At 65.5% G+C, this 55,729-nt stretch carries 52 protein-coding genes, 1 tRNA gene, 1 pseudogene and 2 riboswitches (2 of these 56 cut by a window edge); of the genes and pseudogenes, 29 read left to right on the top strand and 25 right to left on the bottom strand.

Annotated elements, in window-relative coordinates; genetic code table 11:
- From R2676_RS15755 to R2676_RS15715, 9 genes are all read left to right on the top strand, one after another.
- Positions 1-378, top strand: the end of a protein-coding gene (locus R2676_RS15755; RefSeq protein ID WP_027678695.1) for a DUF4390 domain-containing protein. Its footprint begins 393 nt before the window's first position; only the last 378 of its 771 coding nucleotides appear in the window; the start codon falls outside the window, past its left edge; it ends in the stop codon at positions 376-378.
- Positions 375-2,849 carry an ATP-binding protein gene (locus R2676_RS15750; RefSeq protein WP_206273475.1) on the top strand — a complete coding sequence of 825 codons (2,475 nt, stop codon included), beginning with the start codon at positions 375-377 and terminating at the stop codon, positions 2,847-2,849. Before R2676_RS15755 ends, R2676_RS15750 begins: the two co-directional genes overlap by 4 nt.
- A gap of 36 nt (positions 2,850-2,885) precedes the next feature.
- Positions 2,886-3,599, top strand: coding sequence for a response regulator (locus R2676_RS15745; protein WP_206273474.1), 714 nt, complete (start codon positions 2,886-2,888; stop codon positions 3,597-3,599).
- Positions 3,600-3,666: 67 nt separating this feature from the next.
- A tRNA-Phe gene (locus tag R2676_RS15740) sits at positions 3,667-3,742 on the top strand.
- A gap of 287 nt (positions 3,743-4,029) precedes the next feature.
- Positions 4,030-4,335 carry a hypothetical protein gene (locus tag R2676_RS15735; protein ID WP_027678698.1) on the top strand — a complete coding sequence of 102 codons (306 nt, stop codon included), beginning with the start codon at positions 4,030-4,032 and terminating at the stop codon, positions 4,333-4,335.
- A 178-nt stretch (positions 4,336-4,513) separates the two neighbouring features.
- Positions 4,514-5,422 carry a MurR/RpiR family transcriptional regulator gene (locus tag R2676_RS15730; RefSeq protein WP_206273473.1) on the top strand — a complete coding sequence of 303 codons (909 nt, stop codon included), beginning with the start codon at positions 4,514-4,516 and terminating at the stop codon, positions 5,420-5,422.
- Positions 5,423-5,439: 17 nt separating this feature from the next.
- Positions 5,440-6,795, top strand: coding sequence for an aspartate aminotransferase family protein (locus tag R2676_RS15725; protein ID WP_206273472.1), 1,356 nt, complete (start codon positions 5,440-5,442; stop codon positions 6,793-6,795).
- Positions 6,789-7,625 carry a beta-keto acid cleavage family enzyme gene (locus tag R2676_RS15720; protein ID WP_206273471.1) on the top strand — a complete coding sequence of 279 codons (837 nt, stop codon included), beginning with the start codon at positions 6,789-6,791 and terminating at the stop codon, positions 7,623-7,625. The genes R2676_RS15725 and R2676_RS15720 overlap by 7 nt, the downstream gene beginning before the upstream one ends.
- 83 nt (positions 7,626-7,708) lie before the next feature.
- A complete protein-coding gene (locus R2676_RS15715) occupies positions 7,709-8,614 on the top strand; it encodes a glutamate/aspartate ABC transporter substrate-binding protein (RefSeq protein ID WP_206273470.1) in 906 nt (301 codons plus the stop codon).
- Between the two features lie 15 nt (positions 8,615-8,629).
- Here the strand turns inward: R2676_RS15715 and R2676_RS15710 are convergent, their stop codons facing one another.
- On the bottom strand, positions 8,630-9,967 hold the full coding sequence (locus R2676_RS15710; RefSeq protein WP_206273469.1) for a protoporphyrinogen/coproporphyrinogen oxidase: 1,338 nt from the start codon (positions 9,965-9,967) through the stop codon (positions 8,630-8,632).
- A gap of 88 nt (positions 9,968-10,055) precedes the next feature.
- Between R2676_RS15710 and R2676_RS15705 the strand changes: the two genes are divergently transcribed.
- Positions 10,056-10,604 carry a TetR/AcrR family transcriptional regulator gene (locus R2676_RS15705; protein WP_206273468.1) on the top strand — a complete coding sequence of 183 codons (549 nt, stop codon included), beginning with the start codon at positions 10,056-10,058 and terminating at the stop codon, positions 10,602-10,604.
- Positions 10,605-10,626: 22 nt separating this feature from the next.
- Here R2676_RS15705 and R2676_RS15700 read toward each other — a convergent pair whose 3' ends face one another.
- The 4 genes from R2676_RS15700 to R2676_RS15685 form a co-directional block, all read right to left on the bottom strand.
- Positions 10,627-11,859 (bottom strand): multifunctional CCA addition/repair protein, encoded by a 1,233-nt coding sequence (locus R2676_RS15700; protein WP_410482498.1) that lies wholly within the window; start codon positions 11,857-11,859, stop codon positions 10,627-10,629.
- A 50-nt stretch (positions 11,860-11,909) separates the two neighbouring features.
- A complete protein-coding gene (locus R2676_RS15695; RefSeq protein WP_206273466.1) occupies positions 11,910-12,611 on the bottom strand; it encodes a glutathione S-transferase family protein in 702 nt (233 codons plus the stop codon).
- A gap of 224 nt (positions 12,612-12,835) precedes the next feature.
- Positions 12,836-13,840 (bottom strand): complex I NDUFA9 subunit family protein, encoded by a 1,005-nt coding sequence (locus tag R2676_RS15690; protein WP_206273465.1) that lies wholly within the window; start codon positions 13,838-13,840, stop codon positions 12,836-12,838.
- Positions 13,841-14,022: 182 nt separating this feature from the next.
- Positions 14,023-15,975 (bottom strand): lytic transglycosylase domain-containing protein, encoded by a 1,953-nt coding sequence (locus tag R2676_RS15685; RefSeq protein WP_206273464.1) that lies wholly within the window; start codon positions 15,973-15,975, stop codon positions 14,023-14,025.
- 43 nt (positions 15,976-16,018) lie between these two features.
- Here R2676_RS15685 and R2676_RS15680 point away from each other — a divergent pair, with 43 nt between their 5' ends.
- On the top strand, positions 16,019-16,624 hold the full coding sequence (locus R2676_RS15680; protein WP_206273463.1) for a 5-formyltetrahydrofolate cyclo-ligase: 606 nt from the start codon (positions 16,019-16,021) through the stop codon (positions 16,622-16,624).
- 17 nt (positions 16,625-16,641) lie between these two features.
- Positions 16,642-17,256, top strand: a complete 615-nt coding sequence (locus R2676_RS15675) for a pyridoxamine 5'-phosphate oxidase family protein (RefSeq protein ID WP_206273462.1) — start codon at positions 16,642-16,644, stop codon at positions 17,254-17,256.
- Positions 17,257-17,260: 4 nt separating this feature from the next.
- On the opposite strand, the gene R2676_RS15670 is transcribed toward R2676_RS15675, so the two are convergent.
- The 5 genes from R2676_RS15670 to R2676_RS15650 all read right to left on the bottom strand — a co-directional run bounded on the left by R2676_RS15670 (position 17,261) and on the right by R2676_RS15650 (position 21,432).
- The gene (locus R2676_RS15670) at positions 17,261-17,761 is read right to left on the bottom strand and encodes a TfoX/Sxy family protein (protein WP_206273461.1); all 501 of its coding nucleotides are present in this window, start codon (positions 17,759-17,761) and stop codon (positions 17,261-17,263) included.
- Between the two features lie 29 nt (positions 17,762-17,790).
- Complete coding sequence (metF, locus tag R2676_RS15665; RefSeq protein ID WP_206273460.1) at positions 17,791-18,621, bottom strand: methylenetetrahydrofolate reductase [NAD(P)H]; 831 nt, start codon at positions 18,619-18,621, stop codon at positions 17,791-17,793.
- Between the two features lie 10 nt (positions 18,622-18,631).
- A complete protein-coding gene (locus R2676_RS15660) occupies positions 18,632-18,976 on the bottom strand; it encodes a phage holin family protein (RefSeq protein ID WP_004628357.1) in 345 nt (114 codons plus the stop codon).
- A gap of 55 nt (positions 18,977-19,031) precedes the next feature.
- Positions 19,032-20,456: an adenosylhomocysteinase gene (gene ahcY / locus R2676_RS15655; RefSeq protein WP_206273459.1), complete on the bottom strand. Its 1,425-nt coding sequence runs from the start codon at positions 20,454-20,456 to the stop codon at positions 19,032-19,034.
- Between the two features lie 108 nt (positions 20,457-20,564).
- A riboswitch (S-adenosyl-L-homocysteine riboswitch) is annotated at positions 20,565-20,640 on the bottom strand.
- Positions 20,641-20,682: 42 nt separating this feature from the next.
- Positions 20,683-21,432 carry an AAA family ATPase gene (locus R2676_RS15650; RefSeq protein WP_045205174.1) on the bottom strand — a complete coding sequence of 250 codons (750 nt, stop codon included), beginning with the start codon at positions 21,430-21,432 and terminating at the stop codon, positions 20,683-20,685.
- Between the two features lie 234 nt (positions 21,433-21,666).
- On the opposite strand from R2676_RS15650, the gene R2676_RS15645 reads away from it, so the two are divergent.
- From R2676_RS15645 to R2676_RS15625, 5 genes are all read left to right on the top strand, one after another.
- Positions 21,667-23,124 carry an alkaline phosphatase gene (locus tag R2676_RS15645; RefSeq protein ID WP_206273458.1) on the top strand — a complete coding sequence of 486 codons (1,458 nt, stop codon included), beginning with the start codon at positions 21,667-21,669 and terminating at the stop codon, positions 23,122-23,124.
- A 17-nt stretch (positions 23,125-23,141) separates the two neighbouring features.
- The gene (locus R2676_RS15640) at positions 23,142-24,536 is read left to right on the top strand and encodes an alkaline phosphatase (protein WP_206273457.1); all 1,395 of its coding nucleotides are present in this window, start codon (positions 23,142-23,144) and stop codon (positions 24,534-24,536) included.
- Between the two features lie 80 nt (positions 24,537-24,616).
- The gene (locus tag R2676_RS15635) at positions 24,617-25,303 is read left to right on the top strand and encodes a hypothetical protein (protein WP_206273456.1); all 687 of its coding nucleotides are present in this window, start codon (positions 24,617-24,619) and stop codon (positions 25,301-25,303) included.
- Positions 25,304-25,830: 527 nt separating this feature from the next.
- Entirely contained in the window at positions 25,831-26,742 is a 912-nt protein-coding gene (gene thiD, locus R2676_RS15630) for a bifunctional hydroxymethylpyrimidine kinase/phosphomethylpyrimidine kinase (RefSeq protein WP_206273455.1), read from the top strand.
- A 12-nt stretch (positions 26,743-26,754) separates the two neighbouring features.
- A complete protein-coding gene (locus R2676_RS15625; RefSeq protein ID WP_206273454.1) occupies positions 26,755-27,114 on the top strand; it encodes a DUF4369 domain-containing protein in 360 nt (119 codons plus the stop codon).
- A gap of 18 nt (positions 27,115-27,132) precedes the next feature.
- On the opposite strand, the gene R2676_RS15620 is transcribed toward R2676_RS15625, so the two are convergent.
- From R2676_RS15620 to thiC, 9 genes are all read right to left on the bottom strand, one after another.
- A complete protein-coding gene (locus R2676_RS15620; RefSeq protein WP_206273453.1) occupies positions 27,133-28,731 on the bottom strand; it encodes a hypothetical protein in 1,599 nt (532 codons plus the stop codon).
- A 182-nt stretch (positions 28,732-28,913) separates the two neighbouring features.
- The gene (locus R2676_RS15615) at positions 28,914-30,494 is read right to left on the bottom strand and encodes a hypothetical protein (protein WP_206273452.1); all 1,581 of its coding nucleotides are present in this window, start codon (positions 30,492-30,494) and stop codon (positions 28,914-28,916) included.
- 9 nt (positions 30,495-30,503) lie between these two features.
- Positions 30,504-32,897, bottom strand: coding sequence for a T6SS effector phospholipase Tle3 domain-containing protein (locus R2676_RS15610; protein WP_206273451.1), 2,394 nt, complete (start codon positions 32,895-32,897; stop codon positions 30,504-30,506).
- A 224-nt stretch (positions 32,898-33,121) separates the two neighbouring features.
- On the bottom strand, positions 33,122-33,601 hold the full coding sequence (locus tag R2676_RS15605; protein ID WP_206273450.1) for a VOC family protein: 480 nt from the start codon (positions 33,599-33,601) through the stop codon (positions 33,122-33,124).
- A 125-nt stretch (positions 33,602-33,726) separates the two neighbouring features.
- Positions 33,727-34,881: a thiamine phosphate synthase gene (locus R2676_RS15600; RefSeq protein WP_206273449.1), complete on the bottom strand. Its 1,155-nt coding sequence runs from the start codon at positions 34,879-34,881 to the stop codon at positions 33,727-33,729.
- Positions 34,878-35,705: a thiazole synthase gene (locus R2676_RS15595; protein ID WP_024973893.1), complete on the bottom strand. Its 828-nt coding sequence runs from the start codon at positions 35,703-35,705 to the stop codon at positions 34,878-34,880. The genes R2676_RS15600 and R2676_RS15595 overlap by 4 nt, the downstream gene beginning before the upstream one ends.
- Before the next feature lie 9 nt (positions 35,706-35,714).
- A complete protein-coding gene (gene thiS, locus R2676_RS15590; RefSeq protein WP_027678722.1) occupies positions 35,715-35,930 on the bottom strand; it encodes a sulfur carrier protein ThiS in 216 nt (71 codons plus the stop codon).
- Entirely contained in the window at positions 35,927-37,072 is a 1,146-nt protein-coding gene (locus tag R2676_RS15585) for an FAD-dependent oxidoreductase (RefSeq protein ID WP_206273448.1), read from the bottom strand. Before R2676_RS15585 ends, thiS begins: the two co-directional genes overlap by 4 nt.
- A 13-nt stretch (positions 37,073-37,085) precedes the next feature.
- Positions 37,086-38,981 (bottom strand): phosphomethylpyrimidine synthase ThiC, encoded by a 1,896-nt coding sequence (gene thiC / locus R2676_RS15580; RefSeq protein ID WP_316857331.1) that lies wholly within the window; start codon positions 38,979-38,981, stop codon positions 37,086-37,088.
- 99 nt (positions 38,982-39,080) lie between these two features.
- Positions 39,081-39,182, bottom strand: a riboswitch (TPP riboswitch).
- 215 nt (positions 39,183-39,397) lie between these two features.
- On the opposite strand from thiC, the gene R2676_RS15575 reads away from it, so the two are divergent.
- The 3 genes from R2676_RS15575 to R2676_RS15565 all read left to right on the top strand — a co-directional run bounded on the left by R2676_RS15575 (position 39,398) and on the right by R2676_RS15565 (position 43,583).
- Entirely contained in the window at positions 39,398-40,546 is a 1,149-nt protein-coding gene (locus R2676_RS15575) for an NAD(P)H-dependent flavin oxidoreductase (RefSeq protein ID WP_206273447.1), read from the top strand.
- A gap of 189 nt (positions 40,547-40,735) precedes the next feature.
- Complete coding sequence (locus R2676_RS15570) at positions 40,736-42,397, top strand: acyl-CoA dehydrogenase family protein (RefSeq protein WP_206273446.1); 1,662 nt, start codon at positions 40,736-40,738, stop codon at positions 42,395-42,397.
- 277 nt (positions 42,398-42,674) lie between these two features.
- Positions 42,675-43,583: an amino acid ABC transporter substrate-binding protein gene (locus R2676_RS15565; protein ID WP_206273445.1), complete on the top strand. Its 909-nt coding sequence runs from the start codon at positions 42,675-42,677 to the stop codon at positions 43,581-43,583.
- 300 nt (positions 43,584-43,883) lie between these two features.
- On the opposite strand, the gene R2676_RS15560 is transcribed toward R2676_RS15565, so the two are convergent.
- Positions 43,884-45,614 (bottom strand): GMC family oxidoreductase, encoded by a 1,731-nt coding sequence (locus R2676_RS15560; RefSeq protein ID WP_206273444.1) that lies wholly within the window; start codon positions 45,612-45,614, stop codon positions 43,884-43,886.
- A 352-nt stretch (positions 45,615-45,966) separates the two neighbouring features.
- On the opposite strand from R2676_RS15560, the gene R2676_RS15555 reads away from it, so the two are divergent.
- Positions 45,967-47,391 (top strand): coniferyl aldehyde dehydrogenase, encoded by a 1,425-nt coding sequence (locus R2676_RS15555; protein ID WP_316857327.1) that lies wholly within the window; start codon positions 45,967-45,969, stop codon positions 47,389-47,391.
- Positions 47,392-47,449: 58 nt separating this feature from the next.
- Complete coding sequence (locus tag R2676_RS15550) at positions 47,450-48,337, top strand: LysR family transcriptional regulator (RefSeq protein ID WP_062737636.1); 888 nt, start codon at positions 47,450-47,452, stop codon at positions 48,335-48,337.
- A gap of 60 nt (positions 48,338-48,397) precedes the next feature.
- On the opposite strand, the gene R2676_RS15545 is transcribed toward R2676_RS15550, so the two are convergent.
- The gene (locus R2676_RS15545; protein WP_206273443.1) at positions 48,398-48,682 is read right to left on the bottom strand and encodes a hypothetical protein; all 285 of its coding nucleotides are present in this window, start codon (positions 48,680-48,682) and stop codon (positions 48,398-48,400) included.
- Between the two features lie 510 nt (positions 48,683-49,192).
- On the opposite strand from R2676_RS15545, the gene R2676_RS15540 reads away from it, so the two are divergent.
- On the top strand, positions 49,193-49,558 hold the full coding sequence (locus R2676_RS15540; protein WP_102080462.1) for a type II toxin-antitoxin system RelE/ParE family toxin: 366 nt from the start codon (positions 49,193-49,195) through the stop codon (positions 49,556-49,558).
- Positions 49,551-49,871, top strand: a complete 321-nt coding sequence (locus R2676_RS15535; RefSeq protein ID WP_102080461.1) for a helix-turn-helix domain-containing protein — start codon at positions 49,551-49,553, stop codon at positions 49,869-49,871. Before R2676_RS15540 ends, R2676_RS15535 begins: the two co-directional genes overlap by 8 nt.
- Positions 49,872-49,947: 76 nt before the next feature.
- Here the strand turns inward: R2676_RS15535 and R2676_RS15530 are convergent, their stop codons facing one another.
- The 3 genes and pseudogenes from R2676_RS15530 to R2676_RS15520 all read right to left on the bottom strand — a co-directional run.
- Entirely contained in the window at positions 49,948-50,169 is a 222-nt protein-coding gene (locus R2676_RS15530) for a hypothetical protein (RefSeq protein ID WP_009239453.1), read from the bottom strand.
- A gap of 109 nt (positions 50,170-50,278) precedes the next feature.
- Positions 50,279-50,719 (bottom strand): acyl-CoA thioesterase, encoded by a 441-nt coding sequence (locus tag R2676_RS15525; protein WP_206273442.1) that lies wholly within the window; start codon positions 50,717-50,719, stop codon positions 50,279-50,281.
- A 67-nt stretch (positions 50,720-50,786) separates the two neighbouring features.
- Positions 50,787-50,912, bottom strand: a pseudogene (locus R2676_RS15520) (IclR family transcriptional regulator); the annotation flags it as partial.
- A gap of 77 nt (positions 50,913-50,989) precedes the next feature.
- Here R2676_RS15520 and R2676_RS15515 point away from each other — a divergent pair.
- The 5 genes from R2676_RS15515 to R2676_RS15495 all read left to right on the top strand — a co-directional run bounded on the left by R2676_RS15515 (position 50,990) and on the right by R2676_RS15495 (position 55,164).
- On the top strand, positions 50,990-51,379 hold the full coding sequence (locus R2676_RS15515) for a hypothetical protein (RefSeq protein WP_206273441.1): 390 nt from the start codon (positions 50,990-50,992) through the stop codon (positions 51,377-51,379).
- 87 nt (positions 51,380-51,466) lie between these two features.
- Positions 51,467-52,249, top strand: coding sequence for a COG4705 family protein (locus R2676_RS15510; protein WP_206273440.1), 783 nt, complete (start codon positions 51,467-51,469; stop codon positions 52,247-52,249).
- Between the two features lie 18 nt (positions 52,250-52,267).
- Complete coding sequence (locus tag R2676_RS15505) at positions 52,268-52,933, top strand: response regulator (protein WP_206273439.1); 666 nt, start codon at positions 52,268-52,270, stop codon at positions 52,931-52,933.
- A complete protein-coding gene (locus R2676_RS15500) occupies positions 52,909-54,252 on the top strand; it encodes an ATP-binding protein (protein WP_206273438.1) in 1,344 nt (447 codons plus the stop codon). The genes R2676_RS15505 and R2676_RS15500 overlap by 25 nt, the downstream gene beginning before the upstream one ends.
- 87 nt (positions 54,253-54,339) lie before the next feature.
- A complete protein-coding gene (locus tag R2676_RS15495) occupies positions 54,340-55,164 on the top strand; it encodes a CPBP family intramembrane glutamic endopeptidase (protein WP_206273437.1) in 825 nt (274 codons plus the stop codon).
- A gap of 40 nt (positions 55,165-55,204) precedes the next feature.
- On the opposite strand, the gene R2676_RS15490 is transcribed toward R2676_RS15495, so the two are convergent.
- Positions 55,205-55,729: the 3' portion of a DMT family transporter gene (locus tag R2676_RS15490; protein ID WP_206273436.1), read on the bottom strand. It continues 339 nt past the right edge of the window; only the last 525 of its 864 coding nucleotides appear in the window; its start codon lies beyond the right edge, outside the window; the stop codon is at positions 55,205-55,207.

Below are 55,729 nucleotides of genomic sequence, written 5' to 3'. Positions count from 1 at the left end.
TCGCGCCTGAAAGACGCCGTCGATTTCATGCAGCACGTGCGCGGCTGGCGCGTGTTCGAGCAGCGCGCCGTCAAGGCCGGCGAAACCGTGCAGGCCGAAGTGCGCATGCGCCTGGACGTGACGCAACTGCCCAAGCCGTTCCAGATCAACGCCGTCAACACGCGCGACTGGAATCTCAGCTCGGAGTGGAAGCGCTTCAGCGTGCTGGTGCCGAATGAGCCGCCGCCCGCCCCGGCGCCCGCGCCTGTTGCGCCACCGGCGAGCCCACCGGCATCCTCGCCGCCTGCTTCCGGGTCGTCGGGGCTGTCGCCCAATCCGGGCTGGGGGATGAGCGCCGGCCCGTCCAGCGCAGGCACGTTGCTGGCCCCCGCCAAATGATCTTCGATCGCAGCTACAAGCGGCTGCTCTATCAGGTGGTGGCGGGCACCATCGTCTTTCTGGCGATCGTGCTGGTCGGGCTGCTGGCTGCCGCATCGGCCAACACCGAATTCTTCGACCGGTATTTCACGCTGCTCTACAAGGTCAACCTCGTCATCGGGGTGCTGCTGGTGGTCATCATCGGCGGGCTGATGCTGGCGCTGGCGCTGCGCGCGCGGCGCGGCAAGTTCGGCACGCGGCTGATGACCAAGCTGGCGGTGTTCTTCGGCGTGGTCGGCGTGCTGCCAGGGGTGCTGATCTACCTGGTGTCGCTGCAGTTCGTATCGCGCAGCATCGAGTCGTGGTTCGACGTGAAGGTCGAATCGGCGCTGGAGGCCGGCCTGAACCTCGGCCGCTCGACCATGGATACCGCACTGGCCGATCTGCAGAACAAAGGTCGCCTGATTGCCGAGCAGGTGGGCGATGGGTCGGCCTCCGCCACGGCCATCACGCTCAATCGATTGCGCGAGCAGTTCGGCGTGCAGGAAGCGACGATCTTTACGGCTAGCGGCCGGGTGATCGCCACGGCGTCAAACACCTACGACACGCTCGTGCCGAACCTGCCCGATCAGGCCGTGCTCGAGCAGGCCCGCGCGCCCGGCGGCTATGCCAGCCTGGAGGGCGGCAGCGATGCGGAAACCGATAGCGCCTCCGCGCCCGCCGCTTCGGCACCTGCGGCACCACGCGCCAACAGCCGCCGAAGCGATCTGTACCAACTCCATGTGGTGGTGGCGCTCGGCACATCGTCCCGCGACGAGCCAAGCCTCGGACTGAGCACGCCGGCACGCAAATGGGCCGGCACCGGTTTGCTGGCAGACCGCCGGCCGGACGATGGCGGCAGCACCTCGCGCGGCTTCGGCCTGATCGGCGAGAGCGGCCGCGACGAACGCTTCCTGCAGCTCGTGCAGCCGGTGCCGCAGGCGCTCGCCCGCAACGCCGACGCCGTCCAGCGCGCCTACCAGGAATACCAGGAGAAAGCGCTTGGCCGCACCGGCCTGCGCAAGATGTACATCGGCACGCTCACGCTCACGCTGTTCCTGGCGGTGTTCATTGCGGTGATGCTGGCGCTGCTGCTCGGTGCGCAGCTGGCACGGCCGCTGCTAATGCTGCTCCAGGGCACGCGCGAAGTGGCCGAGGGCGATCTCTCGCCCAAGCGCGAATTGCATACGCGTGACGAGCTGGGTGTGCTCACCCAACAGTTCAACCAGATGACGCGGCAGCTGGCCGACGCGCGCCGCGCCGTGGAGCAGAATCGCGCGGCACTCGAGCAATCGAAGGCCTATCTTGAGAGCGTGCTGACCAACCTGACCGCGGGCGTCTTCGTGTTCGACCATCGCTTCGTGCTGCTGACCGCCAACCCGGGTGCCGAGCGCATCTTCAAACAGCCCTTCGGCGCGTGGGTCGGCCAGGGGCTGGCCAGCATCACACCGGTGGCGGCCTTCGCGCCGGTGGTCGAACAGGCCTTTGCCGAGCAAGACGCAAGCGCGGCGGCCGGCGGCGCGGTGGCCCACTGGCAGAAGCAGGTCGAAATTCCGCTCGAAGACGAAGACGAGCCGCTCACGCTGCTGGTGCGTGGCACGCGCCTGCCCGGCCCGTCCGTCGGCGCGCACGGCACCGAGCGCGGCTACGTGGTGGTGTTCGACGATATTTCCGACGTGATCTCGGCGCAGCGGTCGGTCGCGTGGGGCGAGGTTGCGCGGCGCCTTGCGCACGAGATCAAGAATCCGCTCACGCCCATCCAGCTCTCCGCCGAGCGCCTGGAGATGAAGCTTTCGCCCAAGTTGTCCGAGGCGGACGCCGACGTGCTGCGGCGCGGCGCCACCACCATCGTCAACCAGGTGGCCGCGATGAAGCGCATGGTCGATGACTTCCGCGACTACGCCCGCACGCCGCCGGCCATGCTGCAGGAGCTGGACCTGAACGCGCTGGCCGCCGAGGTGCTGCACCTGTACGGCATCGATCACCCTGACCGCCGCGACCACCCCGTCATCGAGGCCAAGCTGGGCGCCAATCTGCCGCTCATCAAGGGCGACCCGACGCAACTGCGCCAGGTCATCCACAACCTGCTGCAGAACGCGCAGGACGCCGTGGCGGAGAACGAAGCGGCCGGGCGACCTGCTCCGCATGTCATGTTGCAAACTGACACGGTAGAATACGACGACGCCTCGGGCGCGCGGCGGCAGGCCGTGCGGCTTGCGATCGCGGACAACGGCGGCGGGTTCTCTTCCCGCATCCTCAACCGCGCCTTCGAGCCGTACGTCACGACCAAAGCCAAGGGCACAGGATTGGGCTTGGCCATGGTGAAGAAAATCATGGACGAGCACGGGGCGCGCATCGAATTGCGCAACCGCCAGTCCAGCACAACATCGGGCACATCGGGTACCGACACCGTCGGCGCCCAGGTTTCCATACTGTTCGTAAAACTCGCGTAGCGCGGACGGCAATCCCGCCGCACATAGAGGAAAAGCATGGCCACCATCCTCGTTGTCGACGACGAAATGGGTATCCGGGAGTTGCTCTCCGAAATCCTCGGAGACGAAGGGCACGTTGTTGAAGTCGCCGAGAACGCGCAGCGCGCGCGCGAATACCGCGCGAACGCAACGCCCGACCTCGTCCTGCTCGATATCTGGATGCCGGATACCGACGGCGTGACGCTGCTCAAGGAATGGGCGTCGCAAGGTCTGCTGACCATGCCCGTCATCATGATGTCGGGCCACGCCACCATCGACACTGCTGTCGAAGCGACCAAGATTGGCGCGCTGAATTTCCTGGAGAAGCCCATCGCGCTGCAGAAACTGCTGACCGCGGTGGAGCAGGGCCTGTCGCGCAGCAAGGAAAAGCCGCGATCCGCAGCACCGACTGCCGCACCGGCGGCCGGGCAGGCAGGGGCCGCACCCAACGCCGCAGCAGCGGGTGCGCCGGCCGGGCCTGATCGCACCGATATCAATGGCGTACAGACCCGCGCAGCCGAAGGCGGCGGCATGCAGTTCTCGTTCGACATGCCGCTGCGCGAAGCGCGCGACCTGTTCGAGCGCGCGTACTTCGAATATCACCTGCAGCGCGAAGGCGGCAGCATGACGCGCGTGGCCGAAAAGACCGGCCTGGAACGGACTCACCTGTACCGCAAGCTCAAGCAACTGGGTGTCGAACTCTCGCGCAACAAGGGCGAGCCGGCGGCCTGATCATCAAAGTGCTCGGAGGTACTTGACGACTGGGCGCACACCCTGTCATACTTGCCTTTCTTTGCTTGGCCCGGTAGCTCAGTTGGTAGAGCAGCGGATTGAAAATCCGCGTGTCGGTGGTTCGATTCCGCCCCAGGCCACCAAAATTCTTCGCCCTTCAAGATCAATCGATTTTGCAGGGCAACAAAAAAGGCCTCCTCGCGAGGTCTTTTTTCATTTCTGCGACGCCGTTCGCGCGTCCTCGTCATCTCCCCATTTGCCGCGCCAGCCGCCGATCTGCGGCGCAGTGTCGCACGCACAAAAAATGTACCCGAGCCTCTTGACGCAGCGCAGCTTAGGGTATACCTAGCGGCGCAAACTGCGCCAAACTGTCGCAGGTCTCGGTATAGTGACTCAACGCTATCAAGCGGCAAGCACAAGGAGATTCTCCATGGCACTCGTTGGCACCGGTCACCACCACTTTCATTTCCACGCTTTCGACGGCATCAGCCGCAAGACGCGGTTGACGTGGTTGCGCAATGCCGCGGCGCTAACGTGCCTGATGGCGCTTGTCGCGGCCATGTGGGTGGGCGGCAATCTGTCGGCCCTGACGCACACGCCGCTCATGAGCGGGGTGTCATCGATAGGCGCGGTGATGATTCTGGCCTGCACGTGCATGGCACTGAGCCTGCTGGGGCTGATCGGCGCCGGCTTCTTCCAACTGCGCATGGAGCAGCTCGACGCGCCTGCAACCTGAGACGCACGCATCACACGCACGACGGAGGCTTCGGCCTCCGTTTTTGTTTGCCTAGACGGCCGCATTCCTGGGATGCGGCCGTTTTTGCTTTCGCCCACAGCAGTGAGGTCAATCCGCTCTTGACTCATTTGTTTCAATTACGTAGTTTACGAAACAGTTGAATCAATTCGGCCACCTCATGACGTTCGATGGGCTCATGCAAACGCTGCGCGACCGCGCCGGCGATTTGTCTCCGCAACTGCAGCGCGCCGCCATGTTGCTGGAAACGCACCAGCACGACATCGCCCTGCTCTCGATGCGGGATTTTGCGCGCCGCTGCGACCTGCCGCCGGCCACGTTTTCGCGCCTGGCACGCGCGCTGGGCTTTGACGACTTTGCGGCGCTGCGCGACATCTGCGTGAACCACCTGCGCCAGCAAGCCGATGGCTTTACCGGCCGGGCCAACGCGCTACAAGGCGACGACGCAGCAGGCGCATCGGAGGCCGAGCGCATCGGCATGGCAATCGGCGCGCATGTGCAGTCGGCGTTTTCGCCGGCCAACCTGGCAGCGCTGGAGACCGTGGCCAGCGCCCTCTGCAAGGCGCGCCGTGTCTTCCTGCTGGGCGCCCGCAGTTGCCTGGCGCTGACGCATGCATTCGGCTATGCCGCGCAGCTGTTCGACGACAAGGTCACGCTGTGCGCCGGCAGCGGCAACACGCTGGCCGACCCGCTGCGCTTTTGCGGCGAGGGCGACATCGTCGTGGCCGTGACGTTCGATCCGTACACGCGCGAGGTCGTCGAAGCGATGCAGTACGCGCATGCGCGCGGGGCGCGCCTCGTATACGTGACCGACAGCGCGATCGCCCCTGGCGCTGAACTGGCGTGGCAGCACCTCGTCGCGCCCGTCGCCATTCCGTCGTTCTTCCATTCGCTGGCCGCGCCGATGGCGCTGCTCGACGCGCTGCTGATGACCTGGTTCCGCCACGCCGGGCCCACCGCGCTCGCCCACCTGGCCGACAGCGACGCCCAGCTCAAGCAACAAGCCGCCTACGTGCGCAGCGCCCGCCGCAGTGAAGCGGCTGTCGCCGTGCCGCCCACCCAACGTTGACCCCGCCGAGACCGCCCATGACACCGTCCACCACATCCGTCTTCCACCGCGACCCGCGCAAGACGCTGCCCACCGCAGTCGGCGGCGAGGGCATGACCCTCATCGACTCCGACGGCAAGCGTTACCTCGACGCTTGCGGCGGCGCCGCCGTTTCGTGTCTCGGCCATGGCCACCCGCGCGTGGTCGACGCCATCTGCAAGCAGGTGCGCGCGCTGGCGTATGCGCACACATCGTTCTTCACCACGGACGTGGCGGAAGAACTGGCCGCGCGCCTGGCCGCGGCGGCGCCGGGCGATCTGGACCACGTGTATTTCGTCTCCGGCGGTTCGGAAGCAATCGAAGCGGCGCTGAAACTCGCACGCCAATACTTCGTTGAAATCGGCCAGCCGCAGCGCCGGTACTTCATCGCGCGGCGTCAGAGCTATCACGGCAACACGCTGGGTGCACTGGCGATTGGCGGTAACGCATGGCGCCGCGAGCCGTTCCTGCCGCTGCTGGTGCCGGCTCACCATGTTTCGCCGTGCTATGCGTATCGCGAGCGTCTGGATGGCGAGAGCGACGCGCAATACGTGCAGCGCCTGGCCGACGAGCTGGACGCGAAGATCGTCGAACTCGGCGCCGAAAATGTCGCGGCCTTCGTCGCAGAAACCGTGGTGGGCGCCACGGCCGGCGCGGTGCCGCCGGTGGGCGATTACTTCCGCAAGATGCGGGCCGTGTGCGATCGCCACGGCGTGCTGCTGCTGCTCGATGAGGTGATGTCCGGCATGGGACGCACCGGCTACCTCTTCGCATGCGAGGAAGACGGCGTGGTGCCCGACATGATCGCCATTGCCAAGGGCCTGGGCGGTGGCTATCAGCCGATCGGCGCAACGCTGGTGAACCGCCGCATTGTCGACGCGATCACGAACGGCAGCGGCTTCTTCCAGCATGGCCACACCTACATCGGCCACGCCACGGCATGCGCGGCGGCGCTGGAAGTGCAGAAGGTCATCGCAGAAGAGAACCTGCTCGCCAATGTCCAGGCGCGCGGCGAACAACTGCGTGCAGCGCTGCACGCGCGCTTTGCCGACCACGCACATGTGGGCGACGTGCGCGGCCGCGGGCTGTTTGTCGGCGTGGAACTGGTGGCGGATCGCGCGACCAAGGCGCCGCTGCCGCCTGCCCGCAAGACGCACGCACGCGTGAAGGCCGAAGCCATGCAGCGCGGCCTGATGGTCTATCCGATGGGCGGCACGATCGACGGCCAACGCGGCGACCACATCTTGCTCGCACCGCCGTTCATCGCCACCGCACAGGACATCGACGCCATCGTCGAACGCCTGGGCGATGCCGTTGACGCCGCCACCGCCGCCACGCTGGAGGCCGCGTGGTAACTCAGCCCATCACCATCGCCGTTGCACCCAACGGGGCGCGCAAGACGCACGCCGATCACCCCGCATTGCCGATCACGCCCGACGAACTGGCCGCCTGCGCGCGCCAATGCGTGGATGCTGGTGCCGCCATGCTGCATCTGCATGTGCGACGCCCCGACGGCACGCACAGCCTGGAGCCTGGCGACTACCGCCCGGCCATCGCTGCCGTGCAACGCGCCGTGGGCGACGCGCTGGTGATCCAGATCACCACGGAAGCCGTCGGCATTTACACGCCCGAACAGCAGATGACATCGGTGCGCGCGCTGCAGCCGGAAGCGATTTCCGCCGCGCTGCGCGAGCTGGCGCCCGATGCCGCGCACGAGGCGGAAGCCGCGCGCTTCTTTGGTGAGCTGGCCGCGGCGCGCACGGCCATCCAGTACATCCTGTATTCCGCCGACGACGTGGTGCGCTACCGCGACCTGCGCACACGCGGCGTGTTGCCCGACACGCCGCACTGGGTGCTGTTCGTGCTCGGCCGCTACAGCGCGGGGCAGCGCTCCGACCCCACCGACCTGCTGCCGTTCCTGCAGGCGTGGGCTGACGGCGGCGACGTCACCGCCAACGTGCCCTGGGCGATGTGCGCGTTCGGCCCGCGTGAAGCCGAATGCGCGCTCACCGCAGCGCTGCTCGGCGGCCATGCGCGCCTGGGATTCGAAAACAACATGGCCCTGCCCGACGGCAGCACAGCGCCCGACAACGCAGCGCTCGTCACCAACCTGCGACGGCATCTCGAGGCGCTGCACCGGCCGCTGGCCAGCGCCGCAGAGTTGCGTAGCTGGTTCGGCCGTTAAGACGTTCCGCATTCATCGCCACGAAGCCAAAGCACAGACGGCCGCAACACAACAGGCCGCGCACCACAACCATTGGAGGAAGTATGCGTTTGACCACCCGCTGTATCCGGATCATCCCGCTTGCGCTGACGAGCCTGCTCGCGATCGGCGCGCAGGCGCAGGCACTCGACGGCACGCTCAAGAAGATCCAGGACAGCAACACGATCCTGATCGGCGTGCGCGAATCGTCGATTCCGTTTTCTTACCGCGACAGCAAGAACGAGATCGTCGGTTTCTCGGCCGATCTCTGCTCCCGCGTGATCGACGCCGTCAAGAAGAAGACGGGCAAGCCCAATCTCGACATCAAGCAGATTCCCGTGACCTCCCAGAACCGGACGTCTCTGGTGCAGAACGGCTCGGTCGATCTGGAGTGCGGCGTGACCACGCACCTGAAGTCGCGCGAGCAGCAGACTGCTTTTTCGACGACCTTTTTCATCGCCGGCACGCGCCTGCTGACCAACGTGAAATCCGGCGTGAAGGATTTCCCCGACTTGGCGGGCAAGTCGGTTATCACCAACGCGGGCACCACGTCGGAACGCATCCTGCGCAAGATGAACGACGAGAAGAAGATGAACATGAACGTGATCAGCGGGAAGGATTACGGTGAATCGTTCCTCACGCTGCAGAGCGGCCGCGTGGCGGCGTTCATGATGGATGACGTGCTGCTGGCCGGCGCACGCACGCTGGCGCAGAAGCCCGACGACTGGGTCGTGACCGGCACGCCGCAGTCGTTCGAAGCGTACGGCTTCATGCTGCGCAAGGACGATCCCCAGTTCAAGAAGCTGGTGGACGACACCATGACCGGCGTGATGAAGAGCGGCGAGATCAAGACGCTCTACGCCAAGTGGTTCGAAAAGCCGGTGCCGCCCAAGAACCTGAACTTCAACTTCCCGATGAATGATCAGTTGAAGGCGCTGTACGCGAACCCGAACGACACGCCGTTCGAGTAAGCGCACCGAGCGGCATTACGCCACCGTCCGGGCCAACGCGGCGCGCTCTGCCTGCAGGATGCGCGCCGCCAACAGGTGGCCGGCGGCCCACTGCCCGGACTCGGCGGCGCCGTCCGTCCACGGGCTGCCAAGATAATCCCCCGCCAGCACGATCCGGCGATCACGCCCGAGCGTGGCGCGATACGCCGCAATGGCACGCGCGCGGCCGACGGGCGATCGCGGCTCGGCCGCTGCCCAACGCTGCACGTGTGCCGACACCACTGCGCGCTCCAGACCGGGCAAATGCGCTGCCATTGCCTCGGTGGCGAAGCGGATCAGCATGGCATCGCTCTGCGGCATGGAGCGCGTCGCGGCCTGCTCGCCAAACATCGCACAAACGATGGGACCATCGCCTCGCCCTGCACCGTGTTGAAACGTCAGCGCCGCCAAAGGGCCGCCCTCCACGGGCGAATAAAGCGCGCCATACGCCTGCGCGAATGCCTTCGGTGCCGACCATGAAGGGGAGAGGCCCAGCGCCACGTGGATGCTCGGCGCGTACGTCGCGTCGAGGACTGCGGCCTCGCCCAGCGACGGACGGGGCAACCACGCCCGCGTTGCATGTGCAGGCGTGGCGAGCACCGCGCCGTCGGCGTTGATCCAGTCTCCGTTGACACACAGCCGCACGCCATCGGGGGTTTCGACAACCTGTTCGACGTTGGCGCCGTAACGCACATCGAGCGACGCGGCCATCGCGCGCGGCAGCGCCTGCCAGCCGCCTTCGACGATCAGCGTGTCTGCGCCGCGAAATGCGCCGAGCGCGGCCAGCAACGCTCGCGAGGTCCCTTTCAGCCGGTGAAAGTACAGACCGTGCACCATGGGTTCGAAGACGTACCGCGTGGCACCGCCGCCGAACACGCGTGTGGCCCAGTCGTGTGCGTCGGCGTCGTCGAATGCGGCCAGGCTGGCGTAGTGATTGGGGTCAATGCCGCGCGCCTCCCGCGCTGGGGCAAAGCCGCCTCGCAGCATCTGCCATGTTTCGCCCCAGGTGAGTTGGCCGGTAGTGGCAAGCGTCCAAGGGCGTTTGGAATGCACGGCACGGAAGTCCTGCCCTCGCTCCAGCGCCGCCACGGCCGAAGTCTTGTGCAGCCGTGAGGACAACCCCGCCTCGTGCAGCAGCGGCAGCACGTGGCGATATCGCGACGACACGAACTGCGCGCCGCATTCGATGGTGTATCCGTGAAACGGCACGCTGAGGATGCGGCCGCCGGGCGCGCGCGCCGCCTCGAATACTGTGACGGCGCAACCCGCGCGCTGCAGATGCCGCGCAGAGTTCAGTCCCGCAATGCCCGCACCGACTACGATGAAATGTCGCATGGCCAAAAGGTGAATGGTGACGCGACTTACAATACCGGCCGGCCGCGCACCATACACAGCCTGTCAGTTTCTGCACGAGGACACCGCCATGCCCAGAACCACCCGCACGCGCTGGATCGAAGCCGGTTTCGAACTGCTCGACATGTATGGCGCGGACGGGGTCTCGGCCGAGCGCCTGGCGCGCCGTCTGAACGTGACGCGCGGCGCGTTCTATCACCACTTCAGCAGCCGCAACGACTACGTGCGCAGCCTCCTGGCCGAATGGGAACGCGCTTATACCGGCAGCATCCTTTCGCTCGTCAAACCCGACGACACCGCCGAGACACTCCTCATGCGCTACCTCGACGTGGCCGCATCGATGCATCCGGGGCGCGAAGTCGCCATCCGCGCGTGGGCCATGCGCGAGCCGCTGGTGGCGGAATATCTCGAACGCGTCGATTCGCAGCGGCTGGCCTTCGCCACACAACTGTGCGGCTTGCACGGAGGCGCGCCCGACGACGCCGCATTCTGGGGCCGCATCGCCCACCTCTGCTTCATCGGCACGCAGCAGACCACGGCCCGCCCCGACCCTGAGGCGTTCCGGGCGTTCTTTCTGAAGTTGTTTGCGATCTCGCAACGGCTGGCCGTGCCAGCCTAGCCGTCGGACCTAGCCGTCGGATCTAGACGCCGGCCTGCGCAACTGCCTCGATGCGCGCCTGATGCACGGCCTGCTTGATGTGTGCCGGGTTGTCGGCGTAGCGCTTGGCGACGGCGCCGGCATCGATGGACAACGCAGCCGCCAGCGCGCGCAGCAGGCGTTCCGTCTGCGGATAGCTGCGGTCTTCAAACCCGAGCCGGCCACGTGCGTCGGCCTCGCACGCCTGCAGGGCCTGACGGAAACGGTCCGGCTTGCGCAGCGCATCGCAACGCTCGAGCAAACGCACCAGCGCTGCGGCATCGAAGCCATCGCAGCGATGGATGTTGCCGTGCTCGCGCGCCACCACCAGCGCCAGCTCGCGGCACTCGGTCGGCACGCGCAGGCGCTGGCACACCGCTTCGATCAACGGCAGGCTGCGCTCTTCGTGGCCGATGTGGCGGGGCAGGATGTCGTCGGGCGTGGTGCCCTTGCCGAGGTCGTGCACCAGCGCGGCAAAGCGCACCGGCAACGACGTCGCCATCGCTGCAGCGGTTTCAATCACCATCATGGTATGCACGCCGGTGTCGACTTCGGGGTGATAGTCGGCACGCTGCGGCACGCCCCACAGCCGGTCGAGTTCCGGCAGCAGGCGCACCAGCGCCCCGCAGTCGCGCAGCACGGCAAACATGCGCTGCGGGTGTGCCTCCATCAGGCCGCGCGCAATCTCCTGCCACACGCGCTCGGGCACCAGCGCATCGACTTCGCCGTCCTGCACCATGCGCTGCATCAGCGCGTTGGTTTCGGGCGCGACATGGAAGTCGGCAAAGCGCGCAGCAAACCGCGCCAGTCGCAGGATGCGCACCGGATCTTCCATGAACGCATCCGACACATGCCGGAACGTGCGCGACGCCAAGTCTGCCTGTCCCCCGTACGGATCGACGACGGGGCCGACGAGCGCGCCGTCTTCCGCCACACGCTGCGCCATCGCATTGATGGTCAGGTCGCGGCGGATGAGGTCGTCTTCGAGCGTGACGTCCGGCGCGTAGTAGACCGAGAAGCCCTTGTAGCCGGCAGCCGTCTTGCGCTCGGTGCGGGCAAGCGCGTATTCGGCATGCGTCGCGGGATGCAGGAAGACCGGAAAATCCTTGCCGACCGCGCGAAAGCCACGTGCCTCCATGGCTTCCGGCGTGGCGCCGACCACAACGTAATCCCGGTCCTGCACGGGCAGCCCGAGCAGCGCGTCACGAATGGCGCCGCCCACGGCATACACCTCCAGCCCATGCGTGGCCGGATCGACGATGGCTTCAGTCTGCGCTGCGCGTTCCGTCATTGATTGGCGGCATGGTCGGCAACAACCAGCGTGTCTTCGTCCGGCGCGGTGCGATACGGCTCGTCGTCGGCGAGGAAGTCATGCTCGGCGCGCGCACCGTCGATCCACTCCTGCATGGCGGGCAGATTGAGGATGTAGTCGGCATAGGCCTTGGCGGCTTCAGGCAGACGCACGCCGTACGTGGCGAAGCGGCTGACCACCGGCGCATAGAACGCATCGGCCACCGTGAAGTGACCGAACAGGAAGGGGCCTTCGGCCGCGTACTTCTGGCGCAGCTCGATCCAGATCGTGGCAATGCGGTCGATGTCACGCTGCACGGCCACGTTCCAGCCCATGCCGGGCAGCACGGCCGTCACGTTCATCGGCATGTTGTTGCGCAGGTTGGTGAAGCCGCTGTGCATTTCAGCGCAGACCGAGCGGGCGTGTGCACGGGCCTTCGGATCGGCCGGCCACAGTTGTGCGCGCGGAAAACGCTCGGCGAGCGTCTCGCAGATGGCGAGCGAATCCCACACCGTCATGTCGCCGTCCACCAGCACCGGCACACGGCCCGCCGACGAGTAGCGACGAATCTCGGTGGAAAACCCTTCGACAAAAAGACGCACGCGAATCTCTTCGAACGGAATGCCGGCCTGCTTGGCGAGCAGCCACGGGCGTAGCGACCACGACGAATAGTTCTTGTTGCCGATGACCAGTTTCATGATTCCCGTCCTTGGAGAGTGCACTGCAATTGTTGTGGGAGCCCGCCAGCATCGCGCGGGAATGCCGGGCGCTCTAGTTTTGTTGTATCGGAAGCGGCGAGCGGCAGCGCGAAGGCGAACGAACCATTCTAGCCTTGCGCTGCACCGCCACAAAATGAAACGGATTGGCCACGGTTGTGAAGCCGATTCACAAACGACGCAAATCCTCCGCGTTTCCGTAGCGGCTAGCGATGGATCCGCGTACGTGCAGCACGCAATCCGCGGTCCGGCCCAAAGCCGGCCAGGGCGGGCAGCATCACGGCCTCCATGCCGAGCGGGTGGATGCCGAGTTCCGGCGCGACCGGTTCCATGCTGACGTTGTCCACGCGCATGGAGTCGAGGTTGTCCCGCGAGATCGGTGCGCCCGGCAAATGCTCGAGCAGCGCGGCCTGCATGCGGCCCAGCCCTTCCGGAAGCGGCACGATCCAGCGCGGATGGCCGCTGGCACGTCCGGCAAATCGCATCAGTTCCGCCAACGTGTAGATGCGCGGCCCCACCAGCGGATACGCGTGCCGGATCGTCGCCGGCTTTTTGAGCGCGTTGATGAACGCGGCTGCCACGTCATCCACGTACACGGGCTGGAAGCGCGCATCGGCACAGGCCAGCGGCACAAACGGCGCCATGCGCTGCATGCTCGCAAACAGATTCAGGAAATGGTCCTGCGGACCGAACACCACCGAGGGGCGGAACACCGTCCAGTCAAGCTCGCTGTTCATGACCACGCGTTCGCCATCGCCCTTGCTGCGCAGGTACATCGACGGGCCGGCCGGATCGGCGCCCAGCGCGCTCATGTGCAGCAGCCGGTTCACGCCATGGCGTCGGCATGCGGCGACGATGCGGCGTGGCAGATCGACATGCACCCGCTGGAAATTCGGGCCGTACGGCATGTCGCGCGCGTCCTGCAGTACGCCGACGAGATTGATGACGGCGCAGTGCTCGCCGCCGCGCTCGGTCAGCGCCAGGAACAGCGCGTCGAGGGCGTCGTCGGCGTAGATGTCGGCATCCATCACGTCGACACGCGGCAGCAGCGTGAGGTTGTGCGCGCGGGCCGACTCAGGATCGCGCGTGGGCACGATCATGCGGCCTTCGGGCAGGCCCGGCGCAGAAAATGTCTCCGTCACGAGCCGCGACAGCAACTGCGAGCCAATAAAACCGGTACCGCCAAAGATGAGCAGATTGGAGGGCTGCATGGAGGCATCTCCAAGACGGGTGGGGGGCAACACCACAATACATCCCGAACGGGATTGCCCCCAAGGTATGTCGACGCAGCGTGCTGCGTGCGGCACAACTGTGCGTCAGCCAGCGCACGCGCCCATGAAAAACGCCCGCGTTGCGGCGGGCGTCGGCGGACAACGGGAGGCCGATCAGGCGCTCAGGGCAGGTCGTCCGGCGTGACCGATTCGGGCACCACCTTGCCCAGGCGATCCTTCAACGACTGCGGCCGACCGGTCAGCAATGCGCTGTAGTACGTCGCGTTCGACAGCACGTTTTTCACATACGTGCGCGTCTCGTTGAACGGGATCGTCTCGGCGAAGATCGCGCCTTCCACCGGCCGCGTGAGCGTCGAGCGCCAGCGTTTCGGGCGGCCAGGGCCGGCGTTGTAGCCGGCGGTCGCCAGCGTGACGGAGCTGTCCAGATTCGTCAGGATCATCGACAGGTAGGCCGTACCCAGCAGCACGTTGGTATCGATGTCGCTCATCTGCGAAACGCGGAACCCGGGCAGGCCGATCTTCTTGGCGATGTGCTTGGCGGTTTCCGGCATCACCTGCATCAGGCCAGAGGCGCCCACCGACGAACGCGCATCCATGATGAAGCGCGATTCCTGGCGGATCAGGCCGTAGGCCCAGGCAATGTCCAACCCCACGGCGTCGGCGTTGCGCTGGACCACATTGAGATACGGCGTCGGGAAGCGCAGCGCGAAGTCGTGCTCGGTCTTGGTCTTGTCCGCCGAATTGACGGTGCGATCGAGCAAGCCGAGCTTGCGGCCATATTCGGCCGCGGCCAGCAACTCGCGGTCGCTCATGTTGCGCAACTCCCAGTTCCACTCGCGGTTGCCTTCGAAGCGCAGATTCAGGTCGTACAGCTTCTTGGCACGCCCAAAGCCCGGGTGGTTGCGGCCCATCACGTCGATCTCGGCATCGGTCACGGTCGTGCGCGGCGGCACGGTGATGCGCTGACCGAGTTCTTCCTGCGCCAACTGGCCATAGAAGTTGAACTGGCCGGCAATCGACTGGAACTGCTGGCGGGCTTCGTCGTTGCGATTGTCGGCCTTGAGCGCGCGGCCGTACCAGTACGTCCAGGCGGGGTCCCGATCGCGCAGGGAGGGGCGCATTTTCTCAACGGCCTGACGCACCATCTTCCAGTCCCCGGCGCGCAGAGCCGCGCGCACGCGCCACTCCTGCGACTCGTCGGAAAGGTAGGCATCGCCGCCGAGCGTCAGCTGGCGACGGTAGGCGTCCAGCGCATCGGGCGTCTGCTTCTTGGCGGCGTACTGGCCAATGACGCCCCAGCCCGCGCCTTGCTCTTCGCGCGACAGGCTGCCGGTTTGCGCCAGCAGATACGCCGTCGCCTGCGACGGATCGTTGCGCGCCATGCGCGTCACGTTGGCCAGCGTGTCGTTGTCCACACGATCGCCGTCGGGCAGCACCGCGGCAATGCGCGAGGCCTGCGTGACCAGGTTCTGCTCCAGCGACAGCCGCGCCGCAAAAGCCACGTCCGCACGGGTGAACTGCTTGGACTGCGCCAGATAGCCGATCAGGTCGACACAGCCTTCGCCATAGCCCTTCGGGTCCGACAGCGTGTTGCGTGCTTCGGCGACCACGTTCTGGCCCTTCATCGCGCGCGAGAGCAGGGCATAGCACTCGACCTGCGTGTCGTCCTTCAGCACGAAGTTCGGGTACTCGGCGTCGAAGGTCGCCCAATCGCGCTTCTTGCCCAGCACGAGCAGCCAGTCGTTGCGCAACCGGTCGGCAATCGCCTCGCCCTTGTAGCGTTGCAGGAACGAGCGGATCTCATCTTCCGGCGCGTCGGTACGCGCATAGCCGCTGGCATCGAACAGCTGTGGCTTGATGCGGAAATACTGCACGTAAGACTGGATCGGGTAATCGGACAGGCTGTCGGCCAGCTCCCAGCTGCGCGACACATCGTTGCGGCGCGAAGCGTTGCGCAGCTCGACAAACGCATCGTCCGGATTGGCCGGAATGCCCTGCGGCGCCTGGCGCTTTGCAGCCACCGCCAGCGGCGTCGGGCCGACCACGCTCATGCCCACCACACCCGCAAAAGCCAGCGCGACCGCGCGATATACTGCCTTGGCCTTCAATGTCATCTCCTGCCCCATCCAATCACTGTTAGGTCTGCCGAATTATCCCATGTCAGCCTTAGGGAACCCGCACGATCCGGCCAATCCCACCACGCCCATCGAATCGCGCCGCACGCTGCGCACCATGTTGCTCGATGCACGCGCCGCGCTGCCGGACCGCATTGCCCACGATGCCGCGCTGGCGCATCACCTGGCCGGGTTGCTGAACGCACTGCCCATCCAACGCCTGGCCGCCTACTGGCCAACGCAGGGAGAGTTCGATGCGTTGACCGTGCTGGGCCACTGGTTGGCGGCCGACGCCACGCGCCATGCACTGCTGCCTGTAGTGACTGACAAATTCTCGCCCTTGCAGTTTCGGCGATGGACGCCCGATTGTGAAATGACGCCCGGCGCGTACAACATCCCCATCCCCCGCTCGGGCGAGATGGAAACGCCCGATGCCTTGCTGATCCCGTGCGTGGGCTTTGACGCGCAGCGCTACCGCATCGGCTACGGCGGCGGCTTCTACGACCGCACACTCGCTGCGTTGCATGCCGCCGGACACCGTCCGCGCACGATTGGCGTGGCGTACGAAGTGAACCGCGTGGAATCCATCGCACCGCAATCGCACGACATCGCGCTCGACTGCATCGTCACCGAGCGCGGCGCGTTTTAATCCGCCACAGGAAACCCATGTCCCACACGCTAAAAACCGTTGCCGACCTCGAAGCCGTGTACGGCGCTCCGAACCCGCGTTCGCTGCTCAAGGAGATCGACCACCTGAACGCCGACTACCGCGCGTTCGTGGAGGCTTCGCCGTTTATCGTGCTGTCGTCCGTGGGTGCCGGCGGCACCGATGCCTCGCCCAAGGGCGATGCGCCGGGCTTCGTCCGCATCCTGAACGAACGGCTGCTGGCGATTCCCGACCGGCCCGGCAACAACCGCATCGACAACCTGCGCAATATCGTCGAAGACGGGCGCGTGTCGGTGCTCTTCATCGTGCCGGGCGTGGGTGAAACCTTGCGCGTGAACGGCACGGCCACCATCTCGGCCGATCCGGAATTGCTCGCGTCATTTGCGGTGCAGGAGAAGCTGCCGCGCAGCGTGATCCTCGTGCAGGTGCAGACGGTGTACTTCCATTGCTCGAAGGCGCTGGTGCGCTCAAAGCTGTGGGAACGCGGCGCGCAGGAAACCAAGCCGGCCGTGCCCACCGCAGGCAAGATCCTGCAGCACATCAGCGGTGGTGCGTTTGATGGAGAGGCCTACGATCGCGAGTTGCCGGAGCGGCTGAAGACCACGCTGTACTGAGTGTTCAGCGCTTGGCGACCTTCTTTGCTGCGGCCTTCTTGGCAGGTACTTTCTTGGCGGCGGCCTTTGTGGTCGCCGTTGTCCTTGTTGCTGGCTTTGCTGCCTTGGGCGCCTTGGCAGTCTTTGCTGCGGCGCGCTTCGGCTTGGCGGCCTTGGCATTGGCGTCACGCAGCGCGGCTTCAATGGCCAGCCGCGCCCAGTCGCGCAATGGCTGCCCACCGTCGAGCGCCTCTGCCGGCGTGCTCAGGTAGCCCGTCATGCTGATGGTGCGGCCGTTGCGCTCGTAACTGAACGGCGTGCATTTTTCAGCAAGGAAACGTTCGCGCGTGAGGTCGTCCACGCGCAGGTAAGACGTGCCGCGCAGCACCAGCGCAAACACGATGTCGTCGTAATACAGCGCCGCGCCGCTGAACATCCGGCGCGCGCGAATCTCGCCGATCTGCGCCGCCAGCGGCCGGAGTTCGTCAAGCAACCAGGCGATCAGCGGATCGGGTGCGGCAGCCATGACGATCTCCTTTGCTGTGCGCGTTCTCTTTACAGGCCCAGTCGCTGCCAGATCGCCCGCGTGGAGCCGGCGGCGTTGAGCGTGTAGAAGTGCAGGCCCGGCGCGCCGCCTTGCAGCAGGCGGTCGCACATGGCCGTCACCACGTCCAGGCCGAACGCGCGAATCGATTCACGATCGTCGCCAAAGCCTTCGAGGCGCTTGGCGATCCAGCGCGGCACTTCCGCACCGCACATCTCGGAAAAGCGCATCAGCTGCGACGAATTCGTGATCGGCATGATGCCGGGCACGATGGGCACTTCCACGCCGAGCTTGCGTGCATCGTCGACGAACTGGAAGTACGCGTCGGCGTTGAAGAAGTATTGCGTGATGGCGGAGTCCGCACCGGCCTTGACCTTGCGGGCGAAGTTCTCCAGATCGTGCCGCGCCGAGCGCGACTGCGGGTGGTATTCCGGATACGCCGCCACTTCGATGTGGAACGCCTCGCCGGTTTCCTGGCGGATGAACTCGACCAGCTCGTTGGCGAAGCGGAATTCACCGATCTCGCCCATGCCCGACGGCATGTCGCCGCGCAGCGCGACGATGCGGCGGATGCCGTGTTCGCGATACGTATTGAGAATGCCGCGGATGCTCTCGCGCGACGAACCCACGCACGACAGGTGCGGCGCCGCTTCGACGCCTTCGCGCTGGATTTCCACCACGGCGTCGAGCGTGCCCTGTTGCGTGGTGCCGCCCGCGCCGAACGTCACGGAGATGAAGCGCGGCTTGAGCGGCGAGAGCTGCGCGCGCGTGTTGCGCAGCTTCTCGGCGCCTTCCGCCGTCTTGGGCGGGAAGAATTCGAAACTGAATTGACGGTCTTGCATGACAGAAACCTTAAGCCTCGCGCAGCAGCAAGCTCGAGAGAAGCCACGAGATCACGCTGTACAGGATGGAGCCCAGCAGCGCGGCGCCAAAGCTGGCCACCTGAAAGCCCGCCAGCAGGTTGCCGACAAACAGGAACAGCAGCGCGTTGATGATGAAGATGAACAGCCCGAGCGTGAGCAGCGTCACCGGCAGGGTGAGGATCACCAGAATCGGGCGGATCAGCGTGTTGACCAGACCCAGCACGAGCGCCGCGATCAGCGCGGAGCCGAAGCCGTTGACGTGGATGCCTTTGAGCAGATAGGCGACAAGAAGCAACGCCAGCGCGTTGATGACCCAGACAGCGAGCAGTCTCATGGAGGAGTCCTCGGTTGGAGAGCCGGCGGCGGGGAGTGCCGCCGGCAGGTACGGCTTAGTAGCGGTAGTGGTCAGCCTTGTACGGGCCTTCCTTCTTCACGCCGATGTACGCGGCCTGTTCGTCCGTCAGCTCGGTCAGTTGCGCATTCAGCTTCTTCAGCTGCAGGCGCGCGACCTTCTCGTCCAGGTGCTTGGGCAGCGTGTAGACGCCCACCGGATACTTGTTCGAGCCCTTCACCGCTTCGGTCCACAGTTCGATCTGCGCGATGGTCTGGTTGGCGAACGAGCTGCTCATCACGTACGACGGGTGGCCCGTGGCGCAACCCAGGTTCACCAGGCGGCCCTTGGCCAGGATGATGATCTTCTTGCCGTCGGGGAAGATCACGTGATCGACCTGCGGCTTGATCTCTTCCCACTGGTACTTCTCGACGGACGCGATGTCGATCTCGTTGTCGAAGTGGCCGATGTTGCAGACGATGGCCTGGTCCTTCATCTTGGCCATGTGGTCGTGCGTGATGACGTGGTAGTTGCCCGTGCAGGTCACGAAGATGTCGCCGTGCTCGGCGGCGTAATCCATCGTCACCACGCGGTAGCCTTCCATGGCGGCCTGCAGCGCGCAGATCGGGTCGATTTCGGTCACCCACACTTGCGCCGACAGTGCGCGCAGTGCCTGTGCCGAACCCTTGCCCACGTCGCCGTAGCCGGCCACGACCGCCACCTTGCCGGCGATCATCACGTCGGTCGCGCGCTTGATGCCATCGACCAGCGATTCACGGCAGCCATACAGGTTGTCGAACTTGCTCTTGGTCACCGAGTCGTTCACGTTGATGGCCGGGAAGCGCAGCTCGCCGCGCTGGGCCATCTGGTACAGGCGATGCACGCCCGTGGTGGTTTCTTCGGTCACGCCCTTGATGGCGTCCAGGTTGCGGCTATAGAACGTGGCGTCCTTGGCCAGCTTTTCCTTGATGGCGGCAAACAGGAAGGTCTCTTCTTCGCTGCCCGGCTTGGCGATCACGGAAGCGTCCTTCTCGGCGCGGGCGCCCAGGTGCAGCAGCAGCGTTGCGTCGCCGCCGTCGTCCAGGATCATGTTCGGCGTGCCGCCGTCGGCCCATTCGAAGATGCGGTGGGTGAAGTCCCAGTATTCCTTGAGCGATTCACCCTTGAACGCGAACACCGGCGTGCCCGAGGCGGCGATCGCGGCGGCCGCGTGGTCCTGCGTCGAGAAGATGTTGCACGAGGCCCAGCGCACGTCGGCGCCCAGTGCCTTGAGCGTCTCGATCAGCACGGCGGTCTGGATCGTCATGTGCAGCGAGCCGGCAATGCGCGCGCCCTTGAGCGGCTGGCTGGCGGCAAATTCCTCGCGAATCGCCATCAGGCCGGGCATTTCGGTCTCGGCAATGGCGATTTCCTTGCGGCCCCAGTCGGCCAGCTTGATGTCGGCGACAAGGTAATCGTGTTTCAGTTCGGTGACAGCGTTCATTGGATCACTCCGGAAAAGATGGGTGACCGCACGCGGGGAGATGACCACTGAGACGGGGCCCATGCTGGGGCCCCGGATAGATGCGTTCTCGCCATCGTGTCAGCCACGATACTGCGAGCGCCGTTTGAACTTCCGAGCCTGGCGGTTGGGGCAGTGCCCACCCGTTGCAACGCTCCTCGGAATGGGCTGGATTGTAGCGGATTCGGCCGACCGCCACCACGGCAGTTCATTGCTCCAGCAGCATGTTCAGCATCCGTTGCGGATTCGCCAAAAAGTCGCGCGTGACCTGAAAGTGCTCGGTCTCCTCATAGGCGATGCGCCGAATGCCGTCTCCGTCACATTGATAGATCCACGCATCGGGATAAGCCATCAGGATCGGCGAGTGGGTGGCGATCACGAATTGGCTTTCCGCCTGCACCAGGTCATGCAGACGCGTGAGCACCGCCAACTGTCGTTGCGGTGACAGCGCCGCCTCGGGTTCGTCGAGCAGGTACAGGCCGTTCGGGCCGAAGCGGTTCATCAACAGGGCCAGAAACGATTCGCCGTGCGATTGCGCATGCAGCGACCGACCGCCGTAGGAATCGATCACGCGCCCGCCCAGCCCCGGCTCTTCATCCATCTGCTGGATGTTGGTGGCCACATTGAAGAAGCTCTCGGCGCGCAGGAAGAATTCGGTGCGCGGCTTGCGAAAGCCCCGTGCAATGCGCAGATGCGCGTGCAGCTCGGAGTGCGACGCGTGCGTGCTGAAGTTGAAGTTGCGCGAGCCGCCCTCGGCGTTGAAGCCGAGCGCCACGGCAATCGCCTCCATGAGCGTGGATTTGCCCGAGCCGTTTTCCCCCACGAGGAACGTGACCTTGGGATGCAGCTCCAGCGTCTCGAGCGCGCGCACGGCGGGCAGGCTGAACGGATAGGCGTCGAAGGCGGCAACGGTGTCGCGCCGCAGCGTGACGTGGCTGACGAACTGGCGGGTGAGCATGGTCGCAAGCAGGCAAGCGAAGGTGCTGGCATCGTAGCGCGGCAGCGCCCCGGATGCGCGTGCCAATGCAGGGCCTGCGCGCAGGGAACCGCAACGCGGTAGCGCGGCTCACGCAGCGGTGTCAATCCGTTGTCACATTTGAACCTTGCGATCCGGTTAGGAAGTGGTGCACCCGCATCACGGATGTGCAACACGCGGCCACCAAAGTGCCGGGCATCGTTCAGGGAGCCAACGATGCACAACCACAAACTTACGAAGTACGCCGCCGCCGTGGCAGCCGCCCTCGCCATGGCAGCGTGCGGCAGCGACGGCACGTCCAGCAACGCCGGCACTGCCGCGCCGGATGCCGGCACGCCCACCACGCCCGCCAAGAACGTCGTGTTCTTCCTGGGCGACGGCATGGGCCTGACCACCATGACCGCCGCGCGCATCTACAAGGTGGGCGAAGACGGCGAACTGACCATGGATACGCTGCCGGAAACCGGCTTCGTGCGCACGTATTCGAACAACGCGCAGGTAACCGACTCCGCGCCGTCGATGTCGGCCTACATGACCGGCGTGAAGATGAACAACGAGGTCATCTCGATGTCGCCCGACACGATGGCCTATGACGCGGGCGGCAAGGATTACATCTCCGGCGCCGACAGCACCTGCCCCAGCGGCAACGGCAAGCCCGTCACGACGCTGCTCGAACTGATGAAGGCCGCGGGCTACGGCACGGGCGTGGTCACCACCACGCGCATCACGCACGCCACGCCGGCCGCCACGTATTCGCACATCTGCCACCGCGACGGCGAGAACACCATCGCCGCGCAGCTCACGCCGGCTGGCAAGGGCTTCAACGCCGCGCTGGGCGATGGCGTGGACGTCGTCTTCGGCGGTGGCCGCAAGCACTTCCAGCCGACTACCGCAGGCGGCGCGCGCACCGACGGCCGCGACCTGATCGCCGAACTGAAGGCCGGCGGCTACCGCTATGCCAGCAACAAAGCCGAATTCGACACGCTGCAACCCACCGACGGCAAGGTCGTCGGCCTGTTCACCAGCAGCCACATGTCGTACGACCTGGATCGCGACCCGAGCAAGGAGCCGAGCCTGGGCGAGATGACCAACAAGGCCATCGACGTGCTGGCCGCCAAGAAGAAGGGCTTCTTCCTGATGGTGGAAGGCGGCCGCATCGACCACGCGCTGCACGAAACCACCGCCCGCAAGGCGCTGCAGGACACCGTGGCGTTCGACTCTGCCATCCGTGGTGCGATCGACAAGCTCAACACGATCGACCCGGGCCTGAAGAACACGCTGATCGTCGTGACGGCTGACCACGACCACACGCTCGTGCTCAACGGCTACGCCAAGCGCACGGGCCCGACCAGCGACAGCAACCCCGGCGTGCTGGGCCTGCTGAAGAACTACGTGACGGGCGCCAACGCCACCGACACGGGCGGCAACCCGTTCACGATCATCGGCTTCGGCACCGGCGAGAACCGCCCGGCCACGCGCGGCGCACTGACCGATGCCGCCGTGTACGACAAGAGCTACCACCAGGAAGCCGTGATCCCGGTTGCACCGGGCGGCGAAACGCACGGCGGCACCGATGTCTTCATCGGCGCACGCGGCCTGGGTGCCGAGCGCTTTACCGGCACGATGGACAACACCGAGGTCTTCGGCCTCATCAAGCAGGCCGTGGGTCTGTAAGAGGGAGAGGGCACATCATGAACACGCAATCGAACCGTATCCTGCGCGCCACGCTGCTGGCGCTGGCAGCCGGTGCCTGCGCCCAAGCGCACGCCGCCGGTGAAGCCAAGAACGTGATCTTCTTCCTGGGCGACGGCATGGGCCCGACCACCGTCACCGCCACGCGCATCTACAAGGTGGGCGAGGCCGGACGCCTGACGATGGAATCGCTCAAGCGCACGGCACGCATCAAGACGTACTCCAACGATGCGCAGACCACCGACAGCGCGCCGTCAATGTCGGCTTACATGACCGGCGTGAAGATGAACAACGAAGTCATCTCCATGTCGGCCGACACCAAGGCCAGCGATGCCGCCGGCAAGGGCTACGTGAACGGTGCAGACAGCACGTGCCCCGCCAACAACGGCACGCCCGCCGTGACGCTGCTGGAGCTGGCCAAGGCTGCCGGCAAATCGGTGGGCGCGGTGACGACCACGCGCGTCACGCACGCCACGCCGGCCGCCACGTACTCGCACATCTGCCACCGCGACGGTGAGAACCAGATCGCCGCGCAGGGCACGCCCGGCAACGCGCTGTACAACGCCGCGCTCAAGGACGGCCTGGACGTGCTGCTCGGCGGCGGCCGCCGTCACTACCTGCCGCAAGGCACGACGGGCAGCAAGCGCACCGACACGACCGACCTGATCGCCCAGTTCCAGGCGGCCAACTACACCTATGTGTCCACCGGCACGCAATTGGCGGCCGTCAACCCGGCCACCACGACCAAGCTGCTCGGCCTGTTCAACCTCGACCACATGAACTACGAGCTGGACCGCGTGAAGAAGAGCGTGGACGAGCCGAGCCTGGCGGACATGACCGAGAAGGCCATCCGCGTGCTGCAGAAGAACGGCAAGGGCTACTTCCTGATGGTGGAAGGCGGGCGCATCGACCACGCGCTGCACGGCACCAACGCCAAGCGCGCACTGGAAGATGCCGGCGCATTCGACGAAGCCATCAAGCGCGCGCTGGGCACGGCGGACCTGTCGAACACGCTGATCGTCGTCACGGCCGACCACGACCACACGATGACGATCAACGGCTACCCGCACAAGGGCAACCCGATCCTGGGCCTGTCGACCGACATCAAGACCAAGCAGCCGCAACTGGCCGCCGACGGCCAGCCTTACACCACGCTGGTGTTCGGCAACGGCGGCACGCCGCGCAAGGCCACGCGCGACAACCTGGCCTCGGTCGATACGGCTGCAGACGATTACCTGCAGGAAGTGGGGGTGCAGCTCGGCACGCCTGGATCGGAAACGCACGGCGGCGGGGATGTGATGCTGTTCTCCTCTGGTCCGGGCAGCGCACCGCTGAAGGGCACGCTGGACAACACGAAAGTGTTCGGCGTGGTCAAGACGGCCATGGGCCTCTGATTCCTGCGTTTCCATTGACGCGCATGCCGAAGTCATCGGCATGCGCTTTTTTTGTTTTGGTTTTCCCGACTTCGATTCGCATGACCCGATCTGCTCGTTTTCTACTTTCGTTCGCCCTCACCGCACTTGCCGGCATGGCGCAGGCTGCCGGCCCGGCCACGCTGACCGCCTTGCGCGTCGAACACCAGATGTCATCGCTCGGCACCGACGGCATCCAGCGCGACGTCCGCTTTGCCGAGCGCGTCTATCGCCAGGGCGACCGCGTCTGGATCGCCCGCGAACTGCCGCCCGCTTCGGCGCACGCGGAGCACGACCACGCCAACGCCCACGCCGGCCACAAGCACGCCGATACCGACACCGCCCCGCGCTGGATCGAACGCGACGCCAAGGGCGCGCTGACCGTGCGCGTGGTGAGCGAATCCCAGCAGAAAAACTACGCCGTGGAACCGGCGGAATATTCCAACATCGGCTTCGACGGCTCGTGGGCGACGGCGTATCACCTGCTCGACCCAGCCGCACTCAAGGGCATGCGCGCCGAAGGCCCGGTACGCAACGGCGTGCAGACCTACCGATCGACGCAGGGCGAACGCACCGTCACCGTCGATTGGGACGTGGCCGGCCAATACCCGCGTCGCGTGGAATCGCGCAACGCCACCGGCACGCAACGCAAGCTCACGCGCGTGACGGCGTTGCCCGCCCCCGCCGCCGCACCGTGGGAACGCGCCCAGCGCTACGCCGCCGCCGACTACACCGACCTGATGGACTGACGCACCACCGTCTGCGGCCGGGGCGCAAGGCAAAAAGCCTCGCGCTCCACACCCGGACACCCGATCGCCGGGGTCCAAGGCCCGTGCTCCGCTCTCCGAGCTTCAAATTTTCGACCTCGGAGGGCGGCCTTCCACGCTCCAACCCTCACGCTCCAGCCTCGGAGGGTGGCGAACGGTGCTCGGAGCCCCGCGCGCGGCTCTCCAAGAGCCAACAAAACGGTGCTTTGACAGCGGTGCGCCGCCCTTTGAGCCTCGCGTTCGACCCTCGCGGGGTGACAGTCCACGGTTTGGGCCTCGTGATCGAGGGTCAGGGCGTCGCGCTCCACGGTCTGAGGCTCGCATTCGGGCCGAAAACGATCGCCGCTCACGTTTTGAGCCTCGCGCCCGAGCCAAAAACCGTCGCACTCCACGGTTTTCGCTTTGCGCTTGGCCCTGAAACAGCCGCCTTCCGGGCTCAGAGGCCGGCGCGTCGATCCGGCCGTGATAGCGCTATAGTGCGAAACACCCCCCCAAAACATTCGCACGACATGACGATCACCGACCCGACCCTCGCTGCGTTTGCCGCTCCCGCCTCGCACGTGCCGCGCGTACTCACCATCGCTGGTTCGGACAGCGGCGGCGGTGCGGGCATCCAGGCTGACCTGAAGACGTTTGCCGCGCTCGGCTGCTACGGCATGTCGGCCATCACGGCCATCACCGCGCAGAACACGCTGGGCGTGACGGCGGTGGAATCGCTCACCCCGGACATCGTTGCCGCACAGATCGACGCCGTGGCAAGCGACATTGGCGTCGATGCGGCCAAGACCGGCATGCTCGGCACGCCGCAGGTGGTGGAAGCCATTCTCTCGGCGCTGGACCGCCACCCCATCGCCAACCTCGTCGTCGATCCGGTCATGGTCAGCACCAGCGGCGCGCAGCTCGGCAGCGACGCCACGGTGCAGGCGATGGCGAAGTGGCTCTTCCCGCGCGCGTTGGTCGTCACGCCGAACCTGCCGGAAGCCAGCGCGCTGCTCGGCCGCGAGGTGCGCACCGCCGACGACATGCTGCCCGCCGCGCGCGACCTGCTGGCGCTTGGGCCCCGCGCCGTGTTGCTCAAAGGTGGGCACCTGAGCGCCACGTCCACCGCCGGTGAAGACGGCGTGCTGCAAGATGTGCTCGTCACCGCTGAAGGCACCGAGCGCGTCTACGCGCATACCTACATCGACACGCCGCACACGCACGGCACGGGCTGCACGTTGTCCGCCGCCATTGCCGCCCACCTCGCGCGCGGCGATGCGCTGGAAGTCGCCATCGAAGCCTCGCTCGATTACCTGCTGCATGCCATCGGTGCCGGCCGCCACCTGGCGCTTGGGCGGGGCGCCGGTCCGTTGAACCACGGATTCGCGCCGCGGCCGCTCGCCGCACCGCGTTCGCTCGAAGTGGATGTCGAGGAAGACTGATCAGGAGCTGCCATGAAACGCCTGCCGCTCATGCTGGTTCGCTGTCTTCCGCTCGCTGCGCTGTGCGCGTTGCTCGGTGCCTGCAATGGCTACATCAGCCTGGGCTCGCCCATCGGCAGCGCCTTCTCGATTGGCGGGACGTTGTCCGGGCTGCCCGGCGGCCAGTCGATCGTATTGCTCAACAACGGCCGCGATTCGCTCACGCTGGCCGCCAACGGCCCGTTCGTGTTTGGCGGGCTGGTGCCGTTCGACGGCAGCTATGTGGTGACGATCAGCTCGCAGCCCGCGTCGGCCAACTGCGTGGTGACGAATGGCAGCGGCACGGTCAATGGCGATGTGAACAATGTGCTGGTGACGTGTCAGGCGCGCTGAACCTGTCTCGTACCGGGCTCATTGAACGTTGGCCTTATTGCCGTCGGTCCGCTCCCCAAACCACGCCCAGTACGCCCGGTTCTCGCCTCGTGCGCGCGGCCAGTACGTTACGGACGGCTTGGGTTGCCAGCCCGGCGGCGGGCCAATCAGCACTGCCCAGCTGTCGGTGGAATCGGCCACGCTGGTGACGACGGCACTCTTGCCGCTCTGGTCGGCATACGCCGCCGCAAACGCGGCATTGACGGCAAAGCTGGCTGCCCGCGCCGGTCCCTCCATGTGCTCCGCCACGCTATACACGTTGGCAATCTGGTCGAGGTCCGGCCACTGCTGGTAAATAGCGGCGCGCAACGGCCGCATCAAGGAAGTGACATTGTCGGCATGCTTTGGCACGTCGTAGTAGACGCGCTCGACCGGGTGCTGCTTTGAGGCCTGTGCTTGCACGGCTTGCATGAGACCGGTCCACGCGCCGCCGGGATTGGCGGCCTTGTTGCCGATGGCGCCTTGGTGCTGATGCGGGGTGTAGATCGAGGCCAGTGCTGTGTAGCCCCAGTCGGCGCTCGGGTGGCCGAGGATCAGCAGGGCCGTGTTTTCGTTGGTCTGCTCGCCCATGGGGTAGTTGGGCGCGTCTACGTTCCATACCCAGGCCAGCTTGTCAGGGTGGTGCGCCAGGAACTTGAGCGCATCTTGCAGGTTGTAGAAGCCGACGTTGGTGTCGCCTGCCGACACGGTGACGTTGGGTAACCTGCCTTCGGGGTTGAGCAGCATGCTCCTGGCTTGTGAGTCCCGCGCAATTTCATGAAACACAAGGCGGCGCACCGCGAGCAGTGACAGAGTGCATTCGCCAATGATCATGGACGGAAGGACGCGGGTACCACGCACAGTGTTCCCCTCCCGGTCTTTGTGCAGCGTGACCCAGTAGTCGCGCATGCGTTCTTCAGCGTGAGCAGCGTCATAGGCAAGGTAGCTTGGAGCGGGCATGCCCATGGCTTTCTGTTCTTCGAGGAGGTCATCCAATTCGGAATTTTTCACATTCCCGTTGATGTACGTGGGTGTGTTCAACCATTCGCGCGGCAGTCCAAAGAACACGTTTGGGTCGAAGTAATTGGGGCGGCCGGTGCCCCGCTTGAGGGAATAGAAGTAGTTCGGGTTCTCAAGGTAGTCGTTAAAGGTGTTCAGCGGAGCAGTAATCAAATCGCTTAACGCCGTGGCGAATTCATCTCGCTCCACGTGCGGTAAGTCTTCCAGCCGCAGGCGGCGAGGCACGCCACTAGTCACTTGCCCCACCGCATCGCCCAGCTTGAAGCGCTTCGCCTGCAGGTCGTCGTCATTGGGCTGTGCGAGCCCTTGTGCCCACAGCAGATTCCATTGGGTTGGGTAGTCCCGCCACATCAGCGGGTTAAGCCATTGCACCCCAAGCAGGACGGCGGCGGGGGCTTGGCCCTGATGACCTTGTTGTGCTTGCGTTTGCATGTGGGGCCAGGCGACGGGTTGGCGGTAGTAGGTTTTGTTATTGGGCATCTGGACTCCGGATTGACAGGCAGTAAGCAACAGGCAGGCGACGGCTAGCGCGTGGGTGGCAGCACGCCTGTAAGCGATGAGATGAAATGAATCGCGCATATGGGTTTCTCAGGCGTAGCGTGGTCCGTCTGGCGACGTGTGGTGGGCATCGTTCTCGTGTTGAGGCAAGGAACCGTTGTCGTAGACCACTTCTTCGCTGTAGTAAGCGAACTCGCTGTGCCTCTTGGTGGGGTGCCCTGACATAGCCTGTCGGAGGTGCAGATGTGCAAATACATGCACCGTCAATTCCCCGTCCGCTCGCCAAACCACGCCCAATACGCCCGGTTCTCGCCTCGTGCGCGCGGCCAGTACGTCACCGGCGGCTTGGGTTGCCAGCCCGGCGGCGGCCCGATCAGCACTGCCCAGCTGTCGGTGGAATCCGCCACGCTGGTGACCACGGCACTCTTGCCGCTCTGGTCGGCATACGCCGCCGCAAACGCGGCATTGACGGCAAAGCTGGCTGCCCGCGCCGGTCCCTCCATGTGCTCCGCCACGCTATAAACGTCGGCGATCTGGTCGAGGTCCGGCCACTGCTGGTGAATAGCGGCGCGCAACGGCCGCATCAAGGAAGTGACATTGTCGGCATGCTTTGGCACGTCGTAGTAGACGCGTTCGACCGGGTGCTGTTCTGAGGCTTGTGCTTGCACGGCTTGCATGAGACCGGTCCACGCGCCGCCGGGATTGGCGGCCTTGTTTCCAATCGCGCCTTGGTGCTGGTGCGGGGTGTAGATCGAGGCCAGTGCTGTGTAGCCCCAATCCGCGCTCGGGTGGCCGAGGATCAACAGGGCGGTGTTCTCGTTGGTCTGCTCGCCCATCGGATAGTTAGGTGCATCCACGTTCCATACCCACGCCAGCTTGTCAGGGTGTTGCGCCAGGAACTTGAGGGCGTCTTGCAGGTTGTAGAAACCGACGTTGGTGTCGCCTGCCGACACGGTGACGTTGGGCAACTTGCCTTCGGGGTTAAGCAGCATGCTTTTGGCTTGGGCGTCGCTTGCGATCTCGTGAAACACCAGCCGCCGCACTGCCTGCAGTGACAGGGTGCGCTCGCCAATAATCATTTCTGGAAAGACGCGCGTACCGCGCACGGTCCTACCCCTGTCGTCTTTGTGCAGGGTGACCCAGTAGTCGCGCATACGTTCTTCGGCATGGGCGGCGTCGTAGGCGAGGATGCTGGGCGCGGGCATGCCCATGGCCTTTTGCTCTTCAAGAAGGTCTTTCTGGCCCGTACTGGGGTGAGTGTCGTCAAGGTAGGTTGGCGTGTTCAACCACTCGCGCGGCAAGCCAAAGAACACGTTCGGGTCGAAGTAGTTAGGGCGGCTGGTACCCCGCTTGAGGGAATAGAAGTAGTTCGGGTTCTCCAAATAGTCGTTGAAGGTGAGCAGCGGGGCGGTAATCAAATCACTCAACGCCGTCTCAAATTCATCTCGCTCCACGTGCGGCAGGTCTTCCAGCCGCAGGCGGCGAGGCACGCCATTGGTCACTTGACCCACCGCGTCGCCCAGCTTGAAGCGTTTCGCCTGCAGATCGTCGTCATTGGGCTGTGCGAGCCCTTGTGCCCACAGCAGATTCCATTGGGTCGGATAGTCCCGCCACATCAGCGGGTTGAGCCATTGCACGCCAAGCAGGAGAGCGGCGGGGGCTTGGGCGGGATCACCTTGTTGTGCTTGCGTTTGCATGCGCGGCCAGGCGATGGGCTGGCGATAGTAGGTTTTATTGGTGGGCATCTGGACTCCGGATTGACAAGCAGTAAGCAACAGGCAGGCGGCGGCGAGCGCGCGGGTAGCAGCACGCCGATAAAGGAACGAATGAAATGGATTGCGCATGCTCGCGCCTCAGGCGTGGCGAGGTCCGCCTGGCAACATGTGATGGGCATCGAGGCGCCCTGAATTACGCGCGTCGTCAATGCCTATAGCCTTGACGGCACCCTTGGCGGCGGCGAGATTTTTGTTGTGGGCCAACGTGCCGTCCTGATAGAGGGCTCCTTTCGTGCTGTAGTAGGTGAACTCGCTGTCTTTCTTGCGGTCGCGTCCCGCCGGATATTCATCAGTCCTTTCTGGCTCACACCACCGCCAATCCGCCATCCGCCGCAACTGATTCATCAACAACTCATCGAAGTGGCACAGGCCCACGTCCACGTCATAGGCGAGCACATGTTCGGCATGCATGGCGTTGGTGAGGATGGTGGAGTGGTTGGTGGCTTGCGCGTCTTCGCCGTCCTTCATCAGGGCGGCGCGCTCTTGCTGTTCGAAAGCCCCAAACGTGGTGCCGCGCAAGGTGTGGTGTTGTGCGGCGTTCATCTTCTTGACGTCGTCTTCCGCAAAGGGCGCGCCCTTCCTGGCGGTGCCGTCGTCGTTGTAGAGTTCGCGCCGCGCGCGCTGGCGCACCCCCGCGTTCTGGTCGTAGCGCATGGCGGTTTCGCTGGCGGCATTGCCGTGGCCGGTCTTGCGTTGCTCGGCGTAGGGGTCGAACTGGCCTTCAGGGATGCTCCGCTTGCGGTTCAGCGCATCGCTGGCGGATTCCTTGTGCGCGTTGAAGGGGCCGATGGTGCGCACGCCATCCGGATGTGAGGTCTCGCCGGGTCGAGGCTCGCCGTGCGGCAGGTAGACGGCTTGGGGCACGATGCCGCCGCTGGGAACCTTGGGGGCATTGACCAGCACGGCCCAGTCATCCGCTGGGTCGGCATTGACGTTGGTGGCGCCTTTCACGGCTTGGCCGCCCCACATGAGGGCTTGGATCGGAACGCCGGCAGCGCTGGCGACCAGCTTGCCCCAAATGCTCTTGCGCGAATCGCCCCAGATCCTGGCGAAGGAAACGCCCGCGGTGTCAGGGGACGGCGTCCAGAAGGTGGGCTTGGTGTTCCGCGGTTTGAAGGTGCCGGTGGTGTCATCCCAACCGCTGCCCACATCGGCCGGCGTGGCGCCGATGGTGTCGTGCCAATAGCGGTAACGGTAGCCGGGTTCTGCCCCAACCTTGTACGGGGTGCCCGGCTTGGTTTGCGCCCAGACGCGTTGGAACAGAATGCCCTGAGCCCCGGTGGCTTGCACATCCTTGTCGTTCAAGCCAAGCCAGCCCATGCCTTGGACTGGTGAAACGGAGATGACGCGGTCGTGCGGGCAGCAATAGAGGAAGACGCGCCCCCGGGTCTGGTGGTCAGCGCTGTCCTGGACGGCAGTGCGCGGGGTGTCGCCATTCTGAGGGCACGCGTTGAATCCGAGCTGATCCACGGCGTGGTGGCTGTAGTGTTGGGCCCGGGCCTGGAAGTGGCGCACGATGTCGAAGAAGCCCTTGAGGCCGGCAACGCGCGCGTCGTAGGTGACGCGGCCTGCGCCGTCAAATTGGCTGAAGTTATCCAGGCGACTACCGCGCAGGCTGTAAGGCGGGTTGGCGAGGACGTAGGTGTCGGCTACGCCCAATGATTTGAACTCGGGATGGTTAGCTCCGAAGTAGGCGGAAGCCAAGCCCACCATGTTGCCCTGGCTATGGCAGACGACGGTGACGGGGCAATCGCGTTCGAAGATGTCGCGGTGCAGCTCGCGGATGCGAGCGACCAGCTTGGCTAACCGCCACGCGGCAAAGGCCTGGTAGTGGCGCGTGGGCGCGCTGTAGATTTGCCGGTCGCTGGTTTGCAGGTGCTGAAGTTCAAACAGACCGCCCAAGACTTCGCTGTCGGTGCCCTTGCCGAACAGATCCGGCAGAGCGGAGGCGCCATTGACGAACGGACCGCCGCCCCACGCGTTTTTCTCGTCGAGCAGAATATTGCCGCCCACACTGGCAAGCTCGTTGCGGACGGTGCCATCTTCCTGGACGACGTCTTCGCTGCTGGCTTTGTAGCCCCAGCGGAAACGGATGACGGGGCTGGTGCCGCTGCCCGGTTCAATGAAGGTGTTGGCTTTGAGGTCGCGGCGTATATAGCCGTCTTCCGTCAGCTCGGCTGTATAGCGCATGGGACGCAGCTTGCCGCTCTCCTTGGGGTAGGCCATTTGTTCGTCATTGCGTTGCAGGCGGGCATTGAGCCCCTTGCAAAGGCCTTCCTCTGCGGCATCGAACCATTCGCCGGTGGAGTTGACGCCATGCACGAAGATGATGACGCCGGGCAGGGGTGCGGGATAGACGACCTTGCGGCATAGGTCGCCGGGCAGGGTGATGTCCGTCACCTTGATGCCGTAGAACGAGCGGCGGCGGGCGGTGACGGTAGTTTCGGGCAGAGCCTGTTCAGGGATAGTCATCGTGCAGGACCTCAGGGTGGAAGATGCGAATGCACACAGATCCACCAGTGTCGGAGCGGCGCGCACGAAATCGACGAGACTCAACACTCTTTGACTTCATCGCCCCTGAGGCCGGCACGTAATGAACAACGATGGGATATGTTCGACGCGGCAGTTAGTCGAGAACGCAGGAACAAAAAAAAGCGCGGCTCTCGTCCGCGCTTTTTTTCTTTGCACCGCCGATGTCAAGCCGATGCCGCCGCCTGCTCCTTCGTCCACTTCTCCATGCGTTTTGCCATCTCGTCGGGCGCCACATCTTCGACATGCGTGGACACGGTCCACACGTGGCCGAACGGGTCTTTGAGCGTGCCGGAGCGGTCGCCGTAGAACTGGTCCACCACGGGGCGGACTTCCGTGCCGCCGGCCTTCAGCGCGTTGGCAAACACGGTGTCGACGTTGGGTACGTAGATCATCAGCCCGACGGACGTGCTCTGCAGCGTGTCGGGGCTGGCGCAGATCGTGTCCGGCGCTTCGTCTGACAGCATGATGGGCGAATTGCCGATGCGGATTTCTGCGTGTGCGATGGTGCCGTTGGGCCCGTTCATGCGCATGATCTCGGTGGCGCCGAAGGCCTGCTTGTAGAAGTCGATGGCGCGCGCGGCGCCTTTGATGCTCAGGTACGGGGTGACGCTGTGGTAACCCTCGGGAATGGGCTGGACCGCCATGTCTTGTCTCCTGCAGCGTGTGTTGGAAAGCCACTGCGGCAACAACCGCAGCGGCGCACGAACAGGATAGGTCAGCAAAAACGCGGGTGCGCGGCGCAAGCGCGCAGACGTGCGGCGGACGATGCTTACGCGCGCACGTGCGTCGCGAACGTCGCTTGCAGTGCGTCCACCGCAGCCGGCACATCGGCCGCCTGGGTGATGGCGCGCACCACCGCCACGGAGCCCACGCCCGATTCCAGCACGCGCGGCATCGCTGCCAGGTCGATGCCACCGATGGCGACCAAGGGCGGCGCCGGCACGCGCGTGCGCATGGCGGCCGCGTAGGCGAACAGGCGGCCGAGGCCCTGCGGCACGGTCGGCATGGTCTTGGTGGGCGTGGCGAACACGGCGCCCAGTGCGAGGTAGCTCGGGTTCAACGGTGCGACACGCAGCATTTCGGCAAAGCCGTGCGTGCTGATGCCAAGGCGCAAACCAGCCGAGCGGATCGCCACCAGGTCGGCATCGTCGATGTCTTCCTGGCCGAGGTGAATGCCGTAGATGCCGCTGCATGGCACTTGCGCATGCACGTCGAGCGCAACTTGCCAGTGGTCATTGATGAACAGGCGCGTGGCGCTGCCGCGTGCGGCGGCTTCTGCGCGGCGCACCTGGTCCACCACGGCCTGCGCGTCGTCCGACTTGAAGCGCAACTGCACCGTCGGCACCTTGAGCGCGACGAGGCGTGCCACCCAGTCCGCATCCGGCACGACGGCGTAGATACCGAGCTGCGTCGGGCACGGCGCAAAGGCAAGATCCGCTGCGGTGGGGCACGGCAACGCCGGTTCCAGCACGCGAGGCAAGGCACCGAATTGCGTGGGCCAAGCGAGGGCATCGGCATTGCCTTCGGCAATCCACGCGCGCGCCACGCACAGCGCATCGCGCGGTTCGAACGCCAGCGCGAGTGCCGCACCGAAGATGGCGACGAAGCGCGCATCGAATGCATCGCCTTGTGCCGCAGACGTGAAGCGGTACATACCGAGGCGATCGTGCACGGTGTCGATGCGCTGGTCGCCTTCCACTGCAGTCAACACAACAGCGGCGCCAGCAGAGCGAGCGCGTTCGGCTTGCGCCGTATCGGTCGTCAGCAGGACCGTGGCGGCGCTCGTGGCTTCGTCGGCGCGGTCGGTCACGCTCCAGGCGTGCGGTGCGCGACCGAAGGCTTCGGTATGGCGATCGACGATCTGCGCAGCAACGGCTGCAGCTTCCGGCCACGCGGCGGAAAAACGCAAGGCTGACAGGCTCATGCGCTTCTCTCTTCCGCATGCCAGAACGGCAGGCCGACGACGGGCGTGCTGGCCTGCGCGACATCACGCTCAGGCATCGGGCCCGACAGCCGCGCAAGGCGACCGGCCTGCGTGGCCATCGCAAACGCCTGCGCCATCGCCACCGGATCGCCGGCTTGGGCGACGGCGGTGTTGAGCAGCACGGCGTCGTAGCCCCATTCCATCACCTGCGTCGCGTGCGACGGCACACCCAGGCCCGCATCGACGATCAGCGGTACGTTGGGCAGGCGCTCGCGCAGCAGGCGCAGGCCGTACGGGTTGGTGGGCCCGCGGCCGGTGCCGATGGGTGCGGCCCACGGCATCAGCGCCTGGCAGCCGACGTCGAGCAGGCGGCGGCACAGCACGAGGTCTTCGGTGCAATACGGCAGCACCTTGAAGCCGTCGCGGATGAGGCGTTCGGCCGCAGCCGGCAGCGCGAGCGTGTCGGGCTGGAGCGTGTAGTCGTCGCCGATGACTTCGAGCTTGATCCAGTCCGTCTCGAATACTTCACGCGACATCTGCGCGAGCGTGTAAGCCTCGTCGGCGGAATAGCAGCCGGCGGTGTTCGGCAGCACGGGCACGCCGAGTTCGCGCAGCATCTTCCAGAAGCCCGCGCCGCCTTCGGGCGAGCCCGCGCTCTGGCGGCGCAGCGCCACCGTCAGCATGGCGGGGTTGGACACGCGCACCGCGTCTTCCAGCGATTGCGGCGACGGGTAGCGCGCGGTGCCGAGCAGCAGGCGCGAGGCGAAGGTTTCGTCGTAGAGGCGCAGCGGGTCAGCCACGGCGGACAGATTCGTAGTGGTCATCGAAGACTCCTAGCCGCCCACGACGGGCTGCACGAGTGCAATGCGGTCGCCTGTCTTGAGCGCGTGCTGCGCATGGCGCGCCTTGGGCACGAAATCGCCATTCACGGATGCGGCAAACGGCGGCGCGATCTGCAGTTGCGGCGTGGCAGCACCAATGGCGTCGGCCAGCGTGCTGCCGGCTGGCAGCGCGAGCGACAGGTCGTTGAGGGTGACGTTCAGCGTCATGACAAAACAGGTTCGGGGGATGCGGCTTCAGCGAACAGCCCGGGCCATTCGCAATCGTCCGCATCGATGGTGCGGCCGTCCAGCAACGCGCGTGCAGTCGCCACAGCGGCTTGGGTGACGGCGGGCGCAATCATGTAACCGTGCCGGTACAGGCCGTTGACCGACAGCGTGCCCGCGCCATCCCAGCGCAGCGCGGGGCGATGGTCGGGCAGCGTCGGCCGGCACTGCGTATTCAGTTCGAGCACGCGCGCCTCGCCAAACGCGGGGTGCACGGCGTAGGCCGCAGACAGCAATTCCAGCGTGGAGCGCACGCTTGCCGGCGACATGTCGTCGGATTCCAGCTCAGTCGCGCCAATCACGTACACGTTGCCCGGCTTGGGCGCGATGTACAGCGGGTAGCGCGGATGCAGCATGCGCACCGGCCGCGTGAGCGACACGTCCGGCGCATGGATGCGCGCCACTTCGCCGCGCAGGCCGCGCAAGCGCGGCCACTGCGGCTTGGCACCGAGGCCGCGGCAATCGAGCACGAGGCGCGCGCCCAGCCCGGCAGCGGCGAGCGCGTCGGGGCTCGGATCGACAACCTCCGTGTTCCAGCGCAATTGCACGCCGAGCGCTTCCAGCTCGGTCGCCAGCGCATCCAGCACGCCGCGCGGGTCAAGCTGGCCTTCGCCCGCCAGATACAGGCCCTGCGTGAAGCGTTGCGCGAGCAGCGGCTCCAACTGCGCAATGCCCGCTGCATCCACGGCGCGCAGATCGGCGGCCACGCGTTCGGGCGGCGCGGCATTGCGGACGTGGCTGGCAAACAGCGATGCCTCTCCACGATCCGCCGCATGCCACACGACGAGCGTGCCGGCCTCCTGGAAGAAAACCGGCGTGCGCAGCTTCGGCAACCAGCTGCGCCACAGCGCGAGGCTGGCCAACCCCAAATCCACGACGAAACGATCGGCCACGGCGGCTTCGGCCAGCGGCGCCAGCATGGCCGCGGCCACATACGCCGCAGCACCGCTGCCGTCGCGCGGGCCGCGCTCCACCACGGCAATGCGCGCAGGCGGCACCCCCGTTTGCGCGAGTTGCCACGCACAGAGGCGGCCAGCGAGGCCACCGCCCAGGATCGTTACGTCAAATGAAGTCGAGGTTGGCATTGCACCGCTTGGCTTAGCTGTAGATCTTGCTGCCGCTCTTGCGGAACTCGATCGACTTTTCTTCCATGCCGCTCACGGCAGCAGTAGCGCTGGTGTCGAGCGTGGCCGCGTAGTCGCGCACTTCCTGCGTGATCTTCATCGAGCAGAACTTCGGACCGCACATCGAACAGAAGTGCGCGATCTTGGCGCCCTCGGCCGGCAGCGTTTCATCGTGGAAGGCGCGTGCCTTCTCCGGATCGAGACCGAGGTTGAACTGGTCTTCCCAGCGGAACTCGAAGCGCGCCTTCGACAGCGCGTTGTCACGCAGCTGCGCGCCTGGCCAGCCCTTGGCAAGATCCGCTGCATGCGCGGCGATCTTGTAGGTGATGATGCCTTCGCGCACGTCTTCCTTGTCGGGCAGGCCCAGGTGTTCCTTGGGCGTGACGTAGCACAGCATGGCGGTGCCGTACCAGCCGATGTTGGCTGCGCCGATGCCGCTGGTGATGTGGTCGTAGCCGGGGGCGATGTCGGTCACCAGCGGGCCCAGGGTGTAGAACGGAGCTTCGAAGCAGTGCTTCAGCTCTTCGTCCATGTTGGCCTGCACGCGCTGCAGCGGCACGTGGCCCGGGCCTTCGATCATGACCTGCACATCGTGCTCCCACGCCTTCTTGGTCAGTTCGCCCAGCGTGTGCAGCTCGCCGAATTGCGCGGCGTCGTTCGAGTCGGCAATGCAACCCGGGCGCAAGCCATCGCCCAGGCTGAACGACACGTCGTACGCCTTCATGATTTCGCAGATCTCGTCGAAGTGCGTGTACAGGAAGTTTTCCTTGTGATGCGCCAGGCACCACTTGGCCATGATCGAGCCGCCGCGCGAGACGATGCCGGTGATGCGGTCAGCCGTGAGCGGCACATAGCGCAGCAGCACGCCGGCGTGGATGGTGAAGTAGTCCACGCCCTGCTCGGCTTGCTCGATCAGCGTGTCGCGGAACATCTCCCACGTCAGGTCTTCAGCCACGCCGCCGGTCTTGTCCAGCGCCTGGTAGATGGGCACCGTGCCGATGGGCACCGGCGAGTTGCGCAGGATCCATTCACGCGTTTCGTGAATGTGCTTGCCGGTGGACAAGTCCATGATCGTGTCGGCACCCCAGCGGATCGCCCACACCATCTTTTCCACTTCCTCTGCCAGCGACGACGTCACCGCCGAGTTGCCGAGGTTGCCGTTGATCTTCACGCGGAAGTTGCGGCCGATGGCCATCGGCTCCAGCTCGGTGTGGTTGATGTTGGCGGGGATGATTGCGCGGCCAGCGGCGACTTCGGCACGCACGAATTCCGGCGTGATGTCTTCCGGGCGCTGCGGCAGGTTCGCGCCGTACGAGAAGCCCGGATGCTGCTTGAGCAGCTGGCGGTACTCGGGCTTGTCTTGCAGCGCCTGCAGGTTCAGCGATTCGCGCAGCGCGACGTACTCCATTTCCGGCGTGATGATGCCGCGACGCGCGTAGTGCATCTGGCTCACGTTGGCGCCGGCCTTGGCGCGGCGCGGCTTGGAGATGTGCGAGAAGCGCAGGTGCGCCGTGGCCGGGTCGTTGGCGCGCGTCTGGCCGTATTCGGACGACAGGCCCGAGAGGATTTCCGTATCGCCGCGCTCGTCGATCCACTTGGCGCGCAGCGGGGCCAGACCGGCCTTCAGGTCGATGTGCACATCGGGGTCGGAGTACGGGCCCGAGGTGTCGTACACCGGCACCGGCGGGTTCAGCATCTCGCCCTTGTCGGTGCGCGTGGCGGTCTGCTTGATGGTGCGCATCGGCACGCGGATGTCCGGGCGGCTGCCGACGATGTAGGTCTTGCTGGAGGCCGGATAGGCGAACTTCTGGTCGAGCTCGGACTGCAGCGAGTCGAACGATGCGGCGGGGGCGTTTTTGGCTTGGGGCATGGTCTCGTCCTTGATTCTGTGGCCTGGTGGTGCAGGCAGTGGACGAAACCGGGAGAGGTGGCGTGACCCGAAGAACTGAGGGGTGGGCTGCCAGAGACTACGCGGTGTTCTGAAACTTCCCACGCCGGTACGAACCGGATCGGGTGCGAAGGGACTCTCTCAGCCGCACGGCCCATCCGTACGGCACCCCTGTTTCATCCAACGAGGCTGAATTTAAGCACAGGGCCGCCGGCGTTGCCAGCACGAAAACCAGTGAGGTGACGGTCGGCGGGTCATTTCAGTCCAAACCGCCGCGCAATGTGCGGCGGCACGCACCGGCGGGGCTCGCCTTGATCTTGCGCAACCCCGCCGCGTTTCACCTATGCGACGCTCAATCCCTTTTCTATTGCATTGCGGCACGGCCGCTGGGAGTTGTCATGCTGGAGCGTCGGTTCACACTCGCGGGGCGCAGCCTCGTACCCATCGTGCAGGGCGGGATGGGCGTGGGTATTTCGGCGCACCGCCTGGCCGGCGCCGTGGCGCGCGAGGGCGGCGTCGGCACCATCGCCAGCATCGACTTGCGGCATCACCACGCAGACCTCGTCGCCGCCACCGAGAAATCGCGCGACAAGGACGCCATCAACGCCGCCAACCTCGTCGCGCTGGACCGCGAGATTCGCGCCGCGCGTGAAGGCAGCCAGGGCAACGGCATGATCGCCGTGAACGTGATGAAGGCGGTGGAATCACACCCGGCGCTGGTGCGTCAGGCGTGCGAGAGCGGCGCCGATGCGATCGTCATGGGTGCGGGCCTGCCGCTCGATCTGCCGGAGATGACGGCGGAGCATCCGAAGGTGGCGCTCATCCCGATTCTTTCCGACTCGCGCGGCGTGGGCGTCGTGCTTAAACGGTGGATGAAAAAGGCGCGGCTGCCGGACGCGGTGGTGATCGAGCACCCCACGCATGCGGGCGGCCATCTGGGCGCGGCGCGTATTGAAGATTTGCGCGACGAGCGGTTCTCGTTTGCACGCGTGCTGGACGAATGCCGGGAGTTGTTCATCAAGCTGGGGCTGGCGGCGGAACAGATTCCGATCATCCTGGCGGGCGGTATCGATTCGCATGCCAAGGTGAAGCACTGGCTCGACAAGGGCGCCGCTGCGGTGCAGCTCGGCACGGCGTTTGCGGTGACGGAAGAGGGCGATGCGCACGTGCGCTTCAAGCGGGTGCTGACGGGTGCGGAGCAAGGCGATATCAGCGAGTTTGTCAGCGTGGCCGGGCTGCCCGCGCGGGCCGTGATGACGCCTTGGCTGTCGCGTTATCTGTCACGCGAAAGCGCGCTGCAGGCGAAAGCCAAGGTGCGGGATTGCCTGCAGGGGTTCGATTGCCTGCAGACGTGCGGGCTGCGGGATGGCATCGGCAAGGTGGGGCAGTTCTGCATTGACCTGAAGCTGGCGCAGGCGCTGCGGGGGGACGTGGAGCGCGGATTGTTTTTCCGCGGGGCGGGGAAGCTGCCGTTCGGGGAGGCGATCCGGCCGGTGCGGGAGTTGATGCATTACTTGTTGACGGGGGAGAAGCCGGTCGCTTCTTGATGTGGTTTTTTTTTGCTTGTGGTGCATCCCTTGTTTCAGCCCCGGCAGGGTACGAAACACAGATGAACCACCAAGTCAAAAACCCACCGCCCCAATCCAGCTCGTATAGAAATCCCCCTCCACCCAGCCCGCCCCCCGGTGGTCTACCATGGCCCACACACCCAAAAGCGCCACGCCAGGAGACTCCCAATGCCCACAGAGGCCACCCACCGCGTCTTCAACCAGGTCCCGGACCTGACCGGCTTCAACCCCTTCACGTCCGACACCACGCTGCAAGGCGCGCTCGAACGCCTGGGCGGCGGCTGGAACGCCAGCGCGCTGCAAGCCTTCGGTGACCAGCTCGGCGCACCCGAGACGCTGCAGTGGGCCGCGGAGGCCAACACGTATCACCCCGAACTCCACACCCACAGCCGCACCGGCGAGCGCATCGACGCCATCCGCTTCGACCCGGCCTGGCACGCGCTGCTCGGCCTGATGCGCAGCCAGGGGCTGCAGGCCCTGCCGTTTGCCGACCCGCGCCCGGGCGCCTGGGCCGCGCGCACCGCCGGTTATTTCATGCAGGCACAGATCGAATCCGGCACGCTGTGCCCGGCGACGATGACGTTCGCCAGCATTCCCGTGCTGCAGAACGAAACCGCGCTGTTTGCCGACCTGGGGCCGCGTCTCTACGCCCGCGAACACGACGCACGCGATCTGCCGTGGCGCCAGAAAACCGCCATCCTCGTCGGCATGGGCATGACCGAAAAGCAGGGCGGCTCCGATGTGCGCAGCAACACCACGGTGGCGACGCCCTTGCGCGGCGAGGGCCGTGGCGCAACGTACGCCATCACCGGCCACAAGTGGTTCTTCTCTGCGCCGATGTGCGATGCGCACCTGGTGGTCGCGCGCATGGGTGCAGAAGACGGCCCGCTGTCGTGCTTCTTCGTGCCGCGCTTTCGCGATGACGGCAGCAAGAACCCGATCCAGATCCAGCGCCTGAAAGACAAGCTCGGCAACCGCTCGAACGCGAGCAGCGAAGTGGAGTTTCGCGGCGCCGAGGGCATCCTCATCGGCGAGGAAGGGCGCGGCATTCCGACCATCATCGAGATGGCGACGCACACGCGGCTCGATTGCGTGATCGGCAGCGCGGCCATCCTGCGCCACGCGCTGATGCAGGCGCTGCACCACGCGCGCCATCGCATGGCATTCGGCCGCCTGCTGGCCGACCAACCGCTGATGCGCAACGTGCTGGCCGATCTGGCCCTGGAATCGCAAGCCGCGACCTTGCTGATGATGGAACTGGGCAATGCGTTCGAGCGTGCCGATGTCGATCCGCTGGCCGCGGCGTGGAAACGCATCGTCACGCCCGCCGCCAAGTTCTGGGTCTGCAAGCGCACCATCGAAGCGACCGGCGAGGCGATGGAAGTCTGGGGCGGCAACGGCTATGTGGAAGAAGGCCCGATGGCACGCCTGTACCGCGAGGCGCCCGTCAATTCCATCTGGGAAGGCTCGGGCAACGTGATGTGCCTGGACGTGCTGCGCGCCATCGGCCGCACGCCGGACGACGCGCTGCGCCTGGTGCACGACATTGGCGAGCGCGCCCAGGGCCACCGTGCCGTGCGGGCGGAGCTGGCTGCGCTGCAGGCGATGCTGCATCAGCCGGGCGACATCCAGGAAACCTCCGCGCGCCGCATCGCGCAGGGGCTGGCGCTCACGGCGCAGGCGGCGCTGATGCTGGCCCACGCCCACCCCGACGACGCCGAGCGCTTTATCGCCAGCCGCTTCCATCATCAGCATGGCCGGGTGTTCGGCACGCTCGATGGGCATGCGCAAGAACTTGGCGCGGTGCTGCAGCGCGCGTGGCCCGTGTAACACCACCCCGCGAATGCGCCCGCATGTGAGCACACGCTTTCGCCGAACGCTCTTCACCACGGACCGACGTCCGGCCGTTTATCCATGCACCGAAGAGGTGCTTGAGGGTATACCCGCAATCAGCGCATAATGCGCGCCCATGGCGGCGCGTGACATTGCTTCACGTTTTGGCATTCCCGGGGGGAGTGACGGCGCGCACGCCAGAGCTGCGCCGACAGGGCAACAGCGCAGCCAGTCATGCCACTAGAGCCCTAACCCTCTCCCAGGACCTTTGACGATGTCGTTCCCCGCGCGCACGTGGCTGCTGGCCGCGCTTGCCGTTCCCGCCGCTGTTTCCGCCACATTGTTCTCACCCGACGTTGCTGCCGCCACCCCGACGCTCGATCGCATCCGCGACTCCGGCACGGTGCATGTGGGGTATCGGGAAGACTCCATTCCCTTTTCGTATCTCGATGGCACCAAGCCGGTCGGCTACGCCATCGACATCTGCGCGCGGCTGATCGACTCGCTGCGCACGTCGCTCAAGCGCCCCGACCTGAAGGTGCAGTACGTGCCCGTCACGGCCGCCAACCGCCTGGACGTGATCGCCACGGGCAAGGCCGATCTCGAGTGCGGCTCGACGAACAATTCGCCGGAGCGCCGGCAGAAGGTGGCTTTCACGATCCCGCACTACATCACCAAGGGCCGCATGCTGGTGAAGGCCAACTCGCCGATCCAGCAATGGGAAGACCTGAACGGCAAGACGGTGGTGGCCGCGCGCGGCTCGACCAACGCCGACCTCGCACGCAAGCTCAACGAAACGGGCATGACGATGCAGGTGGTGGATGCCAATGACCTGCGCAGCGCGTTTGCGATGCTGGCCGATGGCCGCGCCAATGCGTTTGCGGGCGACGACATCCTGCTCTCGGGCATGCGCGCCACGGCCAAGAACCCGGCTGACTACCGCCTGGCGGGCAAGACGCAGTTGGTGTCGTCGTACGCGATCATGCTGAGCAAGCAGGACCCGGAGTTCAAGAAGCTGATCGACCAGTCGATGACGCGGCTGATTGTCGACGGCGAGGTGCCGAAGCTCTACAAGAAGTGGTTCCAGCAGCCGATTCCGCCGAATGGGGTGAATCTGGAGGTGCCGATGAGCTATTTGTTGCGGGATTCGTTTAATACGCCAACGGATAGTGCTGGGAACTGATGTCTGATTTGCTTCGGGGTGCTCGTTGATGTTGTTGGGGCATCCCTTGTTTCATCCCCTGCCGGGGCTGACTCACTTTCTTTGGTCTTGCCCAAAGAAAGTAAGCAAAGAAAGGCGCGCCCGAGATGGCGACTTCCCCTTGAATTTATGTGACCGTGCGGGGAAGGAGGCAAACTCGCTGCGCTCAGACAGGCCTCCTTCCTTTTTCCGCCCGCTCACAGAAATTCAAGGCGCCATCTAGGGCATCAAACGGCCACACCATCGGTGTGCGCGAGTTGGCGCCGAGATCTGTCTTGTTGCTCAGTGCACCTCAGCGGGCGTGGCTTGTGCGGGGATGCTGCTCACCACATTCAGCGTCGGGCGGCCGCCTTGGCGCATTAGGTCCGCGGCGCGCTCGGCAATCATGATGATTGGGGCGTTGGTGTTGCCGCCGATGAGCGTCGGCATGACCGAGCCGTCGATCACGCGCAGGCCTGTCAGGCCGCGCACGCGCAGTTCGGGGTCGACCACGGCCATGCCATCGTCGGTGCTGCCCATCTTGCAGGTGCCGACGGGGTGGTAGATGGTGTCGGCGTGCTGGCGGATGAGGGCGCGCACGGCTTCGTCGTCGGAGCCGTCGCCGCGGATGTTTCCGGAATACAGCTCACGCCCGCCCAGGTCGGCCAGCGGGCGCTGCGCGAAGATGCTCTTCACGGCGCGGAAGCCGGCGAGCATGCCGGCCATGTCGTCGGGGTCGGAAAGGAACTTGGGATCGATCAGCGGGGCGTCGCGCGTGTCGGCGGAGGCCAGGCGCACTTCGCCGCGGCTCTTCGGGCGCAGCACGCAGACGTGGCACGAATAGCCGTGGCCGTAGTTGAACGTGCGGTTGTGGTTGTCGGCCATGGCGACCACGAAGTGCAGTTGCAGATCGGGATCGGCCAGATCGGGCCGGCTCTTGATGAAGCCGCCGGCTTCGGCAAAGTTGGTCGCCAGCATGCCGCGACGCTCGCGCCGGTAGCGCAGGATCTGGCCCAGCATATGCGCGCTGCCGCGTGCGGAATAGCCGATCAGATCCAGGTTGAAGACTTTCTTGTGCAGGATGATGTCGAGATGATCCTGCAGGTTCTGGCCGACGCCGGGCAGGTCCTGCACGACCGGAATGCCGAGCGAGCGCAGATGCTCCGCCGGGCCCACGCCAGAAGCCATCAGCAATTGCGGCGAGCCGAACGCGCCCGATGAGACGATCACCTCGCGGCGCGCGCGCAGCGTTTCTGTGCGGCCCGCACGCTCCACCACCACGCCTGCCGCGCGCTTGCCTTCAAAGACGATGCGCAGGGCCTGCGTATCGGGCATCACCGTCAGCTGGCGGCGGTTGCGGCTGAGCGTGGCGTCGGCCTTGTCGCCGCCGTGCAGGTAGGCGCGCGCGGCGTTCCAGCGCTCGCCGTTGTATTGCGTGACCTGGTACGGGCCGACGCCTTCCTGCTCGGGGCCGTTGAAATCGTTGTTGCGCCGGTAGCCTGCGGCCACGCCGGCCTCCACAAAGCGTTGTGCGATGGGGTTGCCGGTGCGCAGGTCGCTCACGTGCAGCGGGCCGGTGCCGCCGTGCAGCGCGTCGTCGTCGCGACCGGCAAAACGCTCGTTGCCTTCGGAGCGCTTGAAGTAGGGCAGCACGTCGCTCCAGCTCCAGCCGGTGCAGCCCAGCGCCGCCCAGTGGTTGTAGTCGCTCGGCGTGCCGCGGATGTAGATCATCGCGTTGAGCGACGAACTGCCGCCCAACCCCCGCCCGCGCGGCTGATAGCCCTGGCGGCCGCCCAGCCCGGCTTGCGGCACGGTCTGAAATCCATAGTTGCGCTTGTTCTTGAACGGCAGCGACGCCGCGCACCCGGCCGGCACCCAGACTGACAGGTGATGATCGTGCGGGCCGGCTTCGAGCAGCGCGACGGTCACGTCCGGGTCTTCGGTCAACCGGCTGGCGAGCGCGCAACCGGCGGAACCGGCGCCGACGATGACGTAATCGAAGGTGAGGGCCGAGGTGGGCAAATCGGTGGCCATGGATGTCTCCGGATGGGTTTTTTATTGGGCGAGCGACGCCGCCGGCTGTTTGCCGGTCACGAACTCACATCCTAGGCGCCATGGGTTGTTTCAAACGGCCGGGCTTACCCGCATTAGAGGCATCGTTCGATGTCACGCAGCAAACCGGCGTGCCGCCGCCCCCAAACCCTTGTCTGGGTAGCGATGGCGGGATGTCGCGATGCAGCAATTCCGCGCTGGCACACGGTTGCGCGGGCCCAGGCAAGCCTGGCATGCGGCACACGGCAGGCGCGTATCAGCCCGTCGCACGCGCGCGTGGCGACCATACTGCTTTGCAATTGCACCGATCCGCCCACCCTGCCAGGAGCCCCCGATGCAGCCTGCCGACCTGCCCGCCCCGCATATGCTGCGCATGCAGCAGACCTTCGAGGCCATGCGCGCCGCCCACCAGGCCGACATGCTGCCCACCTGGCCCGTGCGCCGCGATCGTCTGATGCGCCTCAAGCGCCTTGTCATGGACAACCGCGAGGCCATCGCCCAGGCGGTCAGCGCAGACTTCGGCAACCGCTCGCGGCAGGAAACCGAGTTGCTGGAGATCTTCCCGAGCGTGGACGGCATCAAGCACGCGCTGTCGCACGGCAAGCGCTGGATGCGCGTGCAGCGACGCGGCGTGAGCCTGTGGTTCCGGCCGGCCAGCACGCGGCTGATTCCGCAGCCGCTGGGCGTGGCGGGCATCGTCGTGCCGTGGAACTACCCGATCTATCTGACCATCGGGCCGCTGGTCTCCGCACTGGCCGCGGGCAACCGGGCGATGGTCAAGCTCTCGGAATACACGCCGCGCTTTTCCGCCCTGTTTGCCGACCTGGTCGAGCGCAGTTTTGCCGCCGATGAAGTGCGCGTCATCAATGGCGATGCGGCGGTGGCCGAGGCCTTCTCGCGGCTGCCGTTCGACCACCTGCTGTTCACCGGCTCCACCAACGTCGGCCATCACGTCATGCGCGCGGCCGCCGACAACCTCACGCCCGTGACGCTGGAGTTGGGCGGCAAATCGCCCACGCTGATCGGGCCGGATGCGGACTTTGACCGCGCGGTGGAGCGCACGCTGGTGGGCAAGCTGCTCAACGCCGGCCAGACCTGCGTGGCGCCCGACTACGTGCTGCTGCCCGCGGGCACCGAACAGCGCTTCATTGATTCCGCACGCAAGCTGGTCGGCAAGATGTACCCCGACATGGCGCGTAACCGCGATTACACGACGCTCATCAGCCCGCGCCACTTCCAGCGCATGGCCAGCCTGGCCGACGAGGCCCGCGAGCAGGGCGCGCAGGTGCTGCCGCTCACCAACGTTGCGCCCAACGACGCCACGCGCCTGTTCCCGCCCGCGCTCATCACCGGCGGCACCGACGACATGCGCGTCATGCAGGAAGAAATCTTCGGCCCGCTGCTGCCGTTGGTGCCGTATCGCACGCTGGACGAGGCCATCGACTACATCAACGCGCGCCCACGCCCGCTGGCGCTGTATGTGTTCGAGCGCAGCAACAGCACCATCGACCGCGTAATGAGCAGCACCATCGCCGGCGGCGTCTGCATCAACGAAACCCTGCTGCACGTGGCGCAGGACGACCTGCCTTTTGGCGGCGTGGGCGCCAGCGGCATGGGCGCGTACCACGGCATCCACGGGTTCGAGCGGTTCTCGAAGATGAAGCCGGTGTTCAAGCAGGCCCGGCTGAACGGGCTGGGCCTGTTCCGCGCGCCGTACGGCAAGACGTTCGAGACGATGATGAAGCTGCTCGTACGCTGAGAAGTCATTAGCAGCGATGAGGTTTTAGCCGCCAAGCATTAGCTTCTAGAATGCAGCGATGGCCAAGAACCTCGACATCACCCTCGTCCGCACCTTCATTGCCGTGGCGGAAAACGCCAGCATGACGGTGGCGGCCAACGCGCTGCACCTCACGCAGGGCGCCATCAGCCAGCAGATCAAGCGGCTCGAAGACGCCTTCGAATGCCGCCTGTTCGAGCGCGACGGCCGGCGGCTCGAACTCACCCACGCGGGTGAACGGTTCCTCGGCCGCGCCAAACGCCTGCTCGCCCTCAACGACGAAATCTGGGCCGACATGGCGGCGCGCCCGCTGCAGGGGCCGGTGCGCCTTGGCGTGCCTTACGACCTGGTCGGCACCGTTTTCCCGCCGATTTTCAAGGCGTTTACCGAAGCGTGGCCGTCGGTGGAATTGACCATCGTCTGCGGCACCTCACCCGAGCTGGCGGAGGGCATTGCGCGCGGCGAGCTGGACGTCGCCGTGGTCGAAGCGCCGGTGGATGAAGCCACGGGCGAATGCCTGTGCGTGGAGCGGCTGGTGTGGGTGGGCCCGCGCGGCGGCAACGTGCATGCGAAGCGCCCCCTGCCGCTGTCGATGGTGGATGAAAGCTGCGCCTTCCGCGCCCGCGTGCTCAAGGCGCTGGGCGAGCACGGCATCGAATGGCGCACGGTGTTCGAGAGCGGCAACATTGAAGCGACCACCGCCACGGTCCGCACCGGGCTGGCCGTCACGGCATGGCTGACGCCGACGGTGCCGGCGGACCTCGACATCCTCGGGCCCGAAGCCGGCCTGCCCGAACTGCCGATGTTTGCGATCAGCCTGCTGTTGCCGGCGCAAGGCGCGAGCCAGGCAACACAAGCGCTGGCGCAATGTATTCGAGACGGATTTTCTACGCGGCAGAGCGCGCTGGAGCGCAAGCGCGCGGCTTGATCTGCGATCGGCTGCCTACCTGGCATCCCCGGCCCGCCCCGGGGATACGTCCATCTGTTGTTATGCGGCGGTGATCTGCCGTCGCTCGATGGCGGCCAACACCTCCCACGTGCGCGGGTCCACGTCGCTCCCCCCGAGCGACATCGACAGATACGCGTCGATGGCATCGATAAAGCCCTTCACGAAGGCCTGCGGATACGCGTGTTCCGAGAAGTACGTGAGCTGCTCGCGCAGCATGCCCAGCCGCCGCTGGCCATGGGTCTGCATGTCGGAGCGCGTGCGGCACAGAAACGCGCGCGCCGAGATCGCACCGTTCAGGTAGAGGCGGTTGTTGGTCAAAGACATGCGGCACCTCCCGATTGCGTGGGAAGCCTGCAGCGCCAAGGCGGTGGGGAAGGGTAAGACGCGGGGCGATGCCCGCTGAGTGCGGTAGCCATGTGGCCTCCGGGGATAGGTTGATGGAGGCTCGCCGCTCGCTGCTAAACGAGGGTGGCGGGCCTGACGACGGCGTTAGCAGACCGGCCCTATCCCAGCTACCGGCAGACCCGAAGGTCTCACCGCCCGGCCCGCCATGAAACACATAGGCGTGCACAAGCACCGGACACAAAAATGCCGCGCGAAAGGCGGCTGTCCGTCTGGGAAAAAGGGGTGGGCTGCTAAACCCAGTCACCGTTGGTGCGGTGACGGTGGGGATTATATGGTCACCGTCTTCTCCAAAGAGCGCTGTGCCATGAATTGCAGCCAATTCCGATAGCGATGACTCGCATTGCTCGCTAAGTTTGTGCGCTTCCCCCCATTGACGAACCACCACAATCTATACCACCCAGTGGTATATTTAGCCCTTACGAAAGCAGCATGAAGCCCCTCTCACCGCGCATATTCAAAACCAAGTGGTTCAACAAGGCGGCGAAAGCTGCAGGTATTGCCGACGTGGAACTGTGCCGGGCGGCCAAGCAGTTGACGCTGGGCATGGGCGACGATCTTGGTGGCAACGTATGGAAGAAGCGCTTGGACCAGAACCGCAGACGCGGCATCGTGGTGAACAAGATTGGCCACTGTTGGTTCTTTGTCTTTCTGTTCGCCAAGAGCGACCGAGAGAACATCAATGACCGTGAACTGAAGGACTTCCGAAAAGCTGCCGCAAATTTGGGCAAACTGCGAGACACAGAGATTGACTCGCTGGTCGAACTACAAGCGCTGGTGGAAATTTGCAATGACTAAGACACGATTCAAGAGCGACGCATCTGAGGCCATTCACAGCCTAGCCTCGGACCTGTATCGCGCCAAGCTCATCGACAAGAAAACCATGCGCGAGTACGACGACCTGTGCATAGAGCCTGTGCCGGAATTCGATGCAAAGGCAATCGCGCGCATCCGTAAATCTGTGAACGTCAGCCAAAGCGTGTTCGCTGCATACCTGAACACCACTGCTTCGACAGTGCGGCAGTGGGAGCAAGGTGACAAAAAACCTAGCGGCATGGCTGCACGCCTCCTGCAGCTGGTGCAGAAGCACGGACTCGCCGTGTTTTCCTGATTCGTCAACGCTGTAGAAAAAACAAAAACCCCGCCAACCGGCGGGGCCCCCTAAATCCTTTTGAGCCTGCAAGCAATCAAGCCTGCGGCGCAGCTCCATCTTCCGGAGCGGCCTCGGCGCCTTCGGCCTTGGCTTCGTCCTTCTTCTCGATCATCTCTTCCAGCGCGCCCGCGCCCTTGAAACCGGCGACGGCGGCGACGGCCTTGGTCAGCAGGCCGGCATCCGGATCGACTTTCTCGGCGGCTTCAACGGCGGCGACGGCGCCGGCGATCTTGCCCACTTCATCCAACAGTCCCATGGTCACCTCCGCGTGATTGAACGGGAGAGTCATCTTGCTCCCGCCATGGGGCGCAAGTGCAAGCAAAGTTAAAAATTTTTCGAGGGCGTTCGTTTGCGTACAGCGCGCATCACTCCGCTTCTGCGCCGGCAGGGGCGCCGGTGAGCGCAGCCAGGCGCTGACGGGCGCTGTCGGTAATCGGAGACGACTGGCGCGTCGCCACGTCGATCTGCACGATCACCGATTGCGATGTCGCGGCGCATTGGCCGTTCTGGAAGATGGCCTGCTCGAGCTTGACCGAACTGCGCCCGACGCTCGCCACACGCGTGCCGATCTGCACCGAACCCGGCCAGAGAATTTCGTTGCGGAAGTCGAGCACAAGCTGCGCGATAACGAACTCGCAGCCGGGCGCGGCCAGCGGGTTGTCGGGCGTGAAGAGCATTTCCACGCGGCCTGTCTCCAGGTACGTGGCGAAGACGGCGTTGTTGATGTGGCCCTGGCGGTCGGTGTCGCCGTAGCGGAGCTTGTCGGTGGAGACGAGCGGGTAATCGTTGATCGACGGGAGCGTCATGACAGTGCGTAAGAAGGCGAGGGAGCGTGCATTGTGCCGGGCTTTGGCTGCCCGCGCAGATGCGGCATCACCCCAGCGCCCGCACCGACGTACTGATGGCCCGTGCGCATTGCAGCAGCGCGGGGCCGAGCTTCGCTTCCATCTCTTCCGCCGTCCATCGGCCGGTGGGTGCAACAAGGTGGATGGCGCAGATGAGCACACCGCGACACCCCAGGCCGGCGCGGCATGGTCTAGGATGAAGACTCCTTTTCGTCACATCCTGGGGGACCCATGTCGCATCGCCGCCGTCTTGCGCTCGCTTTTGCGGGCGCCGCGCTGTTTGCTGCCGCCACGCCGTCGTTCGCCTATTTCCGCAACGTGCTGGCCAGCACGATCATCGGCTCGATGAGCCCGACGGAGTTGAAGTCGTTCACCAAGGCCATCGGCGATGTGCTGAAGAGCACCGCCGACAACACGCCCACGCAATGGACCTCGCCCGCCACAGGCAAGCAACCTGCCGTCGACGCGACCATCACGCCGCTGGAATCCAAGACCGACGCCGGCCAGCCGTGCCGCCGTCTGCAGAGCGAACTGACGCGCGGCAGCAGCAAGGAGCAGTGGACGGCGTGGCTGTGCAAGCAGCCCAGCGGCGAATGGAAGTTGCGGCGGCTGGCGCAGTAAGGCATTGGCCACCGGGCGGCTATGGGTCATCTAAGTCTGCCTCGGCAGACTGATGCGGAAACTCCCCCAACTTTCTGGAGGATCCGCATGACCGTCTCCACACCCACGCACACCCCCGCCGCATCGCGCAGCAAGCTGCCTGAAATCACGCTGGCGTTCTGGATCATGAAGATCAGCGCCACCACGCTGGGCGAAACGGCGGGCGATCTGCTGTCGATGACGCTCAAGATCGGCTACGCCGCCAGCTCGGTGCTGCTGATCGGTGTCTTTCTCGTCACGCTGGGCGCACAGCTGCGCAGCAAGACGTATCACCCGCTGTTGTACTGGGCGGTGATCCTCGCCACCAGCACGGCCGGCACCACGCTGTCGGACTTCATGGACCGCACGCTGGGCCTGGGCTATGCCACGGGCGCCGCCATCCTCGCCAGCCTGCTCTGCGCCGTGCTCATCTACTGGAAGGTGACGCAGAAATCGTTGTCGGTCACGCACGTGCGCAGCAGCGGGCAAGAGCTGCTCTACTGGGGCGCCATCCTCGTGTCCAACACGCTGGGCACGGCACTGGGCGATTTCCTGGCCGATTCGTCGGGGCTCGGTTTTGCAGGCGGCGCGCTGCTGATTGCAGGGGCGATCGCGCTGATTGTGGCGGCGTATTATCTGACCGGCATTTCGCGCGTGGCGCTGTTCTGGATAGCCTTTGTGCTGACGCGACCGCTAGGCGCCACGGGCGGAGACCTGCTGACCAAACCCGTCAGCGCCGGCGGGCTGAACCTCGGCACCGCGGGCGCATCTGCCGTGTTGCTGGCGATCCTGCTCGTCACCATCGCCTTGACGAGTTGGCAGACGCGGCGTGGTGCGCTGCAATCGGCCTGACCGTTTATCCGACACTGAATGCGCGTTCTCCTCGTTGAAGACGATCCGATGATCGGCGCGGCCGTGCAAGCCGCGCTGCAGGACGCCGCCTATGCGGTCGACTGGGTGCGCAACGGTCAGACGGCGTTGGACGTGGCGGCGCATCAGCACTACGACCTGCTGCTGCTCGATCTGGGCCTGCCAGGAAAGGACGGCCACGCGGTGCTCGGCAGCCTGCGCGCCCGCGACAACCCGGTCCCCGTGCTGATCCTGACCGCGCGTGATGCAGTGGACGAGCGTGTCCGCGGGCTCGACGGCGGCGCCGACGACTACATCCTCAAGCCGTTCGAGATGGTCGAACTGCTCGCCCGCATGCGCGCCGTCCTGCGCAGAAAGGGCGGGGCAGCCAACCCCGTGCTGACCAACGGTGTGCTCACGCTGGACCCGGCCGCGCACGAAGCGCGCATGGGCGATGGCGAACCGGTGCGCCTGTCCGCGCGCGAATTTGCATTGCTGCAAGCGCTCATGCTGCGCCCCGGCGCCATCCTTTCTCGAACGGAGCTGGAAGAGCGCATCTACGGCTGGGGCCACGAGGTGGCGAGCAACGCCGTCGAATTTCTCATCCACGCCTTGCGCAAGAAGCTCGGCGCGCAGGCCATCAAGAACGTCAGGGGAGTCGGATGGATGGTGCCCAAGGGGCAGTGACGGCAGCCGCGCCCTCGGCTGCATCCGTGCAGCGACGGCTGTCAGTGTGGCTGTCGATGATCATCGTGGCGGTGGCCGTGCTGGCCGGCGGCTTTGCGTTTGCCTCGGCTTTCCGCGAAGCGTATGCGTTGCAGGATGACGTCTTGCGCCAGGTCGGGGCGATGTTCGACCCCGAGCATCTGCCCGCGCCGGGCAACCCGGCCGACGCGCCCAAGGTCTCGGACAAGGAAGCGCGCGTGATCGTCAAGGTGTTGCCGCCGGCTGGCGGTGCTGCCGCCGCCGACATGCCCGTGCTCGCCGATGGCATGCAGACCGCGCGCCTCGGCAAGCGAGACTACCGCGTGTGGGTCCGCACGCTCACTAACGGCCAGCGCATCGCCGTGGCGCAGGAAACCGCCGTGCGCGACGAAACCGCCCGCGACAGCGCGCTGCGCACGTTGATGCCGTTTTTGATTCTCGTGCCGATCCTGCTGCTGGCTGTGGCCCACGTGTTGCGCAAGATGTTCGCGCCCATCAAGCGGCTCGCGCATGAGGTGGACCAACGGGACGAGCGGCAACTGCACGCCATCGCGCCCGAAGCCGTGCCCGACGAGGTGCGCCCGTTCGTGGTGGCCATCAATCGCCTGCTTGCACGCGTGCAGCAGTCGATGGACGCCCAGCACCGCTTTGTCGCCGATGCCGCGCACGAACTGCGCACGCCCCTGTCCGCACTGTCGCTGCAGGCCGAGCGGCTCGGGCAGGCCGCGATGTCTCCCGACGCGCAGGCGCGGCTCGGCACGCTGCGCCAGGGCATCGAGCGCAGCCGCGGGCTGCTCGAACAACTCCTCACCCTCGCCCGCGCGCAAGAGGCCAGCGGCGTGCCAACGGGCACAGTCTCCGTCCAGGGCGTGTTCCGCAGCGTGCTCGAAGACCTCATGCCGCTTGCCGACGCCAAGCAGCTCGACGTGGGCGTCACCACCGAAGCCGATGCGCGCGTGCATGCCAACGAACTCGATCTCTTCGTCGTGGTGCGCAACCTGGTGGACAACGCCATCCGCTACACGCCCGAAGGCGGTCGCATCGACCTGTCGATTGCCAATGACGCGCACGTTGTGTCGATTGCCGTGCAGGACACCGGCCCCGGCATCCCCAGCGAAGAGCGCACGCGCGTGTTCGACCCGTTCTATCGCGTGCTCGGCAATGAGGCGACCGGCTCGGGGCTCGGGTTGTCGATCGTGAGCACCGTGGTGCGGCGACTGGGCGGTGAGGTTGATCTGGGCGAGGCGGGTGGCGGTGCCGGCGGGTTGCGGGTGACGGTGCGTTTGCCGTTGGCTGAATAACACACCCCACTTCAACAGCGCTCCCGCTGCAAGCGCATCGTGCGATGATCGGCGCCGTTCCCGCCAATCGTTTGCCTCGTCAACCTGATGCCGCCCGCACCGCACCGCTACCACTTTCCGAATCTGCTGGAAGCGTTTCTCATCCTGATCGTGCTCTTCTTCACGGAGTACCTGATGAATGCGCTGATCTGGAAGCTCGGCCGCGAAGCCGGACTGCAGCCGATGGGCATCTTCAGCGTGGGGCGAGTGCTGGCACACGGCGTTGTCTTCACGGTTTTGCTGCACCACTCAAAACGCACGTACCGAGATCTGCTGCACGAGAACGGAAGTTCCTGGCGCGCGACGCTTGGGCTGTTTGCGCCGCCGATCCTGCTGCTCACGCCCGGCTTGCTGGTGCTCGGCAGCTTGTTGCAACTCCTGCTGCTGCAGCTCTATCCGATGAACCCGTCCGCACTGGAAGCATGGCAAAAGATGCTGACAGGCGGCCTCGGAGCGATCGTGCTCGTTTGCATGATCGCGCCCATCGTTGAGGAGATGCTGTTCCGTGGGGTCATCCTGCGCAGCTTTCTGCAGCAGTATCCGCCCGGCGTGGCCATCGTGCATTCGGCAGCCGTGTTCGGTCTCGCCCATATGAACGTGTATCAGTTCATGCTGGCTTTCCTGCTCGGACTGCTGCTTGGCAAGCTGTATGAACGCACACGCTCATTGTTGCCAGGCATATTGGTGCACGGCTTCTACAACACGGGTGTCACAATCCTCGCTTTCAACGCGTCGGCAGACACGTCGCAGTTTCTGGTGAACTACTCTGCGACGTGGTACGTGTTTGCGGCGATCGCGGGTTGCATCGGTGCATGGCTTCTTTACAAGCTGGTCGCGCCTCGCACTTCGCCCGGCACAGAATCCCAGGCTTGAGCGAGCCACTCAAAGCGAGTGGCTCGCCCACCGGCTGCACTCAGCGGGCCGCCCGAAACGCCACCGCCAACCCCAGCAGAATCATCGCCATCCCCGCCATCGCGAGGAGCGCCAGGCGATGGCCGAGCACAAGGTCATCCAGCAGCGCCGTCACCACCGGCACGAGGTAGAACAGGCTCGTCACGTTGACGAGATTGCCGCGCTGCATGAGCCGGTAGAACAGCAGCTGCGCTCCCACTGACATCACCACGCCCATCCACAGCAAGGCGGCGATACCAGGCAAGCTGGGCGTGAAGGCCAGCGATTGCGCAGGCGGCGCGAAAGCAAACGCCGCACACATCACGAGGCTCACCGCGTTCTGCAGCGGCAGCGTATCGATGGGCGACTGGTTCAGCCGCTTCTGCCCGATGGCGCCGACCGTCATGCAGAACAGCGCGGCCAGCGCATAGCCGAGACCGGCCATCGGCACCTGGTGCGCATCGGCGCCGCCCACCACCAGCGAAAGGCCGCCCAGCGCGAGGAGGAGGCCGGCCATCCGCGGTGCGGACCGGGTACGTTCAGTCAC

Source organism: Ralstonia flatus (genome assembly GCF_958439105.1).
Classification (GTDB): Bacteria; Pseudomonadota; Gammaproteobacteria; order Burkholderiales; family Burkholderiaceae; genus Ralstonia; species Ralstonia flatus.
Note: the sequence above shows the minus strand (reverse complement) of the source record. Positions and strands in the feature narration are given on the sequence as shown.

Excerpts from the sequence above, each read along its gene's own strand:
- R2676_RS15560 (WP_206273444.1), bottom strand. The coding sequence starts at position 45,614 with ATGGCCACCGATTTGCCCACCTCGGCCCTCACCTTCGATTACGTCATC.
- metF (WP_206273460.1), bottom strand. The coding sequence starts at position 18,621 with ATGCAAGACCGTCAATTCAGTTTCGAATTCTTCCCGCCCAAGACGGCG.
- R2676_RS15685 (WP_206273464.1), bottom strand. The coding sequence starts at position 15,975 with ATGACATTGAAGGCCAAGGCAGTATATCGCGCGGTCGCGCTGGCTTTT.
- R2676_RS15640 (WP_206273457.1), top strand. The coding sequence starts at position 23,142 with ATGAACACGCAATCGAACCGTATCCTGCGCGCCACGCTGCTGGCGCTG.
- R2676_RS15710 (WP_206273469.1), bottom strand. The coding sequence starts at position 9,967 with ATGCGACATTTCATCGTAGTCGGTGCGGGCATTGCGGGACTGAACTCT.
- R2676_RS15705 (WP_206273468.1), top strand. The coding sequence starts at position 10,056 with ATGCCCAGAACCACCCGCACGCGCTGGATCGAAGCCGGTTTCGAACTG.
- R2676_RS15555 (WP_316857327.1), top strand. The coding sequence starts at position 45,967 with ATGCAGCCTGCCGACCTGCCCGCCCCGCATATGCTGCGCATGCAGCAG.
- R2676_RS15745 (WP_206273474.1), top strand. The coding sequence starts at position 2,886 with ATGGCCACCATCCTCGTTGTCGACGACGAAATGGGTATCCGGGAGTTG.
- R2676_RS15660 (WP_004628357.1), bottom strand. The coding sequence starts at position 18,976 with ATGAGACTGCTCGCTGTCTGGGTCATCAACGCGCTGGCGTTGCTTCTT.
- R2676_RS15535 (WP_102080461.1), top strand. The coding sequence starts at position 49,551 with ATGACTAAGACACGATTCAAGAGCGACGCATCTGAGGCCATTCACAGC.
- R2676_RS15575 (WP_206273447.1), top strand. The coding sequence starts at position 39,398 with ATGCTGGAGCGTCGGTTCACACTCGCGGGGCGCAGCCTCGTACCCATC.
- R2676_RS15510 (WP_206273440.1), top strand. The coding sequence starts at position 51,467 with ATGACCGTCTCCACACCCACGCACACCCCCGCCGCATCGCGCAGCAAG.
- thiD (WP_206273455.1), top strand. The coding sequence starts at position 25,831 with ATGACGATCACCGACCCGACCCTCGCTGCGTTTGCCGCTCCCGCCTCG.
- R2676_RS15715 (WP_206273470.1), top strand. The coding sequence starts at position 7,709 with ATGCGTTTGACCACCCGCTGTATCCGGATCATCCCGCTTGCGCTGACG.
- R2676_RS15565 (WP_206273445.1), top strand. The coding sequence starts at position 42,675 with ATGTCGTTCCCCGCGCGCACGTGGCTGCTGGCCGCGCTTGCCGTTCCC.
- R2676_RS15525 (WP_206273442.1), bottom strand. The coding sequence starts at position 50,719 with ATGACGCTCCCGTCGATCAACGATTACCCGCTCGTCTCCACCGACAAG.
- R2676_RS15635 (WP_206273456.1), top strand. The coding sequence starts at position 24,617 with ATGACCCGATCTGCTCGTTTTCTACTTTCGTTCGCCCTCACCGCACTT.
- R2676_RS15540 (WP_102080462.1), top strand. The coding sequence starts at position 49,193 with ATGAAGCCCCTCTCACCGCGCATATTCAAAACCAAGTGGTTCAACAAG.
- R2676_RS15650 (WP_045205174.1), bottom strand. The coding sequence starts at position 21,432 with ATGCTCACCCGCCAGTTCGTCAGCCACGTCACGCTGCGGCGCGACACC.
- thiC (WP_316857331.1), bottom strand. The coding sequence starts at position 38,981 with ATGCCCCAAGCCAAAAACGCCCCCGCCGCATCGTTCGACTCGCTGCAG.
- R2676_RS15585 (WP_206273448.1), bottom strand. The coding sequence starts at position 37,072 with ATGCCAACCTCGACTTCATTTGACGTAACGATCCTGGGCGGTGGCCTC.
- R2676_RS15550 (WP_062737636.1), top strand. The coding sequence starts at position 47,450 with ATGGCCAAGAACCTCGACATCACCCTCGTCCGCACCTTCATTGCCGTG.
- R2676_RS15605 (WP_206273450.1), bottom strand. The coding sequence starts at position 33,601 with ATGGCGGTCCAGCCCATTCCCGAGGGTTACCACAGCGTCACCCCGTAC.
- R2676_RS15530 (WP_009239453.1), bottom strand. The coding sequence starts at position 50,169 with ATGGGACTGTTGGATGAAGTGGGCAAGATCGCCGGCGCCGTCGCCGCC.
- R2676_RS15690 (WP_206273465.1), bottom strand. The coding sequence starts at position 13,840 with ATGCAGCCCTCCAATCTGCTCATCTTTGGCGGTACCGGTTTTATTGGC.
- R2676_RS15495 (WP_206273437.1), top strand. The coding sequence starts at position 54,340 with ATGCCGCCCGCACCGCACCGCTACCACTTTCCGAATCTGCTGGAAGCG.
- R2676_RS15615 (WP_206273452.1), bottom strand. The coding sequence starts at position 30,494 with ATGCGCAATCCATTTCATTCGTTCCTTTATCGGCGTGCTGCTACCCGC.
- R2676_RS15545 (WP_206273443.1), bottom strand. The coding sequence starts at position 48,682 with ATGTCTTTGACCAACAACCGCCTCTACCTGAACGGTGCGATCTCGGCG.
- R2676_RS15645 (WP_206273458.1), top strand. The coding sequence starts at position 21,667 with ATGCACAACCACAAACTTACGAAGTACGCCGCCGCCGTGGCAGCCGCC.
- R2676_RS15610 (WP_206273451.1), bottom strand. The coding sequence starts at position 32,897 with ATGACTATCCCTGAACAGGCTCTGCCCGAAACTACCGTCACCGCCCGC.
- R2676_RS15680 (WP_206273463.1), top strand. The coding sequence starts at position 16,019 with ATGTCAGCCTTAGGGAACCCGCACGATCCGGCCAATCCCACCACGCCC.
- R2676_RS15600 (WP_206273449.1), bottom strand. The coding sequence starts at position 34,881 with ATGAGCCTGTCAGCCTTGCGTTTTTCCGCCGCGTGGCCGGAAGCTGCA.
- R2676_RS15515 (WP_206273441.1), top strand. The coding sequence starts at position 50,990 with ATGTCGCATCGCCGCCGTCTTGCGCTCGCTTTTGCGGGCGCCGCGCTG.
- R2676_RS15570 (WP_206273446.1), top strand. The coding sequence starts at position 40,736 with ATGCCCACAGAGGCCACCCACCGCGTCTTCAACCAGGTCCCGGACCTG.
- R2676_RS15750 (WP_206273475.1), top strand. The coding sequence starts at position 375 with ATGATCTTCGATCGCAGCTACAAGCGGCTGCTCTATCAGGTGGTGGCG.
- R2676_RS15505 (WP_206273439.1), top strand. The coding sequence starts at position 52,268 with ATGCGCGTTCTCCTCGTTGAAGACGATCCGATGATCGGCGCGGCCGTG.
- R2676_RS15725 (WP_206273472.1), top strand. The coding sequence starts at position 5,440 with ATGACACCGTCCACCACATCCGTCTTCCACCGCGACCCGCGCAAGACG.
- R2676_RS15735 (WP_027678698.1), top strand. The coding sequence starts at position 4,030 with ATGGCACTCGTTGGCACCGGTCACCACCACTTTCATTTCCACGCTTTC.
- R2676_RS15500 (WP_206273438.1), top strand. The coding sequence starts at position 52,909 with ATGGATGGTGCCCAAGGGGCAGTGACGGCAGCCGCGCCCTCGGCTGCA.
- R2676_RS15695 (WP_206273466.1), bottom strand. The coding sequence starts at position 12,611 with ATGAAACTGGTCATCGGCAACAAGAACTATTCGTCGTGGTCGCTACGC.
- ahcY (WP_206273459.1), bottom strand. The coding sequence starts at position 20,456 with ATGAACGCTGTCACCGAACTGAAACACGATTACCTTGTCGCCGACATC.
- R2676_RS15620 (WP_206273453.1), bottom strand. The coding sequence starts at position 28,731 with ATGCGCGATTCATTTCATCTCATCGCTTACAGGCGTGCTGCCACCCAC.
- thiS (WP_027678722.1), bottom strand. The coding sequence starts at position 35,930 with ATGACGCTGAACGTCACCCTCAACGACCTGTCGCTCGCGCTGCCAGCC.
- R2676_RS15625 (WP_206273454.1), top strand. The coding sequence starts at position 26,755 with ATGAAACGCCTGCCGCTCATGCTGGTTCGCTGTCTTCCGCTCGCTGCG.
- R2676_RS15675 (WP_206273462.1), top strand. The coding sequence starts at position 16,642 with ATGTCCCACACGCTAAAAACCGTTGCCGACCTCGAAGCCGTGTACGGC.
- R2676_RS15730 (WP_206273473.1), top strand. The coding sequence starts at position 4,514 with ATGACGTTCGATGGGCTCATGCAAACGCTGCGCGACCGCGCCGGCGAT.
- R2676_RS15595 (WP_024973893.1), bottom strand. The coding sequence starts at position 35,705 with ATGACCACTACGAATCTGTCCGCCGTGGCTGACCCGCTGCGCCTCTAC.
- R2676_RS15670 (WP_206273461.1), bottom strand. The coding sequence starts at position 17,761 with ATGGCTGCCGCACCCGATCCGCTGATCGCCTGGTTGCTTGACGAACTC.